Source organism: Asanoa ishikariensis (assembly GCF_900107455.1).
Taxonomy (GTDB): Bacteria; Actinomycetota; Actinomycetes; order Mycobacteriales; family Micromonosporaceae; genus Asanoa; species Asanoa ishikariensis.
The window spans coordinates 228,381-286,051 of sequence record NZ_FNQB01000005.1; the positions used below are offsets into that span (position 1 = coordinate 228,381).

Here is a 57,671-nt window from a genome sequence, read left to right on the forward strand (position 1 = left end):
CGTACACGGGCAGGTCGGGCGTGGTCTGTGCGGTGCTGACCAGTGCGTTCTTGATCGCCGTGCCGGTCCAGTCCGGGTGCTCCTGCGCCAGGATCGCGGCGGCACCGGCCACGTGCGGCGTGGCCATCGAGGTGCCGGAGGCCGCCGTGTAGCGGGCGTCGACCGGGCTGCCCATCGTCGTGCCGGCCGCGCGGGCCGCGACGATGTCGACGCCCGGCGCGGTGATCTCCGGCTTGAGGCCCTGGTCGCCCAGGCGCGGGCCGCGGCTGGAGAAGTCGGCGAGCCGGTCGGCGCGGTCGACGGCGCCGACGGTCAGCGCGCTGCGGGCGGCGCCCGGCGAGCCGACGGTGGAGGCGCCGCCGGCGTTCCCGGCCGCGATCACGAACAGCGCGCCACTGCGCTCACTGAGCTCGTCCACCGCGAGGCTCATCGGGTCCAGGCCGTCGGTGGGGTCGCCGCCGAGGCTCATGCTGACCACCTTGGCGCCGCTGTCGACGGCCCACTGCATGCCCGCGATGATCTGCGACTCCGAGCCGCTGCCGGTGTCGCCGAGCACCTTGCCGACGAGCAGGTGCGCGCCGTACGCGATGCCCTTGCGACGCCCGTCGGACGCGGCGCCCGTGCCGGCGATGGTGGAGGCGACGTGGGTGCCGTGCCCGTGGCGGTCGACGGCGTCGGAGCTGTCGCTGAAGTTGCGTGCCTCGATGACCTGGCCGGCCAGGTCGGGGTGCGTGGCGTCGACGCCGGTGTCCAGCACCGCGACCTTCACGCCGCGCCCGTCGAGCCCGCGCTGCCACGCCTGCGGTGCGCCGATCTGCGCGGCGCTGCGGTCCAGGCTGGCCCGGACCTTGCCGTCGAGATAGATCGTCGAGGCACCGGTGCTGCGGGCGCCCGGCCCGGTCTGGGCGCGCCAGAAGTCGGCCAGGGTGTCCTTGGCCGGGGCGATCGCGCTCGCGCCGATGCTGGGCAGGTTCGCGGCGGTGCGCTGGGCGGCGCCACCGCGCACGATCAGCGGAAGCGTCTTGCTCGTCGCGTCGCCGAAGCCGTCGGCGATCAGCTTCTGCACGTCGAACAGGTCGACGTCGAGCCGGCCGGCCTCGATCAGGGGCACGGCGTCGCTGGGCAGGACCCGCAGGCCGCCGTCGACCTCCAGGGTGTGGAAGGTGACGCGCTCGCGGCCGGGCGCCGGTGCGACGCTGGCCGCGTAGCGGCCCTGCGCGGCGCGGACGAGCGAGACGGTGTCGCCGGTGACGAGGGTGATCTGGGCGCCCTGGCTGTCGGCGGCCGGGGTGGGTGCGGCCGGGTTCCCGGGTGCGGGACCGTTGGCCAGCGCCGCTCCGGGCAGGACCGCCACGCCGGCGATGACGCCGGCGAGCAGACGACTGAACATGGGGACTCCTTCGCGCGGTGGTTCGCTGCACGCATCCTGGAGTCCGGATATTCATGTTCGTGTAACCGAGGCCTGCCGCACTGCGGACATGGCGCGATGTGGACACCCCATGTGACGATGCGACCGTGGTCGATGACCTTCTGCTGTCGCGGGCCCGCACGCTCTGGGTGAGGCTGGCCGGGGCGCCGGTCGCCTTCGGCTCCCCGGCCGGTGTCGTCGTCTCGCCGGCTTCGATGTTGTGCCCACCAGGCTGGGCCGGCGTCGTCTCGCTGGCCGGCGCGGCCATCGCGACCGCGCCCGACGACGCGGCGGCGCTCGCGCTGGCGGGGCCGCTGTCCTGGCGCGACCCGGCGGCGCTCGGCGGCGCGCTGTCGCCGGCGGCGCCGCGCACGTGTGCGTGTTGACCGCGCCGGAGCACCGCGGCCGGGGGCTGGCGCGGGCCGTGGCCGGCGCGGCTACGACGGAGGCGCTCGCCGTCGGCCTGCTGCCGCAGTGGCGTGCCCGCCCGGAGGCGTCCCGCAGGGTCGGGCGAGTCCTTGGCTACCGCGAGCTTGGCTGGCAGCTCAGCGTGCGGCTCGGCTGATCGCTTTCACCCCACCGGCGGTCCGCATCCGGCTCGGCCGGTCGTCTCGGCTCTTGGTGGCGGGTCGGTCCGCCGGGTGGTTGGCGCCTGGTTCGGCTGGTGGTCTCGGCTCCTGGTGGCGGGTCGGTCCGCCGGGTAGTTGGCGGCCGGCGCGGCTGGTCATTTCTGCCACGGGTTCTGGGGTCGACGGCGGCCGATCCGCCACCGGCGGGGCCCCGTCGGCTCCTGGCCGGCCCGCCAGGTCGCCTCGCCCCGCAGGCTGCCGCTGCCGGCCAGGAAGATGTCGGCCCAGCGGGTGCCCGGCGACGCGTCGACCAGCAGCGCCCGCGCCAGCAGGGTGAGTGGGACGGCGAGAACGGCGCCCACGCCGCCGAGGATGAAAGTCCAGAAGATCAGGGACAGGAACGTCACCGTCACCGACAGGTTGACGCTGTCACCGACGATCTTCGGTTGGACGATCGACTGGAGTACGAAGTTGATCACGCTGTAGACCACGATCACCGCGATCATCAGTCCGACGCCGCCCTCCAACAGCCCGAGGACGGCCGGGGGCGCCAGGCCGATGACGAAGCCGATGTTGGGGATGTAGTTGGTGACGAACGCGATCACCGCCCACAGCGTGGCCAGCGGAATGCCGAGGATCCACAGGGCGATCCCGTCGAAGACCGCGACGATCAGGCCGAACACGGTGGACACCACGAGGTAGCGGCGGGTGCCGTTGACGAACTGGCGCAGCGCCCGGGTCAACGACGGGCGGAACAGCTCGGCGCGCGCCATCCGGCTGGGATAGCCGCCGGTCTCGACCGCCATGAACAGCAGCAGGGTCACCAGGAACACGATGTTGGTCAGCAGGTTGAGCACCACGCCCGCCGCGGTCTGGGCGATGTTGGCCAGCGTGCTCGGGTCGATCCGGGTGACGAGCTGCTCGGCGTCGTTGGCCTCGACGCCGAGGTCCTGCAACCAGGCCTGCACGTCGTTGACGATGTCGCTGACCCGGTCCGAGTAGCGCGGCGCGAGCGATGCGAGCTGGATGCCGGCCGCGACCAGCGACGCCACCCCCGCGGCCAGGATCCCGTACAACACGATGATCAACACGGCGGTGGCCAGCCAGCCAGGTATCCAGCGGGCCAGCGCCGACCGGATCGGGCTCAGGGTGACGACCAGGATGAGCGCGAGCAGGATCGGGCCGAGCAGCCCGCTGGCCACCCGCATCCCGGCGATCACGACGACCAGCGCTGCGGTGGCAAACAGGGCCCGCGTCACGCCCTCGGTGTTGCGCCGGTCCTCCCCACCCTTCCGCACATCTCATCTCATCACGTACCGGCATTTTCAGGCACAAATCACGTCGACTCCTGATAAGGCCCGCGAAGATCAGGCCCACATGGTTACCTGACAGCGGGTCGCGCCCCGTTCATGAGCTTTACCCGCATACACGGCAGTTGGGGTGATCTTGTGAAGATATCCGTACTCGCCCGGTTCGCCGGCGCCGCTGTGGCCGCCGCGATGATTGGGCTCGGAGCCGCACCGGCCTGGGCCGACACCACCATCCACATCGATCCGGCTGACACCGGGAAGACCGCGGCGGCGTTCCCCGTCCACCGGTGCGACCCGAACCTGGGCGGCGGCCCGTTCGCGGGCGAGGACGTCTGGGTCTTCGCGGCGCCGCGGGGCGCCGGCGAGTTCCTCACGCTGACGATCGAGTTCGCGACCGAGGGCGGCCCGCAGACCGAGACGATCACCGCCGAACCGGCCCGCGACCGGGCGATCGTCGGCGACCGGGCCTGGATCCGGACCTCGGCGGGCCTGAACTCGTCCGGCGAGCTCGTCAACCCGTTCTCGATCGTCAGTGCCACCGCGGTGGTCACCGGCGCCGACGGCACCTTCGACCTGGCACAGACCTGCCCGGCCACCGGCGGCATGCTGCCGGTCACGGGGCCTGCGGTCGGCGGCCTGTCGTTGCCTCAGCTCGCCGGCGTCGGCGGCGCGCTGACGATGGCCGGACTCGCCCTGGTCGCACTGCGCCGGCGGCGCGTGGCCTGACCTGACCTGACACCGAACACCCCCGGCGACCCCGGGGGTGTTCGGTGTGGCCCGGGGTCGCCGGCGACAGCTTCACCCGCCGCGACACAGCCCGGCAAAGCCACCGCCTATCAGCCGCGGTGCACCCGGACCGTGCGGTCGATCAGCTCCCGCAGCGCGCCCTCGTCGACGTCGGCCAGCCGTTTTAGGTAGAGGCAGCCCTTGCCGGTCTTGTGCGGCCCGAGCCGCGCCAGGGTCTGCGGGTAGCGCTCCTCGTAGCCGCCGACCAAATAGACCACGAGCTGCGTCTTGCGCGGCGCGAAGCCGACCAGGGGCGCGTCGCCCTCCCGGCCGCTCTCGTAGCGGTAGTGGTAGGTGCCGAAACCGACGATGCCGGCGGCCCACAGGGCCGGCGGCTCGCCGCTGACCTCGGCCATCAGCGCGGACAATGCCCGCGCGTCGGCCCGCCGCCGCTCGTCCGCGACCGCCGCCAGGAACGGCTCGACGGCCGTGTCCACCGGGCGCATCGCGGGAGCCGTCCTGCCCGCGTCTGCCGAGGAAGTTCCCATGCCGACGATTGTGAACCACGGGTCCGACACTCCTGGTCGACGGCGCGTGACCGGTGCGTAGATGGACCGGTTCGTGGAGTCGGGCAGATCCGGAGAAAGTCTTACCTGGTAAGCGATCTATTCGGACAGTTGCGGGCAAAGCGTTATTGGCCGGGATGGCAATGACCGGTAGCCTGCGGAACGGCCCAGGTAGACATGGATCGACAGGAGACGCCGTGCCCCCCACGGAAGCCGTTCCGATGTTCAGTCCGGAACTCCGACGGGGACTCGGCCGACTCCTCGCCCTCACGCTCCTGCTGACGGCGGGCGTGTTCATCGCCTCTCCGGCGCAGGCCGCCGCCAACCTCGTGCAGAATCCGGGCCTCGAGCAGGCGGGCACCGACGGTTTCCCGGCGTGCTGGGAGAGGTCGGGCCAGGGCGACAACACGTTCACACTGGGCACCACGGCCGAGGCGCGCACCGGCGGCAAGGCGTTGCGGGTCGCCGTCACACGGCTCAACAACGGTGACCGCAAGGCCATGATGACGGAGAGCGCGCAGTGTGCGCCCCGTGTCACGGCGGGCCGCCAGTACGACCTCTCGGTCTGGTACAAGTCGACGACCGCGGCCAACGCGATGACGCTGTTCCGGCACGACAAGGCGCTCGGCTGGCAGTACTGGATGGACCCGGCGACCCTGCCCGCGACCAACGCCTGGACCCAGAAGGTCGTCCGGACCCCTCCGGTGCCGGCCAACACCGACCAGGTCACCTGGGGCGTGTCCGTCTACGGCGTCGGCACGCTGACCACCGACGACTACTCGATGGTCGAGGTGAGCGCGGCGATCGGCACACCGGTCGCGTGCACCGACGCGAACAACTGCATCAAGGGCAAGTGGCAGGTGATGCCGTACGAGTCCACCGTCCGCGGTGTCCACTCGGTGGTGCTGCACAACGGCAAGGTGCTGCTGGTCGCGGGCTCCGGCAACGACCCCAACGCCTTCGCGGCCGGCACGTTCAAGACCGCCGTGTACGACCCGGCCAACGGCAGCTTCACCAACGTCGCGACGCCGGTCGACCTGTTCTGCTCGGGCCACGTGCAGCTCAGCGACGGCCGCGTGCTGGTGATGGGCGGCAACAAGGACTACCCGAGCGCCGACGGCACCGTGGGCTACAAGGGCTTGAAGAACTCGTACATCTTCGACCCGGCCACCAACAAGTACACGCGGACCAACGACATGCTCGCGGGTCACTGGTACCCGTCGGCGACCATGCTCGGCAACGGCGACATCATCTCGCTCGGTGGCCTCGGCGAGGACTCGACCGGCACCACGACCACCGACTATTACAGCGCCGCTTCGCAGCAGTGGCTGCCGATGGACCAGGTGAAGCAGACCTGGGCCTGGTGGGGGCTCTACCCGTCGATGGTGCTGATGCAGGACGGCCGGCTGTTCTACACGGGCAGCCACACGTTCGGCAACGGCCTGCCGGGCACCGGCGCGTCCATCTACAACTACGGCGCCAACACCATCACCGACGTGCCGGGCCTGCAGAACAAGGACGAGCGCGACCAGTCGATGAGCGTCATGCTGCCGCCGGCGCAGGCGCAGCGGGTGCTCACCGTCGGCGGTGGCAACGGTGACACGGGCGCGACCGCCGGCCGGCTGACCGACATCATCGACCTCAAGGCGGCCAACCCGGCCTACAAAGCCGGCCCGCTGATCCCGCAGGGCAAGCTGACCGGTGGCGTTCCGCAGACCGGCGCGCAGGGCAAGATGTACGTCTCGCTGGTGCTGCTGCCCGACGGCACGGTCTTCGAGACCGGCGGCGCCCTGCACAACCGGGCCGACCCGGTGTTCGAGGCGTCGATCTTCGACCCGGCCACCAACACGTTCAAGTCCGGCATGGCCACCGACCCGGTGCCGCGCACGTACCACTCGTCGGCGTTCCTGCTGCCCGACGGCCGCGTGATGGCGGTCGGCGACAACCCCGGCAACGGCTCGTTCGACACCCGCATCTCGATCTACTCACCGCCGTACCTGTTCAAGGGCGCCCGGCCGCAGATCAAGACCGTGACCAACACCAACTGGGCGTACGGCAGCACGCAGCGGATCACGACCAACGGCGCCATCACCCGGGCCTCGCTGATCCGCCCCGCCGCCGTGACCCACTCGTCCGACCCGAACCAGCGGTTCGTCGAGCTTCCGTTGACCGTCAAGGCCAACAACGCGATCGACCTGAACGTCACCAACAACCCCAACGTCGCCCCGCCCGGCTGGTACATGCTCTTCGTGCACAACGGCAAGGGGATCCCGTCGGTCGCCAAGTGGGTCAAGCTCGGATGAGTCGTTGGTTCACGGCCACCGCAGACTGGGTACGGGGCCGCAGCCGCCGCGAGCGGATCGGTCTCGCGGCGGTGCCGGTGGTGCTCGTGCTCGCCCTCGTCGGAGTGCTGGTCGCCGGCGGTGGCGGCGGCGCGGGGCAGTGGCTGGCCGGTGCGCCCGCCACGACGCCGGCCGACGAGTCCGCGGACCTCGGCGACGCCGGGTCGACGCCCGCCGACAGTGGCCCTGGGCCGACCGGCCCGACAGGTGCGCCGCCGCCGCTCATCCACAACTTCGCCGACCAGCCCGCCGCCAAGCCGCAGGCGGCGCAGCCGTCGCCCACCGGCGGCGTCCGGATCGCTGAGGGCACGGACGGCTGCGACCACGCGTACGGCGATCGTGACGTTTGCGTGCCGTGGACGTTTCCGGCGGACGTGACCGACAAATGCGGATGGCTCAAGGACCGGGGCTTCGAGTCGCTCCAGATCCCGGGCAAGCGGGACCGGCACGGCCTCGACCGCAACGGCGACGGCACGGCGTGTGGCGCGGGGGACTGACGCGATGACCGAATTCGCCTTTGCCGGCGCCGGCCCTATTCTGCACCGATGAACGAGGCCGCGCGCTCCCAACTTCCGGTGGCCACCCCCAACGGCGAGGTGCACATTCCGCTGCCCCGCCGGGTCGGCGTGGTGGAGAAGGCACCGGAACCGGCCTCTGACGCGACCGTCTTCCTGCCCAGGACGCCTAGTCAGGAGGAGTCCGAGCGCCGCCTGCGCAAGGCGGCCTGGGTGCGCCGGTCCGCGTGGGGCGCACCGGCGCTGCTGACCCTGGCGCTCGGCCTGATCGGCATCACCAGACCCGGTCTCTGGGCCGACGAGTTCGCCACCTGGGGCAACACCACGGTGTCGTGGTCGGAGTTCTGGCTCCAGCTCAAGGGCACGGACGCCAGCATCGGCCCGTACTACTTCGTGATCCGGCTCTGGACGACCGTCTTCGGCGACTCCGACCTATCCCTGCGGCTGCCGTCGCTGCTCGCGATGGCCGGCACCGCCGCGGTCATCGGCCTGATCGGCAACCGCCTCGGCACCTACAAGATCGGCCTGCTGGCCGGGCTCACCTTCGCGATCATTCCGATCACCACCCGCTTCGGACAGGAGGCCCGGCCGTACGCGCTGGCCACGCTGTTCGCCGCGATCGCGACGCTGCTGCTGATCCGGATGCTGGGCGGGTTCACCCTCGGCATCGCGATGATGTACGCGGCCGCCGTCGCCGGGGTCGGCCTGATGCACCTGGTCGCCATGCTGCTGCTCGCCGCGCACGGCCTGGCCGTCCTCGTGCTCAAGCGCAAGCTGTTGTGGCGGTGGATCCCCAGCGCCTTCGCCGGTGTGCTGCCGCTCATCCCGATCATCCTGATCGGGCGCCGGCAACAGGGCACCCAGATCGGCTGGATCCCGTTCACCGACCTGCACGGGATCGAGGCGTACGGCCTGGAGTTCTTCGGCGGTGCGCTGATCGGCGGCGCCATCATGGCCCTCGGTGTGGCCGCCGTGTCCCGCGAGCGTGGCGCGATCGTCGGCATCACCATCGGCGTCGTGCCGGTGGGCATCCTGCTGGCGCTGGGTTCAGTCGCCCACCTGTGGCAGCAGCGCTACGTGCTCTACACGGTCGTCGGTTGGGCCCTTCTGGTCGGCCTGCTGCTCGCCAAGCGCGGGCGGATCGCGGCCGTCGCCACGATGGCCGCGCTGGCGGTGCTCGCCCTGCCCGGCCAGGTCGAGGTGCGCAAGCCGGCGTTCCGCTACCAGGACACCAAGGTGGTCGTGGCGCTGATCGAGCGCGACCTGCAGCCCGGCGACGGCATCGTCTACGGCCTCAAGGACCGCGGCCCCGGTGCGCTGAACCGCGACGTCATCGCCCACTACCTGCCCGCCGACCGGCGGCCCACCGACCTGTTGGTCGACCGGCCGATGCGTACCGACGGGTGGATGGTCTCCAGCGAACACCAGGACCTCGCGGCCCGGTTCAAGGGCACGCAGCGGATCTGGGTGCTGCGCCTCGGGGAGTATGCCAATCCGCTCGACGAGCTCGACGGTAACAAGAAGGAAGTTCTCGAAGAGGGCTACGATGTCGCCGACAGCTGGTGGACCACGGGTTACACCGTCGCGCTGCTAACCCGGAAGGACACCGTGTGACAACCCACGTCGGGGCCGAGCGCCGCGACGAGCCGGGCGAGCGCACACAGATCATCCCGCGCCAGTACCACCCCGGCGAGACGCACGTGATGCCCGCCGTGCGCATGCCGATCACGACGCGTGCGACCACGATGGCGCAGCGTCACGCCGGCTGGCTCCCGCGGATGTGGCCGCTGGCAGCCTGGTTCGTCGTCGTCCTCGCGATCACCCTGTTCCTCAGCGTGAAGTCGACCGGGCCGCTCGGCGCCGTGGTCACCATCCTGTGGACGTACCCGGTGATCGGCACCATCGCCGGCCTGGTTGGCGCCGTGATCACCCTGCGGCGGCTGCGCCGCGACCGGCTCACCGCCGCCGACGACAAGCTGATCCGCTGCCGGGACCGCCTCGTGGTGGTCGTGCCGACCATCGGCCGCAACGACACCTATCCCGCGCTGGACCGGGTCGTCCGCTCGTACATCACGTACCTGCCGGAATGCTTTCCCAAGCTGCGGATCGACGTCGTCATCGAAGAGGGCTGCGAGGCCGCGGAGCAGATCTACCGGCTCGGCGAGATCAGCCGCTACATCCGGGTCGTCACGGTCCCGCGCAGCTACCACACGGTCAACGGCACCAAGTTCAAGTCGCGCGCCAACAACTACGTGCACGAGCTTCGGATCGCGCAGCACGAGGACCGGGCCGACGTCTGGGTCCTGCACATGGACGACGACACGGGTGTCGGGCTCGACACGGCGATCGCGGTGGCCCGGCTGATCGAGCAGCAGCGGGACCGCGGCGACGAGGCGGCCCACCTCGCCCAGGGCATCCTGACCTACCCGCGCGAGCACGCCGGCAACCGGCTGACCTGGCTGGCCGACGCGAGCCAGCCGATCGCCGACGTCACGGTCTACTCGGCGTTCACCGGCAGCGGCTACCCCGTGGCCGGCGTGCACGGCGAGCTCCTGCTGGTGCGGGCCTCGGTGGAGGCCGAGATCGGCTGGGACTTCGGTCCGGAGGCGATCGTCGAGGACGCCCAGTTCGCGCTCATCTTCAGCCGCCGCTATCCCGGGCGCAGCGCGTGGTTCGCGGGCCGGTGCTACGGCGCCTCGCCGGCCACCGTGCGGGACTTCTTCCGGCAGCGGGAGCGGTGGGCGTGGGGCCTGATCGGGCTCGCGCTCGACGACCGGATCCCGCTGCGCGACCGGCTCTACATCGGATACTCGACGTTCACCTGGGTGATCAGCCCGTTGCAGCACCTCGGCACCATCCTGCTGATCGGCTGGGTGCTCGGTTCGTTCGACACGGTGCCGATCACCCTGCTGGTGCTGCCGATCTGGGCGCTCAACATGGCGTACGCGATCTGGCTCTACTCGGAAGGGCTGCGGATCAACGTCAGCGTCTCCCGCCGGGCCAAGTACAACTGGTGGGAAGGCATAGCCGTGATCCTGCTCGTCCCACTGTTCTCGATCATGGAAGCGGTCGGCGCCGTCCGCGGCCTGATCCGCCACCTCCGCGGTGGGCAACAGCAGTTCGTCGTCATCGCGAAGCCGATATGAGGCGCCGTCTGGCCGCGGCGGTCTGTGCCGCGCTGCTGTTGGCCGGCGGCTGCTCGTCCGGCGAGGGTGACCCGCTGGGCCGGCTCTCCGACGCGCCGCCCGGTGCGACCTCCGAGCCCGGTGGCGCGCCGACCGAGAAGCCGGTCGTCAAGGTCAAGGACCCGTGGGAGCCCGGCAAGCGGCAGCACGGCATCGCGATCTACTGGGAGAACAACCCCAACGACACCGACCAGATCGTGCGGGCCAAGGCGCAGAAGATCCTCGACCACGTGGTCGCGCTGGGCGCCAACGCCATCTCCGTCTCGTTCTCCTTCACGATGGACTCGGCGTACGCCGACGAGGTCCTGATGGACAACCCGATCACCCCGTCGCCGGCCCGGCTGGCCCTGGTGCTCGACGAGGCGAAGAAGCGCGACCTGCGCACCGCGATCCGGCCGATGCTCAGCGAGCGCAACCTGACCAAGGACGACCCGGACATGTGGCGGGGCTCGATCCGCCCGTCGAGCAAGACGAAGTGGTTCGCCTCCTACCGGGACATGCTGGTCAAGTACGGCAAGGTGGCCGAGCAGGCCAAGTCCGCCACGTTCGTCGTCGGCACCGAGCTCAGCTCGCTGGAGACCAACTCCACGGGCTGGAAGACGGTCGCCACGGGCGTCAAGGCCGTCTACAAGGGCGAGCTCGACTACAGCGCCAACCACGACCGGCTCAAGGAGAAGGGTCCGGCGGCCGGGATCACCCTGTCCGTCGACGCGTACCCGCCGGTGCGGGTGTCCGACACCGCCTCGGTCAGCAAGCTCGTCGACGGCTGGAACGACTGGCTGGACGACAACCGCGGCTCGGGTGAGCTGTCGGACCTGGTGCTGGCCGAGGTCGCGATCGCCGCGCGGACGGGCGCCTACTCGGAGCCGTGGTCGCCGCACGCCAAGGGCTCGATCAAGCCGGAGATTCAGCAGCGCTGGTTCGACGCGGCCTGCCAGGTGATGCACGAGCGGGATCTCGGCGGCATCTACTTCTGGATGATCAACCTGGACGCGGACCCGAAGAGCAAGCCGTCGAGCAAGTCGCCGATGGACTTCCTGGGCCGGCCGGGGGAGAAGAACATCGCCGCCTGCTTCACCAAGGACGCATAGTCCCGGCACCCTTGAGCCGGCGCACGACGGGTGCTGTCTCGGCCTGGGCGATCCCGTCCAGCGCGCCGATGCCGTTCGCGAGGTAGTCGTACAACGCGGCCAGGTCCTTCGCGATCACGGACGCCACCACATTGGACGGTCCGGTGGTGGCCGCGGCGAAACCGATCTGCGGATGGGTGGCGAGCGCGCGGGTGACGGTGCCCAGTGCGGCCGGCGCCACGGTGAGCCACAGCGACGCCTCTGCGGTGTAGCCGAAGAGCGCGGGCTCGATCTCGACGTCGAAGTAGAGCGCGTTGGTGCCGTGGAGGTGCGCGATCCGCCGACGCACGGTCGTCTCCGACCAGCCGGTGGCCCTCGCGAGCGTCGGGTAGCCGGCGCGGCCATCCTCGGCCAGCGCGGCGAGCAGGTGGTGGTCGGCGGCGGTGAGGTCTCCGACGGCGCCCGGCGCAACGGGTTCCGGTGTCAGCGCGGCGATCTGGTCCGCGTCAAGGGCGGCGGTGCGGCCCGGCCAGCCGCTGGTGCCGGCCACCGCCCGCAGGATGCAGTGCGCCGCGACAGCGGTGAGGCGCGGCGTGCGCGGCAGCTTCTGGAGCAGCAGGTCGCCGTCCGTGGTCTGGGCGCGGGTCCGGGTGATGCAGGTGATCTCGGTGCCGCCGGACAGCAACTGGACCCAGGACGTGTCGGGGCGGCGGGCCAGCGCGGTGCCGACCGGCAGGGCGGCGTCCGGGGTGCATCGCATGCGGACGAGCCAGTCGACGTGGCCGAGCGTCGCGGCGTCGGGCACGCCGACCACCCGCAGGGCGCCGCCCTCCCGGAGCCGCCGGTAGCGCCGGGCCAGCGTGCGGTCGGAGGTGCCGAGCACGGCGGCGACCTGGCTGAAGGGAGCGCGGCCGTCGACCTGGAGGGCGTGGGCAAGTTGCCGGTCGAGGTCGTCGAGCGTGAGTGGATCCACCGTTGAAAGGCTAGCGCGTGTCGGATTCCGCCGCCTGAGCCGTGGTTGACGACGTCCATGCGCGGGTGCGGGCAGCCTTGCGAACCATGCGCAAATGGTTGCCCCTGCTCGCGGTCTCGCTGAGCACCTTCATGCTGTTGGTCGACCTGACCATCGTCAGCATCGCGGCGCCGGACCTGGCCCGCGAACTGCACTCGTCGTTCGCCGCCCTGCAGTGGACCGTCGACCTGTACGTCCTCGTGCTGGCCGCCCTGCTGATGGCGGCCGGCTCGCTCGCCGACCGGCTCGGCCGGCGCCGGGTCTTCGTCGTCGGGCTGGTCGTCTTCGCCCTCGCCTCGCTGGCCTGCGGGCTGGCGCCGAACACCGGCGCGCTGATCGCCGCCCGGGGCGTGCAGGGCATCGGCGCCGCCGCCATGCTCGCCACCAACGCGGCGCTGCTGTCGGTCACCTACACGGGCCGGGACCGATCGGTGGCGTTCGGCGTGTGGGGTGCCGCGAACGGCGCCGCGGCGGCGGCCGGGCCGATCCTCGGGGGCGTGCTCACGGAGTACGTCGGCTGGCGGTCGATCTTCCTGGTCAACCTCCCGGTCGCCGCGCTGGCCGTGTTCTTGGCCCGGATCGCACTTCCCGGCGGGCGGGGTCCGACCGGGCGGCTGGACCTGCCCGGCGTGGGCAGCTTCACGGTCGCCGCCTCCCTGGTCGTCTACGGCCTCATCCGGGCCGGCGGCGCCGGCTGGACCGACCCGGTCACCGTCGGCGCGCTGGCCGCCGGCGTGCTGGCGACGGTCGTGTTCGTCGCGGTGGAACGCCGCAGTGCCGACCCGATGCTGGACCTGGCGTTGTTCCGGCGGCCGGCGTTCACCGTGCTGATGCTCGGCGCCGCGGCGCTGACCGCGGCGGCCTTCGCCAACCTGGTGTTCGTGTCGCTGTGGGCGCAGTCGGTGCTCGGTCTGGGTGCGCTGAGCGCGGGTCTGGTGCTGGCGCCGATGGCGGTGGTCGCGTTCGTGGTCGCCGGCGCCGGGGGCCGGTTGCTGCACGGCGTGGCGCCGCGCTACAGCATCGGGTCGGGCCTGCTGCTCGTCGCCGCCGGCACCGCGTTGTGCACGTTGGTCGGACCGGAGTCCGGCTGGGCCGCCCTGGTGCCGGGTTTGTGCGTCACGGGCATCGGGGTGGGCCTGAGCACTCCGGTGCTGGCTTCGGCCGCGCTGTCGGTGGTGCCACCGGAACGGGCCGGCATGGCCAACGGGGCGTCGAACACCTTCCGGCAACTGGGGTACGCGCTGGCGTTGCCCGTTCTGGCCACGGTCGTGACGGCGCGGGCCGAGTCGGTGCTGGCCGGCGCCGTCCCGTCGCCGTCGGCGGTGGCGGAGCGGCTCACCGGCGGGGGATACGCCGAGCTGCTGGGTCAGGCGCCGGCGGCGGTGCTGCGGGCCGCGTACGCCGCCGGCTTGGATCGGATCTTCACGGTCAGCGCGGTCCTGGCCGCCGTCGTGGGCGTCGCGGTCCTGGCGTTGCTGCGTCCGTCGACCCGCCCCGAGCCGACGACGGTGCTGGTAGAGGCGTCGGCGCGGGGCTGATGGTCAGCACAGGCTCCGCACCAGGGCGGGGATCATCACCGCCGCCGCGATCAGGTGCAGCCCGATCAGGGTGGCGGCGGTGGCGGTGTTGGCCCCGACGAGCAGGGGTGGGAGCAACGAGAGCGCGGTCAGCGACACCGCCGTCCACCCGAATCGCTCGGCGGGGCGGGCGCTCCACCGGCGAAGGGCGGCGGCGATGACGATGCCCACGACCGAGAAGAAGCCGGTCACCACGGCGACCCCGGGCAACGGGATCGTCTCGCCGCCGTCGGGGACCTCGAAGTCGACACCGACGGCCCGGGCCAGCGCGGCGGCGAGGGTGGTGGCCGCCATCGCCGCGAGCGTGGCGACGGAGCCGGTGACGGCGAGCCTGGTCCGTCCGCTGACGGTGGTGTCGTTCATGCCGGCAGCCGTTCGGGCAGCCCGAGCCGCGGGAACTGGTCGTCGTGGAACGTGACGATCTCGGCGATCGCCCCGCCTGTGACGCGCAGGACGTCGATCGTCAGCGGCAGGTACGCGTCCTGCTGCTTCCGCCACTGGTAGAAGGCCACGGCGGGCTGCCGGTTCACGGAGGTGGGCACGGTGCGCAGGTTCTTCATGCCCACGAAGCCGTTCTCGACCCAGTCGCTCACCACCGCGTCGCGGCCGATGTGCAGGCCCGGCGTGGGCGGCATCGAGCAGCGAACGTCGTCCCGCAGCAGCGCGGCGAGCCCGTCGATGTCCGTGGCCACGCTGGCGTCGGTGTAGCGACGCACCAGCTCCCGCGTCCCGGCATCCTCCTGCCCGCCGGTCCAGTCCTGCCGCTCGGCGGGCAGGTGCTCACGCATGCCGGCGCGGGCCCGCTGCAGCGCGCTGTTCACGGAGTTGACGGAGTCACCGAGGAGCTCCGCGACGTCCTTCGCCGGCCAGCCGAGCACGTCCCGCAGGATCAGCACGGCCCGCGGACGCGGCGCGAGATGCTGAACCGCGACGAGGTACGCGAGCTCGATCGTCTCCCGCGCGACGGCCAGGGTTTCCGGCTCGTCCGCGCCACCCGCGGGCAGCTCGTCGAGCAGCCGGTCGGGATAGGGCTGGAGCCACCGCACCTCACCGCCGGTCGCGGGCTCGGGGCGGCTCTTGGCGAGCAGATCCAGGCAGGCGTTGGTGGCGATCCGGTAGAGCCAGGCCCGGAACGTCGACCGCCCCTCGAAGGTCTCCCGCCGCCGCCAGGCACGCAGAAACGTCTCCTGCACGGTGTCCTCGGCGTCCTCGAACGACCCGAGCATCCGGTAGCAGTGCACGTGCAGCTCTCGCCGGTGGCGCTCCGCCAGCCCGGAGAACGCCGGCTCGTCCGCCAGCCGCGTGTCCGCACTCATCACGTCATCCTTCCGCCTCATCAAGCCCTGTCCTAGGTATGACGGGAGCGGGCGCGACAACTCATCACTGCCGGGGCGACACAATGACGGTGTGGACCCAGCCGAGACGAGCCCGTTGCGCCGGGCTGACGCCCGTCGTAACCATGAGCGGGTTTTCGCGGCGGCGCTGGAGGTGTTCGGCGAGGCCGGGCTCGAGGGGACCGTGCCGCAGATCGCCGAGCGGGCCGGGGTGGGCAAGGCGACGGTCTACCGGAGCTATCCCACCAAGGAAGATCTTGTGGCGGCCGTGCTCCGTTATCGGCTGGCGGAGTTGGCGGGTTTCACCGCCCCCGCGCTGGATCAGCCGGATCCGTACGCGGTGTTCAGCACCTACGTGCTCCTGCTCTTCGAGCGCCTCGCCGGGGACAGGCTGTTGTCCGAGGTGCTCGGGGACGCACAGCTCCGGAGCACCACCGGTCTGCTCGACGGGCTGTCCGATCTGATGGAGGCGGCCAAGTCGACCGGTCGGGTCCGGGCCGACGCGACCGTGCTCGACCTGCGCGTCGTGCTCTGCGGCATGACGGTGCAACTGATGAAGATCTCGGACCGGGACCCCGCGCTCTGGCGTCGGTACGGCGAGCTGACGCTCCAGGCGCTGCGTCCCTGACCGCTGTGCGTTCGAACACAGGGAGCCCTCGCTGACGTAAACGGACCCGCGAGACCGGTTACAGTCGCCCCCATCCGGACTCTGGAGTCCACTTATGAGGGGACCATGAAAGACACCTTCCCGATGAACCGGGCGCTCGTCGCCATGGGGCTGGGCACCCTCGCGTACGCCCTGGCTCAGACGACCGTTCTGCCGGCCCTGCCCGCCCTCGCGTCCGCGCTGCACACCCAGCCGCAGAACACGACCTGGATGTTGACCGCCTACCTGATCGCGGCGGCGGTCTTCACTCCGGTCTTCAGCCGGCTCGGCGACCTCTTCGGGCGGCGCCGGCTGCTCGTGGTCGTCCTGGTCGTGTTCGCGGCCGGCTCCGTGATCAGCGCACTCTCCGACGACCTGAGCGTGGTCCTGGCCGGCCGCGTGCTGCAGGGTGCGGGCGGGGGAGTCATCCCGCTGGCCGTGGGCATCGCCCGGTCGGCGTTCCCCGCCGAGCGGCGGGCGCGGGCGATCGGCATGATCTCAGCGATCTTCGGCGTCGGCAGCGGGCTCGGCCTCGTCCTCGGCGGCCTGATCGTGGACCACACCTCGTACACCTGGATCTTCTGGATCACCGCCGCAATGGCGGCCGGGTCGGCCGCGGCCGTCCGCCTCGGCATGCCCGAACCCGAGGGGCACTCGACCGGCGGGCGGGTGGACCTGGCCGGCACCGCGCTGCTCGGCATCGGCGTGACGCTCCCGCTGCTCGCGATCAGCCGCGGCAGCGCCTGGGGCTGGGCTTCCGGGCGTACCCTCGGCCTGATCGCCGTCGGGCTGCTGGTGCTGGTGCTGTTCGGCGTGGTGGAACGGCGTAAGGCCCACCCGTTGGTCGACTTAGGACTGTTGACCCGCCCGCCGGTGCTCGTCACGAACATCACGACGTTCCTGGTCGGCTTCGGCATGTTCGGCGCGTTCGTGCTGGTGCCGCAGTTCGCCGAGGCGCCGGTGAGCACCGGGTACGGGTTCGGTGCCGACGCCACCCGTGCCGGCCTGCTCCTGCTGCCCGGGAGCCTGGCCATGATGGCCGGCGGCCCGGTCTCCGCGATGCTGTACCACCGTTACGGCGGCCGTTCCACGCTCGCGGCCGCCGCCGGTGTGACGGCGCTCGGCTCCCTCCTGCTCGCCGTCTCGCACGGCAGCCAGCTCGCGGTCCTGTGCTGGTCGTTCGTCGCTCTGGTCGGCGTGGGCGTGGCGCTGGCGGTGATACCCACGACCGTCGTGCACGCGGTGCCCGCCGCCCGTGCGGCGGAGGCGGCCGGGGTCAACGCCCTGATCCGCTCCGTGGGCTCCTCGATCGGCACCCAGGTCATGGCCGGCATCCTCGCCGGCGGGGTGGCGCTCGGGAGCCCGTTCCCGCACGCATCCGCGTTCACCAGCGCATTCCTGTTCTGCGCCGCCGGCGCCCTCGTGGCCGCCGTCGCCGCTGCCTTCATCCCCCGCGGCGGCCCTGAGCCGGTTCAGAACTCGGCGAAGACCCGCATGGCCGGCAGCGCGCGCCCGGTGTAGTCGAACAGGGCCTGGTTCTCCCAGCCGTCGCCCGACGTCGGGTCGGCCGGGTCCCAGCCGGCGCCGTCGGCCGCCGTCCAGGTCGGCTCCCAGTAGAAGACGCCGAGCGCGCCCGGCACCGCCGCCACCGTCGTGCACAGGTCGCGCAGTGCCCGGGTCTGGCCGGACGGGGTGGCCGGCCAGCCGGCGGTGTCCGCGAGGGCCTGGGTGAAGATGTTCGCCTCGTGGTCCTGCTCGGCGGTGGTGAACCCGTACGCGGTCTCGGTGACCATGATGGGCTTGCCGTAGCGGGTGGTGAGGTCGAGCAGGTTCGCCTGGAGCGCGCCCAGGGTGCCGTGCCAGTAGGTGTAGTGCGACACGGCGATCACGTCGAACGGCACACCGCGGCTGACGGCGTTGTCGAACCACCAGCGGTGTCCGCCGTTGTTGCCGCCCTCGGCCAGATGCAGGACGACCTTGGTCGAGGGCGAGGCGGCGTGTACGGCCTGCGAGCCGGCGGTGAGCAGCGCGGCCAGACCGTCCCAGTTGTCCCACCGGCCGTCCGGCCACAGTAGACCGCCGTTGATCTCGTTGCCGACCTGAGCCATCGCGGCCGGCGTGCCCTGGGCCCGGAGCGCGGACAGCACGTCGTACGTGTGGTCATAGAGCGCCTGCCGCAGGCCGTCGAACGGCAGCGCGGCCCAGGCCGCCGGCTTGTTCTGCTTGCCCGGGTCGGCCCAGGCGTCGGAGTAGTGGAAGTCGACCAGCAGCTTCATGCCCCGCTCGTGTGCCCAGCGGGCCTTGCGCAGCGTGTCGGCCTGGTCGTTGTAGCCATCGACCGGGTCGACCCACACCTTGAGGCGCGCGTAGTTGACGCCGTTGGCGGCCAGCAGGCGCAGCGGGTCGGTCGCCCGGCCCTTCGCGTCGCGGTAGACCGCGCCGTGGTCGACGTTCTTGGTCAGGTGGGACACGTCGGCGCCCCGGATCGCGAGCCGGCCGTCGTGGCCGCCACGGGCCAGCGAGACGTCGTCCATCTGCACCCATCCCTCCTGCCCGCTGGCGGAGGCGAGCGCGATCGTGCAGGCGTGCCGGGTGACCCGGACGCCGAGCGCGACCTGGATCCATGGGTCGGTCGCGGTGCCGGTGCGCGGCACGGCGAGCCGCTGGTCGGCCCCGCCGCAGTCGCGCAGCACGAGATGGGCCGACTCGCCGCTGGAGCGCACCCAGGCCCGCAGGGTGTAGTCGCCGTTCGCGATGCCCGAGAGCCGTTGCGAGGTCTCGACCCGATAGGAGGAGGCGGACGCGTGGGTCAGCCGGAACCCTCCACTGTGGCCATCGGCCTCGACGAGAGCGGCGGCTCTGTCACCGCGCGTCGTCCACCCCGCGGAGCCCGTCTCGAAGCCAGGGTTGGCCATGGCCGGGGCGGTCGGTGGCTTGCCCGCGCCAGAAACGGCGAGGACGGTCGTCGCGGCCAGTGCGGCCGCGCAGATCCGTCGGGGAATGCGGACCACGGCTCCTCCTAGGGGCAGTGTGAGCGCTCACAGGCAAGTTAAGCGCATCGACAACCGTGATGTCCAGAGGTCAGGCCGACTCGCGCACCACGAGCTCGGTCGGCAGGAGCCGGGACGACGCCGGCTCGCGGCGGACCAGACGCAGCAGCACGTCCACCATCTCGCGGGCGACCTGCTCGAGCGGCTGCCGGATCGTGGTCAGCGGCGGGTCGGTCTCGCGGGCGATCCGGGAGTCGTCGAACCCGCCGACCGCGACGTCCTCCGGCACCCGCCGCCCGGCCCGGCGCAGCTCGTCGATGGCCCCCGCCGCGAGCATGTCGGAGGCCGCGAAGACGGCGTCGATGTCCGGGCTCGTGGCCAGCAGCGAGCGCATCGCCGCGACACCGGCGGCGTGGCTGTAGTCGTCCGCGTCGACCACCAGGCGCTTGAGCGCCTTGCGGCCCAGCACGTCGCGGTAGCCCGCCAGTCGCTCGGGCCCGCCGACGACCTGCGGGCAGGCGATCATGCCGATCCGGCGCCGGCCCTGGTCCACCAGGTACTGCGTCATCTCGCGCGCGCCCTGCCGGTCCTCCGCGGCGACGTAGGGGATGCTGACGCCGTGCCCGGCCGGCCGCCCGCAGGCCACGGCGGGCAGCACGCCGCGGGCGAGGTCACCGATGAACGGGTCACCGGCGTGGGCGGAGATCAGCAGGACGCCGTCGACGTGGCCGCCGCGCACGTACCGCAGGACCCGGTCCCGCTCGTCCGCGCTGGACTCCAGCATCAGCACCAGGCTGAAGTCCTGCTCGCCCAGCGCCTGGGTGCAGCAGCGGAGCAGGACGCTGAAGTTCGGGTCCTCGAAGAGCCGTTCCTGCGGTTCCGACAGCACGAACGCGATGGCGTTGGACTGCTTGGTGACCAGGCTGCGGGCGCTCTGGTTGACGGTGTAGCCGGTGGTCCGCATCGCCTGCTCGACCGCCTTGAGCGCGCCCGGGCTGACGTAGTGCGCGCCGTTGAGCACCCGGGACACCGTGCCCCGGGAGACCCCGGCGACCTCCGCGACGTCGTCGATCGTGGGGCCGCGCCGCAGCGCCCGCCGCGCCGCCCCGCGCGACTTCGGGTGTGGCGAGGGGTCGGTGATGTCTGTCGCGTCGGCCACAACGAATCCTCAGGCTGCGGTGGGTCGGGCGCGGTCAGTTTCGCACGTCGACGTTTCACGGGGGCGGCACGGCGTTGGACCGGGCCACCTGGCCGTACCAGCCCGCGCTGGTCTTGGGCACCCGGGACTGGTCGGTGTGGTCGACGTAGACGATGCCGAACCGGGCCGTGAAACCCTCCGCCCACTCGAAGTTGTCGATCAATGTCCACACGAAGTAGCCCCGCACGTCGACGCCCGCCTCGATCGCCGAACGCAGGGCCAGCAGGTGCCGGTGCAGGTAGTCGACCCGCAGCGGGTCGTGCACCTGGCCGTCCGCGCCGACGACGTCCGGGTACGCGGCGCCGTTCTCCGTGATGTAGATCGGCGGCAGCCCCGGATGGCGGGCGGAGAGCCCGACCAGCAGGTCGCGGAGCCCCTCGGGCTGCACAGGCCAGCCGACGGAGGTGACCGGCGTGTTCGGTGGAAGCACGGTCTCGGCCCGCAGGTGCCCGTCCGGCACGGCCCGCACCAGCACCCGCCGGTAGTAGTTGACGCCCAGGAAGTCCAGCGGGGCGCTGATGAGCTCGAGGTCCCCCGGGGCAACAAAAGAGGAGTCCAAGAGGCCAGGCGGGTACGCGCCGGTCAGGATCGGTTCGAGGAAGAGACCGTGGCTGTCGGCGTCGACCCGCCGGGCGGCCGCGACGTCGTCCTCGGCCGGACCGGCCGGTTCGACGGGACTGAGGTCCAGGGTGATGCCTAGCTGACCCCCGCCGGCCCGCAGCCGTTGCAGGCCCAGCCCGTGTGCCAGCAGCAGGTGGTGTGCGGCCCGGTTGCGCTGGTCCAGGTCGCGGATGCCGGGTGCGTGGATGCCGCTCCCGTACCCGGCGTGGCTGGAGACCTTGGGCTCGTTCAGGGTGATCCAGTGCTGCACCACGTCGCCGAGCGCGTCGTGCACGATGCCCGCGTAGTCGGCGAACCGGTACGCGGTGTCGCGGGCGGGCCAGCCGCCCCGGTCCTGGAGGGCCTGCGGCAGGTCCCAGTGGTACAGCGTCACGTACGGCGCGATGCCATTTTCCAGCAACGTTGAAACCAGCCGCCGGTAGTGGTCGAGCCCCTTCTGATTGGCGGCGCCCCGCCCGTCGGGCTGGATGCGCGGCCAGGCGACCGAGAACCGATAGGCGCTCAAACCGAGCGAGGCCATCAGCGCGACATCGGCCGGATAGCGGTGGTACTGGTCGCAGGCGACCGCACCGGTGTCGCCGTTGACGATGGCGCCCGGCACATCGCAGAACGTGTCCCAGATGGACCGTCCCCGTCCGTCGGTGTCGGCGGCTCCTTCCACCTGGTAGGAGGCAGTGGCCGAGCCCCACACGAAACCGGATGGGAACGGCAGTGCTTCTTGCGGCATGTGCTCAGCCCTTCAGTCCGCCGGAGATCATGTCGATCCGCCAGAACCGTTGCAGGAAAAGGAAAAGCGCGATCAGTGGCAGGACGGAGAGGAAGACGCCCATCACCACCAGCGAGTAGAGCACCGGTTGGCTGGAGCTCACGTTGAGCATGGTGAACAGCCCGACGGTCATCGGGAAGCGGTCGCCGTCGGAGATCATGATGTACGGCAGCAGGAAGTTGTTCCAGATCGCGACGAACTGGAGCAGCAGCAACGTCACCATGCCCGGCAGCATCGGCGGCAGCCCGACCGACCAGGCGAGCCGGTACTCGCCGGCGCCGTCGATCCGGCCGGCCTCCAGCAGCTCGTCGGACACCACCGCGGTCGCGTAGATCCGGGCCAGGTAGATGCCGTACGGGCTGATGACGCTCGGCAGCAGCACGGACCAGTAGGAGTTGACCAGGCCGAGCTCGGAGATCAGCAGATACTGCGGCACCGCGAGGGTGATCTGCGGAACCAGCACGCCGGCGAGGATCACGTAGAAGAGCACGTTCCGGCCCGGGAAGCGGTACTTGGCCAGGGCATAGCCGGCCAGCACCGAGACACCGACGGACAGCAGGGCGCCGACACCGGCGTACAGCAGGCTGTTGAGGGCCCACCGCAGGTAGATGCCGTCCTGGTAGCGCAGCAGGTGGGTGAGGTTGTACCAGAAGCCGCCCTCGAAGCTGGGCCAGAAGGAGAACGTCGTGAACAGCTCGGCCGGCCCCTTGGTCGAGGCGACCGCGACCCAGACCACGGGCCCGACGCAGTAGAGCGCGCCCAGCACGAGGATGGCGGTGGGCAGAAGTCGGCCGCCGCCGGGCCTCGGAGACCTGGTGTTCGACTGTTTCGTGCGTCGCGACGAGGTGGTCACACGGTCGGCGGTGAGGCTCACTGGTCGCTCCTGAAGGCTCGGCGCTGCAAGAGGGTGAGCACGCCGATCGACAGTGCGAGCGTGCCCAACGCCAGCACGACGGAGGCGGCGGCCGCGGTGTGGATGTCGCTGTTGACGAACGCGTCGCGGTAGATCGTCATCAGCGGGACCCAGGTCGACGGGATGGAGTCGGACATCGGCTGGAGGGTGGCGGGCTCGCTGAACACCTGGAGGGTGGCGATGATCGAGAAGATGGCGGTCATCACCAGCGCCGGCGTGATGAGCGGGATCTTCACCCGCAGCGCGATCTGGATCTCGGAGGCGCCGTCCACCCGGGCCGCGTCGTACATCTCGCCCGGGATGCCGCGCAGCGCGGTGAACAGGACGATCATGTTGAACCCGACGCCGCCCCAGACACCGATGTTGGCGACCGAGAAGAACACCGTGGACGGTCCGAGGAAGTCCGGCGCCGGCAGGTTCACCGAGGTGAGCACCGACCGGATGGGGCTGAGGCCCGGCAGGTAGAGGAAGCCCCACAGCAGGGACGCGATCACCCCGGGCACCGCGTACGGCAGGAAGATGCCGATGCGGGTGGTCCGCGCGAGCCGGACGCGTGGGGTGTCCAACAGCAGTGCGAACAACAGCGCGAGGCCCAGCATGACCGGCACGACGACGGCGCCGTAGCCGAGCATCCGGACCACCCCGTCGAGGTACGCCGAGTCGGTCAGCACACCTCGGTAGTTCTCCAGCCCGACGAACTGCTCCACCCGCCGGCCGAACCCGCCACCGGTGACCCGCGCGGCGCGCAGGCTGAGGTAGACGGTGTAGCCGATCGGGACGAGCAGGAACGTCACCAGGAGTACGACGGCCGGCGCCACCAGCACGAACGGGGCTGACCCGCCGCGCCGCCGTGCCGGCCGCCGGCCGGTGGACAGTGCGGTCACCGGCTAAGCCCCCTTGACCTGGAAGCCCTGCTTCTTCAGGTCGGCCACGGACGCGGCCTGAAGCTGGTCGACCGCCGCGCCGAAGTCCGCCTTGTCCGCGATGGCCTTGGCGAACAGGTCGCTGTAGCTGCTGTAGGTGACGTTGACGTTCGGCGCCCAGGAGAAGCCACGCGCGGTCTTGGCGATCGCGGCGGCGTCGGCGTAGAACGTCGGCTGGTTGGGCATCATCGCCGGGGGAGCGGACAGCGCCGGTGACGACTGACCGCTGATCGCGGCCGGGTAGATCCCGCCCTCTTTGATCATCGCGGAGGTCGCCTCGGGGTCGGTGTTGAGCCACTTGACGAACTTCTCCGCCTGGGCCCGCTGGCTGGACTTGGCGGAGATCGCGGTCGCGGAGCCGCCCCAGTAGCCCGTGCTGGCCGAGCCGGCGTCCCACTGCGGCAGCGCGGTCATCGCCCACTTGCCCTTGGTGCCGGGCGCGACGCCTTCCAGCACGCCGGCGCCCCAGATGGCGCTGGGCCAGGCGAGCAGCGTGCCGTCGCTCATCTCCTTGTTCCACTCCGGCGTGTACATCGGCTTGCCGGAGAGGACTCCCTCGTTGACCAGGCCACCCCAGAAGGCCGCCATCTTCTTGGTCGGCTCGTCGTTGATGGTGACGTTCCACGTGCCGCTCTCGTTGGCCCACCAGTTGGCGCCGGCCTGCTCGGCGAGCCCGGCGAACCAGCCCGGGTCGCCCGAGGAGAAGGTGGCCAGGTAGGCCTTGCTGTCCTTGGCCCGCACCTGCCGGGCCACGGCTTCGAACTCGGCCCACGTCTTCGGGACGGTCAGGCCGTGCTTGTCGAACAGGTCGGCGCGGTAGTAGAGCATCATCGGGCCGACGTCCTGCGGTATCGCGTGCGTCGTGCCGCCGAACGAGGTCAGGCCCCAGGTCCCCTCGGTGAACTCGCCCTTGATGGTGCCGGCGAGCTCCGTGAGGTCGGCGGTCACGCCGTTGGTGATCAGCACGGGCAGGGCCTGGTACTCGGCGTGGATCAGGTCGGGTGCGTTCCCGGCGCGGTGGGCCGTGAGCACCTTCGTGATCAGTTCCTCGCCCTGGGCCTGCCGGCTGACCGACACCTTCTGCGTCGGGTTCTTGGCGTTCCAGATGTCGACCACTTTTTCGATGTTGGTGGTCCACGTCCAGAAGGTCAGGTTCGCCGGTGCGTCGGGGTCGCCCTTCGGCGGTGCCGATGCCTCTTCGTCGCCGCCGCAGGCGGTGAGCAGGGCCGGCAGTGTCACGGCGGCGCCGATGCCGGCCACGCCGCGAAGGAAGGTGCGCCGCCCGAACGCCTGGGCGTCAACAGAGTTGGTCTTGTCGCGAAGCATATGTGCTCTCCTGAGATCCGGGTCGATAGCGCGGACTGTGAGCGTTCACAGCGTCCAAGTCGGCGTGATCCGTTGTCAAGGCTCTGTTGCGGATTTGTTTCGATGCCTGGTGATCGCCGATCATCTGCCGTTGGCAACGGGATCGTGGTTCGGGCGCGGGTGGGAGCGCGAACGGTGGCGGTGCTGTGAGCGGTCACGTAGCCTGCCCGCACAAGCATTCGGCTACGACGTCCCCCGGAAGGCGGCGCGGTGACCACCGAAGCGATCCCCTCCACCAGACTCCACACCGTCCGGCTCGGTGTCCGCGACCTCGACCGGTCGACCCGGTTCTACCGGGACCTGCTCGGCTTCACCGAGGTACGCGACGGGCTGCTCTCCGCCGGCCCCGCGCTGGTCGAGCTCACCGAGATCGGTCCGGACGGCACCATCGGCGACTGGGTCAACGACGACCTCCAGGGCGGCGTCCGGCACGTCGGGCTGAAGGTCTCCGACGTGGACGATCGGATCCGCCGACTGGAGTCCGCCGGCGTCACCGTGCTCTCGCCGCCCGCCGACGTGCTGGGCGACGTCCGCATCGCGTTCTTCCTCGACCCCGACGGCGCGCGGCTCGAATACATCCAGGGCGCTCTGAACTACCAGGTGGTCCACTCGCCCGACCACGTGGACGCCGAGGCCGCCGACCTGCCCGGCCCGCGCGACGCACCCCGCTTCGACCACGTGGCCGTCACGGTCGCCGACCTGGCCGCGACGTTGCGGTTCTACTGCGACGGGCTGGGCTTCGAGCTGATCGGCCAGATCCGGCACCACGACGACCCGCGCGGGTTCCTGATGACCTACCTGCGGGCCGGGGCGGCGGTGCTCGAGGTGTTCAGCTTCGACGTGCCCACGGGCGGCAACCCGACGCCACCGGCCGAGGCGCCGCTCGTCGGCTTCCGCTCGGTCAGCGTGGCGGCCGAGGACCTGCCGGCCGCGGTGGTGCGGGCCGTCGCGGCGGGCGGCCGTCTGCTCGCCGACCGCGGCACCTCGGCCACCCTGCTCGACCCGGACGGCGTGCTGGTGACGATCAGGAGCCAGTCATGAGCCGGGTCTTCGTCACCGGCTCCAGCGACGGCATCGGCGCCGGGATCGCCGACCGGCTGGCCGCCGGGGGCCACGAGGTGGTCCGGCACGCCCGCGACGAGCGGCGCGCCGCGGACCGCCGGGCCGCCGGCGTCACCGACCGGTTCGTGACCGGCGACCTGGCCTCGCTCGCGCAGACCCGGGCGCTGGCGGAGCAGGTGGCCGCCCTGGGCGAGTTCGACGTCGTGGTCCACAACGCGGGGTGGGTCAGCCGGGCCGAGCAACGGCCGTTGACCGAGGACGGCCTCGAACAGACCTTCCAGGTCAACGCCCTGTCCGCGTACGTGCTGACCGCGCTGCTGCCGGTGCCGAAACGCCTGGTGTACGTGAGCTCGGACTCGATCGTCCGGGCCCGGATCGACGTGGCCGACCTCCAGCACGAGTCGAAGTGGACGGCCGGCGACGCCTACGCCGACTCGAAGCTGGCGATGACCGCGATCGCGTTCGCCGTCGCCCGGCGCTATCCCGGGACACTGTGCAACGCCGTTCATCCCGGCTGGATCGCCACGAAGATGAGCGGCGACGTCGCACCCCTGGACGTCGCCGCGGGCTCGGACACCGCGGTCTGGCTGGCCACGTCGACCGACCCGGCCGTCCTGGTCACCGGTGCGTTCTTCCACGAGCGCGCCCGCGTGACCTTCAACGAGCAGGCGCACGACCCCGCCGTCCAGGACGCCCTCGTGGCGGAGTGCGCGCGACTATCCGGCGTCACCTTGCCCTAGGACGTGGAGCTCCAGGTCGAGGCGGGCCGGCGCCGCTGGCAGTAGGTAGGCCGGGAGCACGCCCGGGCCGCAGGACGCCGACCCGATGCCGTGGTGTCCGGCGTCCAGCGTCAGCCAGGTGTGCCCGTCCGGCCGCAGGTCGGTCGGATGGGCCGCCCGGTCGAGCGCCTCGGTCCGCCACGGGCGCACGGTCAGGCCGAACGGCGCCGGCCCGGACACCCGCACACCGGCGCCCTGCCCGTCGGTGACCGTGGCCCAGCGGACCGCCGCGCGCCGGCCGTTCTCCTGCGGGAACACGTACGGTGTCTGGAGGTCCGTGACCGTGCGGTAGAACCGGCCGACCCGGTTGGCGAGCCCAGTGTCCGGATAGGACTCACCCGGCCCGCGCCCGAACCATTCCACCCCCGTCAGCGTGTCCGGCAGTCCGAACAGGACGCCCAGCATCGGCAGCGGACACGCCCACGGGCCGACGGGCTCGACGGCCACGGCGAGCCCGAGCCGATCGTCACCAAGAGCGGTCCAGGTGTACGTGGCCAGCAGCGCGAGATCCGTGCCCACCGGGGCGACGCGGGTGCGCACCACCAGAGCCTCGTCGGCCACCTCGACCGCGTCCACCCGGTGCCGCAGGTGGTCCAGGCCGAGCGAACGCCAGACCGGCTCCAGCGCCTCGCCGTGCGGTGCCCGGTCGTTGTCGGTCGGCGCCCGCCAGACCTGCAGGGTCGGTCCGGCAACGGCGAACCCGCCCAGGTGGCGCAACCGCCCGTCGCGCGCGTCGAAGAGCCCGGGACCCACCTGGATCCCGTCCGCCGACGAGTGCACGCGCAGCCTCGCCGGAGCCGGCGGGATCGGGTCGGCCGCCACCGCTAGCTGGCTCCACGCCACCTCCTGCCCCGCCTTCGCCCAGGGCTCGTCCGCCGCCAGCACGGCCCGGACGGTCACGAACGCCTCGCCGCGGGTCTGCGGAAGGAGCGGCAGCGTCACCCGGACGCTCGCGCCGGCAGTCACGTCCGGCACGTCGAGGACGCCCCGTGCCACCTCCTGGCCGTCCGCTTCGAGCAGCCAACGGAACTCCAGGTGGGCCAGGTCGCGCACGCCGTAGTGGTTCGCGACGCGCAGCCCGTCGCCGTCGGCGGACATGCGGACCGGCTCGAACACCTTCTTGAGGTCGAGCAGCCCGGGGGAGGGGGTCCGGTCCGGGAACAGCAGGCCGTCCGCGACGAAGTTGCCGTCGTGCTCGATCTCCCCGAAGTCGCCGCCGTACGCGTAGAACTCCTGCCCGTCGGCGGTGCTGGCGCGCAGGCCGTGGTCGATCCACTCCCAGACGAAGCCGCCCTGCAGGCGCGGGTACTTCTCGTACAGGTCCTGGTACTCGCGCAGGTTGCCCGGGCCGTTGCCCATCGCGTGCGCGTACTCCGCGTGGATGAACGGCATCGCGCGGCGCCGGGCGTCCAGCGCCGCGTCCGCCAGCGGCGCCTCGGCGGCCCGTCCGATCGCCTCGACGTCGGCGACGGTCAGGTACATCCGGCTGTAGACGTCGACGTCGCGGCAGGACCAGTCGCGCTCGTAGAGCAGCGGCCGACTCGGGTCGTGCTCCCGGGTCCACCGGGCCATCGCGGCCAGGTTGCGCCCGCTGCCGCTCTCGTTGCCCAACGACCACAACACGATGCTGGGGTGGTTCTTGTCGCGCTCGACCATGCGCCGCATCCGGTCGACGCAGAGCTGCTCCCAGCGCGCGTCGTCGGCGGGGTTGCCGCGCCATTCGGCCAGCCAGAAGCCGTGCGTCTCCAGGTCGCACTCGTCGACGACCCACAGGCCGTACTCGTCGCACAGTTCGAGGAACCGCGGGTGTGGCGGGTAGTGACTGGTCCGGACCGCGTTGATGTTGTGCTGCTTCATCAACAGCACGTCCGCGAGCATGTCCTCCTCGGTCAGCGCCCGGCCCCGGTCGGGGTGGAACTCGTGCCGGTTGACGCCGTTGAACAGCAGAGGTTGGCCGTTGACGGTCAACAGCCCATCGGTGATCGCGACGGTACGGAAGCCGACCCGCAACCGGACCGTCTCGGTGCCGCTGCTGACCGTGGCGTCGTAGAGCCGCGGGCTTTCGGCCGACCAGGGCTCGACGTGTTGGAGCGTCACGAACTCGCCGGCTGCCGCGTCGACACCGAGCTCCGGGACGCGGACCCGCGCAGGGGCGCTGGCGGTGACCCGCAGCGTCCCGGCGCCGGTGCGGTGGTCGTAGCCGGCCCGCACGGTCACGTCGTCGAGGGCGTCTTCGGCGGGCCGGGCGACCAGGTCAACGCCGCGGAAGATCCCGGACAGCCACCACATGTCCTGGTCCTCGAGATAGCTGCCGGCGCTCCACTGCACGACCCGGATCGCCAGGACGTTCGGGGCGCCGGACCGCAGCAGGTCCGTCACGTCGAACTCGGTGACCAGGCGGCTCCCCGTGGTCTGGCCGACCTCGGTGCCGTTGAGCCAGATCCGGGCGGCGGAGTCCACGCCACCCAGCCGCAGCAGGGTCCGCCCCGCCGCCCAGCCGGTGGGCAGGTCGAACACGCGCCGGTAGTCGCCGGTCGGGTTCTCGTCGGGGACCCTGGGCGGGTCGAGCGGGAACGGGTAGCGGGTGTTGGTGTAGGCCGGTGCGCCGTGTCCGTGGAGCTGCCAGTGCGCGGGCACGGGCAGGTCGGTCCAGGCGGCGTCGTCGAACTCGGTGGCAGCGAAGTCGGTCGGTCCGTCGGCCCGGCCTGCGAACCGGAAGCGCCAGAGCCCGTCCAGCGAGAGCGTCTCGGCGTCGCTGTCGCACCACGCCCGGGCCGGACGGGCGGCGGGGCAAGGGCTCAGTGCTTCGTACCAGGCGCTGACGGTCATGCCGAGCACCCTACCTGTGAGCGCTCACAGAGAGCCAGACCTATTCGTGGCCCGACCCGGGGTCGGTTAGTTGGTGTACGCGGCCTCGAAGAAGCCGACCTCCAGCCGCATCGCGCGGCGGTAGACGGTGGCGGTGCGGGCGTCGCCGGCCACGGCGTACGTGTCCAGCAGCCCTTCCAACGTGGCGGCAAGCTCCTCGAACGCCGGGTCGGCGTACGTGCGGATCCAGTCGCCGTAACGGTCGTCGGGTTCGCCCGCGGCCAGCGACCGGCCGAGGTGCGCGTAGAGGCGCATGCACGGCGTCAGGGCCGCGCAGGTCTGGCCGAGACTGCCGAGCGCCGCGGTCGCGAGCAGGAAGTCCGTGTACGCGAGCGTCGCCGGAAGCGGCTCGACCCGGGCCAGGTCGATGCCGAACCGGGCCGCGTAGCCCTCGTGCAGGCGAAGCTCGTCGCGCACCCCGGCCAGCAGGTCGGCGAACGCGTCGAACCCGGCCCGGTCCGGGCTGTGCGCGACGGCGAGGGCGTACGCGCGGGCGAACGACTCCAGGTAGAACGCGTCCTGTGCGACGTAGCCGGCGAACACCGGCTCAGGCAGGGTGCCGTCACCCAGCCGACGGACGAACGGATGCGCCAGGGCGGACGCGGCCAGGTCGGCGTTGTCCTCCCAGAGCGTGGTGGCCAGGCTCATGCCGCACCTCCGACCCAGAAGGCGGTCTCGGCCGCGGCGACCGCGGTGAACACGTCGTCGGCGTCGTCGGCACCGAGGGCCTGCTGCGCGGCCGACGCCAGCCCGGCGACATAGCCGGCGAAGGAAGGCGCGGTCCAGTGCTCCACGTACTCCCGGAACGCCGGCGCACCGGGGGCGGCGAACGCCCACGCGTCCAGGTACGCCCGCTCGATGGCCCACAACCCGACCAGCGCCTGCGGTACGGGCGCGGCGTCCAGCCGGTCGAGCAACTCCCGGTAGGCCAGCGTGGCCGGCCCGGGCGCGGCGGCCAGGTCCAGCCCGTGCTGCCCGGCCCGGTCCTCGAACCAGCTCAGCTCGTCGACGAGCGCGACCGCACCCGCGGCCAGCACGGCCTGGGCGGGCCGGGGCGCGCGGGCCAACAGCCGCGCCTGGAACGCCAGCAGGTCGGCGACGAAGTGGTGGTCCTGGACCAGCCACTCGGCGAACTCGGCCTGGGGAAGTGTGCCGTCGCGCACCCCGGTCAGGAACGGATGCTCGGTGGCATCCGCCCAAGCCTCGGCATGCCGACGCGGAAGATCATCTAGCTGCACAACTGGCGACTTTATCCAACGGGCGACCAGTCCAGGCCGTCGAGGTTGACGACGATCGCCTCCTGGGTGGTGCGGGCGATCACCACGACCGCCTCCGTGTCCGGATCCGGGTTCTCCTCTCGGTGCGGCACGAACGGCGGCACGAAGATGTAGTCGCCGGGGGCGGTCTGGACCCGGGTCTCCACCGGCTCGTCGCCCTCGAGTTCCAGGAAGACGAACACGGGCGTACCCGCGAGCACGAAGATGGCCGTCTCCGAGTCGCCGTGATGGTGGTTCCCGGAGTTCGTCCGCGCGGGCACATGGGTCTGACCCATCCACAGATGGGAGGCGCCGACGGTCTTGCCGCTGACCGCCTCCCGCCGGCGCATCCCGGTGGTCTGCGAGGTCTGGTCGACCAGAGCGGCCGGCGCGATCCGGTGCAGGCGCCGGTGGAACGGGTCAATTCCTTCGGGCACGAGCACCCCGCTGGGCGTACGGACGACGGTCATCAAGCGGCTGCTTCCTTTACAAACTCAGACCTATTCGAGTCTGGGCGTGGTTGGATGATTCGCTCTCCGCCGTTTATTGCCCGGCTGGAGTCCTGGATCGGCAGTCTGATCCGTTGGCGGTCGGCCCGCTCCTGCAAGATTTCCTTGACCCGCTGGTACGGGGTGTGGAGGGTGATGTCGGGATCACCACGTCTTGACATGACGTTGACCGCAGCGGCATGGTCCGCTTGCCACACGACCCCGCACGGAGTGCAGTGAAGCCGATCCCCGTTGCGTCGGGCGAAGCCCTCGCACGCGGGACAGACTTGTGACGTGTAGGCAGCATTGACCAACACGAGCGCAGAACCTCTGCGCTCCGACACGTTTCTCAAAGCCTCGGCGGTGACCCCTTTGGTCCACGCGGCAAGGCGACGGTTCGTGTTCTTCCCGAGCGACTTGCGCCCAGTGAATGTCTTCGCTAGGTCTTCAGCAACGACCACCTTCGCCTTGTCGACCACGGAATGGACCGCTGTGAAAATCTCGGTGCGGACTCGCGCCTGATGCACGGCGACCTGCCGGTCCCTCTTCACGGTCCCGAGGTTGTTCGACTTGATCCGCGTGGCCTTGGCGTGGCGGCCCTTCTCGGCGGCACTGTTCGCGATCGAGCGGAGCTTGGCCCGCCTGCGATTCCGTTCCTTTAATCGGTCCGAATCGGTGGTCAGTAGCCGTCCAAGGTCTTCGCCGTGATGTTTGCCGTCTGAGTCGGTCAATGCTTCGGTGTAGCCCTTGTCGACCCCGACTTCACGGTCACCGCACGAACGTTGCGAACTCTTCATCGCAGACGCGTCGATCTGGTAATGGACCTCGACCCGATTGCCTCGCAGGATCAACCGCAAGGTGCCGTTGGGCGCGACCGTCGTGTTCAGCGGGATGATGACCGGCCGTCGGGGCTCGAGCCCTGGGACCTTCAACCAGACGTCTCCGCCTTCGGCCAGCGTGAACGTGTCGACCTTGTCGGATCGGACGATGATCTGGTTGTGGGTGCGGTTCTTCCCGCGCTTCCACCGCCTGCGCATCTGCCTCGAGAGCCACCGATCATCGGTCCACCGATTCGACTTCAGCAGTGCGAACAGGGCACGCCGGTCGTTGGCTGGACGTTTCGCGATAGCTCGCTTGACCGGCACCTTAGCCGCTTCACGGCTCGCGCAGATGTCGTCGAAGGCGTCGCGCAGAGTCTCCTTCCACGCGTTTGCCGGCACGCCGAAGATCTGGCCAGTGCCATCACGCATCCACAGATCCCGTAGGTCGCGGTCGCTGCACCACGCCGCGGCAACCGAACCGAACGTGTGCCAGGCCAGCGACCGGACCCGACCGAGCCGCTGCGCCTGCTCGTGCAGGGCCGCGTACTTACCAGGGTTGAGCCGGGCCGAGTAAGCGATCCGGGTGACTTTCACCGGCCACCTCCGAACATTCGGCGTAACAGGCACTATATCCAACCCTGTACATAAATCACGCAACCGCCAGACCTCCCAACAGTGGTGTGGCGGCGAGCAGGCGGGTCAGCGACGCGGCGGTGGTGGCGGCGAGCCGGGCGGGCAGGCCGCGCCGGGGTGACAGGGACAGCGGCAGCGGCGGCGCGGCCGGCAGGTCCTCGCGGGCGACCAGCCCTTCGGGGCACTGACCGAGCGTAGCCATCAGACCGATGCCCAGCCCGGCCCGCACCGCCGCCTGCACGCCGGCCAGGTGCGCGGCCTCGGCACCGACCTCGGCGGCGACGCCGGACGCCGCGAGCGTCTCCAGCGCCCGGGTACGCAGCGCGCACGGGGCGTCGAACGCGGCGATCGGGATCGGTCGGCCGCGTGGTGGCCGCCGCCAGCCGGGTGCGGAGTACCAGGTGAGCTCCAGCTCGCCGACGGTCCGCGCGTCGGGCTCCTCGGCCGGGCCGATCAGCAGCGCGAGGTCGACCGTGCCATCGGCCAACTGCCCTCTGAGCTGGGCGCCGCGGTCGATCCGGAAGCGGATCCGGTAGTCGGTGATGGCGCCGGTGAGCGCGGACGCCAGCTCGGGCAGCAGTTGGGCGGCGGCGTGCTCCGTCGACCCGATGACCAGCGTCTGCTCGGCCTCCACGCCCATCTCCCGCAGGGCCTCGTCGTGCACGTGCAGGATCCGCCGCGCGTGACCGAGCAGCGCCTCGCCGTCTTCGGTGAACCGCGAGCCACGGCCGTGCCGCTCGACCAGCGGCCGGCCGAGGGTCTCCTCCAGCCGGCGCACGTGTTGGCTCACGGCGCCCTGGGTGAGGTGCAGTGAGGTCGCGGCACGCTGGAAGCCGCCGCAGTCGGCGACGGCGACGAAGCTGCGGAGTGGCACGATCCCGAGATTCCCGCTCATGCCTACCAGGTTACTAGGAATTCGATTAGCAGCGGTAATGGTTCCGCATCACATTCCGTCGTTGGACACCGCTCGCGGGGTGACACCATACTCAGCAGCATGAGCCCGCGACCCGCAGTGATGCTGATCAGTCGCCGCTGGCTCGACTACGGTCGAAGCGCCGCGACCCTCTGTCGCTAGCCCCCCGCCGGGCTGGCACCGTCGCCTGCCCCTTCGCTCTCCGCTGATCCTTGCCGCGCCCCACGGCGTACCCGCGTGCCCTGCCGCCGGTGCCGCCGCGATCCCGCGCGCCCTCTTCCGCCGCAACGAAGGGCCGAAAACCATGACTCGCAGACAACTCAAGCTCGGCGCCGTCCTCCTCGGGGTCGGCGGGCCGGGTCAGCACCGCACCTGGCTCGATCCCGAGATACCCGGTGACGCCAGCGTCGACATCCGCTGGTACATCGCCCGCGCCCAGGAGGCCGAGGCCGCCCGGTTCGACCACGTCTTCATCGTCGACAGCCAGTTCATCACCCCGGACTCGCCGCACCACTACCTCAACCGGCTCGAACCGCTCACCCTGCTGTCGGCGGTAGCCGTGCACACCAACCACATCGGACTGGTCGGCACGCTGACCACGTCCTACAACGACCCGTTCAACGTCGCGCGCCGGCTCGCCTCGCTCGACGTGATCAGCGGCGGCCGCGCCGGCTGGAACGTGGTCGCCACCGGAGACGGCGGCACCGCCGGCAACTACGGCCGTGCGGAGCACTACGACTACACGACCCGCTACGGCCGTGCGTACGAGCACGTCCGGGTGGTGCAGGGCCTCTGGGACTCCTATGAGGACGACGCCTTCCCGCGCGACAGGGACAGCGGCGTCTTCTTCGACCCGTCCCGCCAGCACGCCCTCGGCCACGTCGGTGAGCACTTCTCCGTCGTCGGGCCGCTCAACCTCCAGCGCTCGCCGCAGGGCCAGCCGGTCATCTTCCAGGCCGGCGACTCCGACGAGGGACGCGACCTCGGCGCCGGCATCGCCGAAGCGATCTTCACCCATGCGCAGACCATCGAGCAGGGCCAGGCGTTCGCCCGCGACATTCGGGCGCGGGCCGCCGCGAAGGGGCGCGACCCCGACAACGTCCTGATCGTGCCCGGGATCAGCCTCGTGCTGGCCGACACCGACGAGGCGGCCCGCGAGAAGGAGCGGCGGCTGTTGGGCGGCAAGGACTTCGACCGCGCGCTCAAGGAGCTCGGCCGCCCGTTCGGCTGGCACGACTTCACCCGCTACGACCTCGACGCGCCGTTCCCGGAGCTCGGCGACCTCGGTGACCGCAGCTTCCGTACGCAGGCGGATCGCATCAAGAAACTGGCCAGGGAAAACCGTTTCACGCTCCGCCAGGTCGTGCGGCACCTGCTGGAGGAGCGGCGCTCGCCGTTCGTGGGCTCGCCGCGCACCGTCGCGGACGAGATCCAGCGGTGGTGGGAGGCCGGCGCCTTCGACGGCGTCAACGTCACCGTCAACGCGCCGAGCGAGTTCGCCCGCTTCACCGAGGGCGTCCTGCCCATCCTGCGCGAGCGCGGCGTCGTGCGTTCCGACTACGAGTCCACCACCCTGCGCGGCAACCTCGGCCTGCCGATCCCGGAGAACGTGCACACCGCCGCCCGTCGACTCGCATCCGTTTCGTGAAAGGCCTGACGATGAAACGACGAACGCTCGCCGTCCTCGCCGCACTCACCCTGGGTCTGTCCGGTTGCGCCGGTGACGGGGGAAGCGGTGGCGCGGCCGGTGAGTCCACGCTGCGGTGGGCGGTGACGCTGCCCGCGCACTGGGACCCGGTGGTCAGCGGCAGCGGCGCGCAGTTCCGCATCCTCTCGCTGGCGTACGCGTCGCTGACCGAGATCGACGAGAACGGCAAGGCGGTGCCGAGCCTGGCCAAGAGTTGGGACTACAACGCCACGGGCGACCAGGTGACGTTCCACCTGCGGCCGGGCCTGAAGTTCAGCGACGGTGAGCCGCTGAACGCCGCCGCGGTCAAGGCTTACCTCGAGCGGGCCAAGACGCAGAAGAACTCCGCGCTCTTCGGCGACCTGACCTCGATCAAGTCGGTGACCACCGCCGGCGACCTCGACGTGGTGATCGCGCTGACGCAGGTCGACTACCAGATCCCGCTGCTGCTCGGTGAGCGCGTCGCGCAGATCACCAGCCCGAAGGCCGCGCTCGACCCGGCCAAGCTCGACCAGTCGCCGGTGGGCGCCGGCCCGTTCGTCGTCACCGAGTACGTGCCGGGCTCACACGTCTACCTGAAGAAGAACCCCGACTACTGGGACGCGGCGAACATCCACCTCGACCGGGTCGAGCTGCAGCCCGCGCCGGACGCCGCGACGATCGTCTCGGGTCTCAAGACGGGGGTGTACGACTTCGCGAACCTCGGTGCCGCGCAGGTCAAGGCGGCCGAGGGGGCCGGGCTCGACGTGGTGTTCCAGCCGGGCTACAACGCGTCGAACATCAGCATCAACGTCAACAAGGAGCCATTCACCAACCCGAAGGTCGTCGACGCCGTCCGGTACGCGACCAACCGGCAGGAGTACGTCGACAAGGTCACGTTCGGCACCGGCAAGGCCACGGACCAGCCGTTCCCGCCGGGCTACGTCGCCTACGACGACCAGTCGGCCAACGCCTATCCCTACGACCCATCGCGAGCGAAGGCGTTGCTGGCCGAGGCCGGCTTCGCGCCCGGGCAGATCAAGCTCGACCTGGTGATCGCCGGCGCCATCTACGCGACCGCTTCGGAGATCGTGCAGTCGCAGCTCAAGGCCGTCGGGATCGACGTGACCATCAAGGTCGACCCGAACTGGGAGAAGCCCTTCTTCGCCAAGGACCTCACGCTCTCCCTCTACGGCACCACCGGTCGTGAGTCGCCGGTGCAGACCCTGACTGCCCACTTCGGACCCAACGGACCGCTCAACCTCAGCACGCCGTACCAGCCGGCCGGGTTCGAGGCGGCCGTCGCCGCGGCCCGGAGCACGCCGCTGGACTCGCCGGACTACGCCAAGAACCTCCAGGCGGCCACCCGGGCCGGGCTGGAGAGCCGGGCGCTGGTGTTCACCTACTCGCAGCCGAACATCTTCGTGAAGACCGGCAAGGTCTCCGACATCACGCCGATCCCGGGCCAGATCCACTGGGCCGGACTGAAGGTCGAGCCGTGAGCAGGCTCCTGCGGGGCACGCTGCGCTTCCTCGGCCGGTCGGTCGCGATCTTCGTGCCGGTCTTCCTGGTGGCGACGTTCGTGACGTTCGCGCTGCGGGCGCTCAGCGGGCTCAGCCCGGCCAACCTCCAGCTCGGCGATTCGGCCACCCCCGAGGCCATCGCGGCCATCGAGCACCAGTGGGGCCTGGACCGCCCGTTCCTGACCCAGTACTTCGACTGGTTCGGCGACGTGCTGCACGGCGACCTGGGCACGAGCTGGTACAACGGCGCGGACATCTCCCGGCTGCTGGTCGAGGGCGCGGTGATCAGCCTGTCCGTGGCCGGGCTGGCGCTGCTGATCGGCGTGGTGTTCGGGTTCGGCTTCGGCGTGCTCGCCGCGCTGCGCCGCACGACCGGGGTCGACCGGGCGATCACCGGATTCATGACGTTCATCTCGGTGATGCCCTCGTTCGTGGTCGGCATCGCGCTGGTCGGGGTCTTCGCGGTCGGGCTCGGCTGGTTTCCGTCCGCCGGTTACGCGTCCACCGAAAAAGGCCTCGGCGTCTGGCTGGCACACATCACGTTGCCGGCCATCGCGCTCAGCTTCGACACCATCTCCGACGTCGCCCGGCAGCTCCGGGCCGGCCTCGTCGCGGCGTACCGGGAGAACTACGTGACCGGCGCCGTCGTACGCGGCCTCGGTCCGCACCGGATCTTCTTCCGGCACGTGCTGCGCAACGGGATCGGGCCCGCGCTGGCCGTCCTTGGCCTCAAGTTCCCGAACCTGCTCGGCGGCGCGGTCGTCACCGAGGCGATCTTCGGCATGCCGGGCTTCGGCCAGTTCGCCGCCGGCTCCGCCCAGCGTGGCGACGTCCCCGCAGTGCAGGGCGTGCTGGTCGTCTCGATCGTCCTCGTCGTCGTGTTCAACCTGCTGGTCAACCTCGTGCTGACGCGGGTGGCACCGGCCTCGGCGAGAGGGGTGTGACGTGGTCCTGCGCCTGGCCTCCGGCCGCATCGCGGTGGGCATCCTCGGCGTGATCGCGCTCCTGGCGGTCCTGGGGCCGATCATCGCGCCGCACGACCCGTTGGAGGGCGGCACCGACATCCTCGCCTCACCGTCGGCGGCGCACTGGCTCGGCACCGACTACCTCGGCCGCGACGTGCTCAGCCGGCTGCTCGACGGCTCCCGGGTCAGTGTGCTCGGCGCCGTGCAGGTCGCGCTGATCGCCCTGGTGGTCGGGGTGGTGCCCGGCATCCTCTCGGTCTACCTGGGCCGCCCGTTCGAGTGGGTGACGCTGCGGCTGGCCGACACCCTGATCGCCCTGCCGTTCCTGGTGTTCGCCGTCGCGGTGACCGCCCTGCTCGGCAACGGCATCCCGCAGGCCATGTTCGTGGTCGGCATCATGGTCTCCCCGCTGTTCTACCGGGTGGCCCGGGCCGCGACGCTGTCGGTGGCCCGATCGCCCTATGTGGAGGCCGCGATCCTGGCCGGCGCCTCGGTCGGCTGGGTGGTCCGCAAACACGTCTGGGTCAAGGTGCTGCCACCCATCGCGGTCGCGCTGGCCAACACGACCGGCGTCGGCTTCGTGGTGGTCTCCAGCCTGACGTTCCTCGGCATCGGCGTGCAGCCGCCGGCGCCGACCTGGGGCGGTGTGCTCGCCGCGGACCTCGGCTACCTCAGCTTCCAGCCGTGGGCGCCACTCGCGCCGACCGCGTTGATCATGGCGACGGTCTGGGCCTGCAACCTGCTCGCGGACGCCATCCGTGACGTCACCGGCGAGGCCGGCCGGGCGCTGCTGAACACCCGAACAGTCCACGCGGCCAAGGAGGCACGATGACGCTGCTGTCACTGCGCGACGTCCGGATCCACGACGGAGTCGGTGACCGCGACGTCGTACACGGGATCTCGTTCGAGCTCGCCCCGGGTGCGGCGGTCGGGATCGTGGGGGAGTCCGGCAGCGGCAAGACGCTGACCTGCCGGGCGGTCCTGGGCATCCTGCCGGAGCACTTCACGGTGGCCGGCGGCACGGTTTCGCTGGAGGGTCGCGACCTGGCCGGCCTGAGCGCCAACGAGTGGACGGCGCTGCGGGGCTCCACGGTCGCCGCGGTGTTCCAGGACCCGGCGTCCTACCTCAACCCGTCGCTCAAGGTCGGCAACCAGATCGCCGAGGTCGTACGCGTCAAGACGGGCCTGGGGCGCCGAGCCGCCAAGGACCGGGCTCTCGAACTGCTGGACTCCGTGCGCCTGCCCGCCCGCGTGTACGGGCTTTACCCCCACGAGCTGTCCGGCGGGATGCTCCAGCGGGTGCTGATCGCCACGGCGATCGCGGCGGACCCGCGGGTGCTGATCGCCGACGAGGCGACCACCGCCCTCGACGTCACCGTGCAGGCCGAGATCCTGGACCTGCTGGCCGACCTGCGCGACCGCACCGGGCTGGCGCTGGTCGTCGTCTCGCACGACCTGGCGGTGGTCGCCCAGCTCTGCGACGAGGTGCTGGTGCTGCGGGCCGGCGAGACGGTCGAGCAGGGCCCGGTGGAGCAGATCCTCTACGAGCCGCGACACGAGTACACCCGCCTGCTGATCGCCGAACATGCGCGGTACGGGCTCGACCGGGTGCTGGAGCTCGAACATGTCGCCTGAACCCGTCCTCGCGGTCACCGACCTGCACGTCCACTACCGCCGCGTGCACGCCCTGCGCGGCGCCGACCTGACCGTGGCACCCGGCGAGACCGTCGGCGTCATCGGTGAGACCGGCTCCGGCAAATCGACGCTGGCCCGGGCGATCGTCGGCCTGGTCCGCCCGTCGGCGGGCCGGATCACCATCGCCGGCCAGGAGGTGGCCGGGCTGCGCGGTGGCGGCTGGCGGGCACTGCGCCGCCGCGGCGTCGTCCAGTACGTGTTCCAGGACCCGCTGCGCAGCCTCGACCCCGACCTGACCGTCGAGGAGTCGCTGCTCGAACCGCTGCTGATCCAGGGCCGGCCGCGCCGGGCGGCCGCCGAGCGGGTCCGCGAGCTGCTCGAGCGGGTCCGGCTCGACGAGGACCTGCTGGGCCGGCTGCCGGGCGAGCTGTCCGGTGGGCAACGCCAGCGGGTGACCATCGCCCGCGCCCTGGCCACCGAACCGCGGCTCGTCATCCTCGACGAACCGGTCAGCGCCCTCGACGCGGCCAACCGGGTGCGGGCGCTGGAGTTCTTCCAGGAGCTGCGCGACGCCGGCACCGCGCTCGTGTTCATCTCGCACGACCTCGGCTCGGTCGCCGGGGTCGCCGACCGCATCGCCGTGCTCTTCCAGGGCGAGATCGTCGAGGAGGGCCCGACCCGCGAGGTCGTCAACGCGCCCCGGCACGCCTACACCCGCCTGCTCATCGGCTCCGCGCCCACGCTGCGGTCGGCCCGGGTCGCCCGCGCCGAGCGGGAGGAGCTGCGCGAACTGCTACGCACCAACGGAGGACCAGCATGACCCGTCAGATCCGGCTCGCCCTGCGCGCGTACGGGGTCGGTGGCCCCGGGCAGCACAGCCTGTGGAAGGACCCGCGCGTCCCGAAGAACGCGAGCATCGACATCGACTGGTACATCGCGCAGGCCAAGGCCGCCGAGCACGCCAAGTTCGACGCACTGTTCATCGTGGACAGCCAGTTCATCAACGAGACCTACCCGCCGCATTACCTCAACCGGCTGGAGCCGCTCACGCTGCTCTCGGCTGTCGCCGTCCATACTCGACACATCGGACTGGTGGGCACGCTCAGCTCCACCTACAACTCGCCGTTCAACGTGGCCCGGCGGTTCGCCTCGCTCGACCACATCAGCCGCGGCCGTTCCGGGTGGAACGTGGTCACCAGCCTGGACTCCGGGACGTCCCGCAACTACGGGCTCGATGAGCACCTCGACTACGCGACCCGCTACGGGCGGGCCCTCGAGCACGTCACCGTGGTGCGGGGGCTGTGGGACTCGTACGAGGACGACGCGTTCCCGGCCGACGTCGCGCGGGACGTCTTCCTCGACCCGGCCAAGCTGCACGCCCTGGACTACGTCGGCGAGCACTTCCGGGTGGCCGGGCCGCTGAACCTCTCGCGCTCGCCGCAGGGCCAGCCGGTGATCTTCCAGGCCGGCGTCTCCGAGGAGGGCCGCAACCTGGCCGCGCACGTCGCCGAGGGGATCTACGCTCCGGGCGGCTCGCTGGAGCAGACCCGCGACTACTACGCCGACATCAAGCGGCGCACCGCCGCCGTCGGGCGGGACCCCGACCACGTGCTCGTCTTCCTCGGTGCCGCGCCGGTGATCGCCGGCACCGACGCCGAGGCACACCGGCTGTCCCGCGAGATCTTCGACGCGGACAACGACTTCCCGCGCAAGCTGGCCGCGTTCGGGCGCGCGTTCGGTGCGTACGACTTCGCCCAGCACGACCTCGACGCGCCGTTCCCGGACGTCGCCGACCTGGCCGAGCGCGGCGGCCGCACCCGCGGCGCGGAGGTCGTCCGCCGGGCGCGCGAGGAGAAGCTGACGCTGCGCGAGACGGTGCTGGCCTTCACCGACTACTCGCCCTCGCCGTTCACCGGCGACCCGTGGACCGTCGCGGACACCATCGAGAGCTGGTTCGCCGCCGGCACGTTCGACGGGCTCAACCTCGGCTTCCGTACCCACGAGGACCTGGACCGGTTCGTCGCCGACGTCGTGCCGATCCTCCAGGCGCGCGGCCTGTTCCGCACCGACTACGAGGCCGACACCCTGCGCGGCAACCTGGGACTGCCGATCCCGGAGAACCGCTGGACGACCGCGGAGGCGGTCCGATGACCGACGTGGTGTTCCCGGCCGGGTCGCCGCCGGCCACGGTCGACGTGCTCGTCGTCGGTGCCGGGCCGGTCGGGCTGTCCGCGGCGGTCGAGCTTGCCAACCGCGGCGTCGACGTCGCCGTTGTCGACCAGGGCACGTCGGCCGCCCTCGTGCGGGCCGGCGCGATGGGCCACAGCCCGCGGGTGGTCGAGCATTTCCGCCGCTGGGGTGTGTTGCAACGGGTCCGGGACGCCTGGACGTTCCCACCCGAGTGGAACCACGGCATCCGGGTGGCCACCTCACTGGTCGGCCACGACCTGGTGCCCCGGCCACCGCGCGGCTTCACCGACCCGGGCGCCCGGCGGCACTCGCTGGCCGCACCGATCCGCCGGCCGCAGACGGCGTTGCAGCACGCGTTCCTGGGCCACCTCGCGGACCGCGGCGTGACCGTCGCGGGCGGGTGGCGCGTCGACTCGTTGCGCGACACCGGTGACGCCGTGCGGACCACGGTGGTCGGCGCGGACACGGCACGGACGATCCGGTCCCGCTACGTGATCGGTGCGGATGGCGGGCGCAGCACGGTGCGGCGCCTGGCCGGGATCAGCCGGGCCGGTGACTACGCCGACGAGAAGATGTTCCGGCTGGTCGTGCGAGCCGGTGCTGGCTACGAGCGGGCCGGGCCGGCGCCTAGCGGCGCCAACATCGTGTTCAACGACCAGGCCTCGGGGTTCCTGGCGGCGATCAGCCCGACCGAGTGGCGGGTCTACGCCGGCCCCTACGCGCTCGACGCGGAGCCGGCCGAGGCCGAGCTGTTGGCGGTCGCCAAGGCCGCCTTCGGCTTCGACCTGGAACTGGAGCTCGCGTCGTCGACCACGTACTACCAGGCGACCCGGATCGCGCGGACGTTCCGCTCCGGACGGGTGCTGCTGGCCGGCGACGCGGCCCACGTGCGTACCCCCGGCGGCAACCTCGGCGAGGGCTTCGGCGACGTGGTGAACCTCGGCTGGAAGCTCGCCGCGGTGCTCGCCGGCCACGGCTCGGAGGCGCTGCTGGACTCCTACGACGAGGAGCGGCGACCGCACAACTGGCGGGTCGCCGACCACGCGCTCGACCGGGCACGTCGCGGCCGTGAGCGGCTGGCCGCCGTCCGGGCGATCGGCGTGCCCGACGACGCCGACCTGTCGGACGTGGCCGAGGAGCGCCGCGACCGGATCCGGGAGTTGCTGGCCGGCGAGGGCTTCGAGGCGCCGGGCGTGCTGTTCGACGAGCGCTACGACGCCTCGACCGCGCTCTGGTACGAGGACGAGCAGCACGCCTCCGAACCGGCGTGGGCGGCCGACACCTATGTGGACGATCCGCGGCCCGGCCACCGCGCCCCCGACGGTTACGTCGACCCGTGGGGCGACACGCTCTACGACCGGATCGGCAACGACTTCGCGCTGCTGGTGCTCGGCGGCGACGGCACCGTGGCGCGCGCGTTCGTCGCCGCGGCCGCCCGTCGGGCGCTGCCGTTCACCGTGGTGCACCTGCTGAACCCGGGCGTTCGCGCGCTCTACGGCGCGGACACCGTGCTGGTCCGGCCCGACCAGCACGTCGCCTGGCGCGGCGGAGCGCTGCCCGCCGGCGGCGCCGCGGCGGTGCTCGACCGCGTCCTCGGCCAACCCACTCCGTCCTCAGAAGGGATCCGGCATGACCTCTCCCAGCCCGCCGCCGTCTGAACGCGACTTCACCGCCCCGCCCGGGCTGCGTACCCGGGGCACCGTGGTCGTCGTCGCCGGGCGCGGCGAGACACCCGACAGCTACGCGCGCTTCGGTGCCCGGCTGGCCGCCGACGCCTACCGGGTCCGCGTCCTGCCCGCGCCCGACCTCGACCCGGCCGACCTGCCGGCCTTCGTCGCCTCGTTGAGCGCGGCGATCGACGGCATCGCCGACCGGGTCGGCCCGCTCGTCCTGGTCGGCGCCGACACCGGCGCCGTCGCCGTGGGTGCGGCGGTGGCGGCGCTGCAGCCGGACGGCGTCGTCCTCGCCGGGCTGCCCGGCTACGACACCCACCGCGTGCTGGGCTGGGACGAGGAACTGGACGCCCGCACCCATTGCCCGGTGCACCGCGGCGTGCTCACCGGCGACACGGCCGTCCGGCCCGGCGGGCTGGCCACGCCGGTGCCGGCCGGGCTGCTCGACGCCGCGTACGGCAGCACCGCCGAACCGCCGCACCTGCTGCTGGTCGGCGACGCCGACCCACTGGCCGACCGGGCGGCGCTGGGCCGGCTGGCCAAGGCACTCCCGTCGGTGCGGCTGTCCGTGGTCCGGGGCGCGCACCACGACGTGCTCAACGACCTGTCGCACCGGTCGGTGGCCGCGCACGTCGTCACGTTCCTGGAGGCGCTGCGCGGCACACCGCCGCTCGCGCCGGTCGTCGAGACGGAAACGGGTACCTGGTGATGGAGCAGACAATCCTTGGTCCGGAGTCGTTCCGGACGTTGCTGCGCCGGCACGCCGCCACGGTCACGGTGGTCACCGCGCCGGGTGCGCCACCGGTCGGCTTCACCGCGACGTCGTTCACGTCGGTGTCGCTGCGTCCGCCGCTGGTCTCGTTCTGCCTTGACCGTGGCTCGTCGAGCTGGCCGACGTTGGCGGACGCGTCGCACGTGGGCGTGCACCTGCTGGGCGAGGACCAGCAGGAGATCGCCCGGACGTTCGCGACGAGCGGCATCGACCGCTTCGCCGCGCACACCGACTGGCGCCTGGGGCCGCACGGGGTGCCGCTGCTGACCTCGCCGGTGGCGTGGCTGCTGTGCCGGGTGACCGAGCGGGTCACCGCCGGCGACCACGCGATCGTGCTGGCCGAGCCGGTCGACGGCCAACACGACGAGAGCGGCCGGCCGCTGGTCTACCACATGGGCGGCTACGGTTCGATCGCACGGGAGGCGGCATGACGACCGTGGTGACCCTGGTCGGCAATCCACGGTCCGGGTCGCGAACCCGTGCGCTGGCCGACGGGGTGGTGGCGGAGTTGTCGGCCCGGGCGGCTTTCGACGAGCCGCACGTGCTGGAGCTCAGCGAGCTTGTGGGTGTCACGTTCTCTGCCGAGCCGGCGGTGGCGGCGGCACCGGTCGCCGATCCGTTCGCGGTGGTCCGGTCCGCGCGGCTGTTGGTGGTGGCGACCCCGACGTACAAGGGCACGTACACGGGGCTGTTGAAGGTTTTCCTGGACCGCTTCGGTCATCGGGAGCTGGCCGGTGCGGTCGCGGTGCCGGTCGCCATCGCCGCGTCGGAGGCCCATCGGCAGTCGGTCGGCGCGACGCTGACCGACCTGTTGGTCGAGCTCGGCGCGACGGTCCCGGCGCCGCCGTTGGCGGTCCTCGAACCGGACGTGGCGGACGCGGCTGCCATGTGGGCGACCGCGCACGCCGACGCGGTGCTGGCGGCGTTGAAATGAAACGCGAACGGCGGCGGAGCCAGTGTTGGCTCCGCCGCCGTCGGTCGCGATAGTGCTTAGGAATCCTTGAGGTGTCGGCCCGCGCCGACCTCCTCCGGCTCCGGAGCCGGGGCAACCGCCTTGGCGGCCGGGCGCCGCCGGAGCAGCAGCAGGCCGCCGCCGATCAGGAGCACGCCGAGCAGCAGCAGGACCAGCGGGCCCCACAGCTTGACCAGCATCAGGAGCTGCCGGTTGCTCGACGCCGTGTCGGCGCTCTTCTTGATGGTGTCGTCGGTGTACGTGAAGGTCGCGTCAAGGATCGTCACGGACACGCCGTTGTTGGCCAGCAGGTTCTTGTGCTGGACCTCCTGGACCTTGATGAACTGCCCGGTCGTCGGCTCGACCCACACCGTGCGGGTGTTGTCGTAGACGATCTCGCCCGAGGTCGCGCCCGGGGCGAGCGCGCCCACCAGCACCGACATCCGGTCGGCCGGCACCTGCTGCCGGCCCTCGCGGATCTCCTGGGTGAACTGGTAGGTCTCCAGGCCCGCGATCTCTTCGGTCTTGACGAACTTGGCGGGCTGCGTGGCCAGCACGTCACGGTCGAAGATCTGGTAGTCCTTCTTCTCCGTGCCGAACGGGAACTTGTAGATCTGGCCCGAGTAGTCGACGTCCTCGCGGTTGCCGCCCGTGTCGAGCCACTGCCCGTCCCACTTCTGCGCCGCCGCGGTCTTGCGGTCGACGGCCAGCGAGGTGCTGTAGGCGCTGACCCGTTCGTTGTTGTCGGTGCGCACCACGTCCTGGCCGACCAGCCACACCGCGGCCGAGCCGTCGAGGTCACCGGTCAGCCCGGCGGTCGCCTTCCGGTCGGCCTGGACCCGGATCGTCGAGCGCAAGGTGCCCGTGTTGACCGCCACCTGGCCGTTGGTGATCTGCATGAAGGTGGCGTTGGGCGCCTCGGCTATCGACTGCGTCGGCTCAAGGTCGTAGGGGAGCTGGGCCGCTCGCGGGCCGACCACGAAAGCCAGCCCGGCGGCGAAGACCACGGCTACCACGCCGACGCCGAAGAGCACGGCACTGACCGCGCGGGACGTCATGGGGTGCCTCCACAATGTAGGTATTGACAGGGGGGAACGCGCTGCTGGCGAGCAGGTTACTACTGAGTCACTTCCGTCCGCGACCCCCAAGATTTCGGACGTCGCAGTACCAATGTGTAGTTCCAGGTGATCGTTTCGCGGAGCAACGGCACCCGGGCGGACCATTGCGCCCACCAGGGGTGGTACCGGGGCAGGACATCGACGATCTCGACCTGACCCTGGCGTGCGGCGGCCCGTGCCCAGCGGTGCACCTGGGCGGCGCTGACCGGGAACAGCGTCTCGCCGTAACGGTTCTTGGGCTCGCGGCCGAACTTCTTCGCGTACCGCCGGCGGGCGCGTGTCCCGCCGAGGTAGTGCCAGGGCGCGGTCTCGTGGCCGCCCCACGGCGACAGCCACGGCGTGAACGAGACGAACAGCGTGCCACCGGGCCGGGTCACGCGGACCATCTCGTCGAGCATCCGCTCCGGGGTCGCCACGTGCTCGACGACGTTGGACGAGTAGCAGACGTCGACCGACGAGGTCCGCACCGGCAGTGCCGTGCCGCTGCCGCGCACGGACGGCGCCCCGGCCCCGCCGTTGCCGGGCTCCGGGAGGTCCCCGGCCTCAGGATCGAGACCGAGGTACGTGGCCCCGGCCCGCTGGAAGGCCTCGGCGAAGTAGCCAGGGCCGCCGCCCACGTCGAGCACCACCGTGTCACGAAGGTCCAGATAGGACCCGAGCTGGCGGACCGAGTCGGCCGCGAGCGTGGAGTAGAAGCGGTCCGGGTCGCTCTGCTCGTGCAGGAACGCCCGGAACAACCGCACCGCCCGCCCGAGGGTGGCCCGGTAGGGCGGCGGTCCCTGCGGAAGCTCCTTGGCCGACGGCGCCAAAGTCGCGGCCACCGCGCACACCGCGGCCAGCAAAGCGGCCTGGGTAGGCCCGGTGTAGGCCCAGTCCTGCCCGTGTCCCTGCACCCGGCCGAGCACCGCGATCGCGGTGCCGATGACAGCGGCGGCGGCCGCCACCACGGGCAGCAGGTGGGGCCATAGCTGTCGGCCCAGCATCGCGGCGATCAGCAACGCCAACGCGGGGAAGCCGCCGAGCACGACGGCGACCAGGCCGAGCGGCACGACGATCCACCACGACGGTGCCCTCGGCGCCATGAAAGGCGTGCCCGCCCTGCGCCGGACCGGGATCAGCACCAGCACGAAGACCAGGAGCACGGCGGCGGCGCCGGTGGCCAGACCCGCGCGGTACGACCGGTCCGGGGTGAACTCGAGCGTCACCGTGCCACCGGCACCGGCGGGCACCTCGTACGCCTGCTGCCACCCGTCGACGCGGACCTTGCGCAGGCGGGTCCCGTCCAGCGTCGCGGCCGCGCCGCTGCTGAAGTTCTCCGGGATCACCAACAGCGCGGCCTCGCCGGGCCCGACCGTCACCGTGCGGACGGTCGTGTCCCAGCGGGACACGCTCACCGCGCGGGTTTGGGCCGGTGCGGTAGCGGCGGTCCGGACCGGTGCCAGCGTGGCGGTGTCGACCAGGAACGCCTTCGAAGGCGTGGTGTGCAGCCGGTGCTCGCCCGCCTCCAACGCCACGGAGGCGCTGGCGAACAGGTCGCAGATGGTCACCGGCAGCCCCCGCCCGGCCCGGACGTCGGCCAGGCTGCCGGCGACCGAGGTGGCGTAGGCGGTGCCGTCCAGCGTGACGGTCGGACCAGCGCCGCACGGCGCGTCGATCCTGGGCGCCGTGCCCTGGGCGGTGACACCGGGGATCTCGACCTCGGCGAACCCGACGGGTGCCGGCCAGCCGTTGCCCCGCGAGTCGCCGGTGACCTCCGCGGACCGGGAGACCACGATCGAGAGCCGGTCAGTGGTCAGCGCCGGGAAGCGCACCCAGCCGTCGGTGCCGACGTCGGCGGGGAGGTCGCGCCCGCCGGCACGCAGGACGACCGCGAGGGGCTTCGAGGCGGCCGGCGCGTCGGGAACGATCAGGCGGAGCCGGTCGATCCGGCGCTTGCCCGTCCAGGCCAGGTCGACGGACGGGGTCGGGTCGACCGGCTCGGACAGCCACGCCGTCGCCGGGTCGCCGTCGACGGCAGCGTCCGCGCCGACCAGCGGGTCACCGGCGAGCACCGACGAGGACGCGGCGGTCACCGGCGCGTCCAGCGGCAGCGTGCCGCCGGGCCGCGGGCGGGCGGTCAGCCGCAGGCCGTAGTCGGCCTTCATGGGCGTGGCGAAGATCCGGTCCAGGCCGAGCGGCTCCTCACCGACGCGGCTCAGGAACTGATCACAGTGGATGGTGCCGGCCGGCGCGAAGCAGGCGCCGCGGTCCTCCGGGCCGCGGGCGAACGCGTAGACCGGTGGCCGCCCGCTGGGCGAGTCGGCGGGCACCCGCAGCGCGCGTTCGGCAGCCAGTCCCGGTATTCCCAGCTCGCGCAGGCCGACCGCGCCGTTCGGGAAGCCGGGGGCCAGCGCCAGCACGGTCACCCGTACCGTCGCGGTCAGGCCGGGCAGCGGGTCGAGCCGGTGCGGACCCGGGCGCTGCGGCACCTGGCGTTCGATGTCGCCCTGGTCGGTGCTGACCCGCACGTAGCCGACCGGGGTGGCGTCGCGCAGGTCGGTGTCGAAGTCCACGGTGAGCTCGTCGACCCGGCGCGGAGTGTCGAAGGTGACCTCCAGCCACTGGCCGGCGGCCGGTGCGAGGGGGTCCGACCGCCAGGCCGTGCGCGGGTCGCCGTCGAGCGCCGCGAACGGCAGGTGCGACACGTCGGTCGGCGCCAGGGTGTCGGCGAAGGCCGCGCTGCTGGACGCGGTGACGGACCGGATTCCCTGGTACGCCGTGACGGTCTCGTGCCCGGCCGCCGCGAACGGGAGCAGGTCGCCGCGCTGCCGCCCCTGGCGGGTCTCCTCGTCCGAGGTCATCGTCTGGCTCAGGTTGTCGCGGACGCGGCCGACGTTGAGCTCGCGGCGGCGCAGCCCGTCGGTGACGATCGGCGCCACGTAAGTCGGCACTGTCGTGGTCAGGTCGTCGCCGGCGAGCACCGTCGGTGTCCCGCCGGCCAGCACTCCCTGGTCCAGTGCGGTCAGCAGCGACTCCGGGCCGCCACTGACCACGGGCACGTCGGCGCTGGCCACCGCCGACACGACCGGGACCTCCCGCTGCACCTCGAAGATCTCGATCGACGGCACGGCGGTCCCGGCGTCGGCGGGGCTGCCTCCGGGATACGCCGCGACGGTGGGACCGAACTGCGCCGCGGGACGCAGCCCCGGTGAGCCGGCGACGGCCTGGCGGATGGCGGCGATGGGCGGTGCGCCGGTCGCCGCGCGGTCGATGTCGTGGCGCACCAACAGGAAGCGGTAGCCGGACCGGGCGAGGAAGTCGGCGAGGGCGGGGGAGCCGCGGCCCTGTTCGAGCACTGCCTCGACGGTGTCCATGACCCGGGTGTTGCCCTCGGAGCCCAGCGGGATCTGGTTGCGGGTCGCCCATGGCGCACCGGCCAGCGGCTGGATGACCTCGTCGACGGTGCGACCCCAGGTGTTCTGGGCGAAGCCGACGCCCGGCACGACCAGCGTGCGGGCGCGGGAGTCCTGCGCGGCGAGCCAGCCGCTGGCCTGCCGCCAGTAGTCGGGCACCTCGGACCAGCCGGGGCCGGGCCGCAGCGCGCCGGACCAGGCCGGCGCGGCGGCCACGAGCAGCAGGGCGGCGACGACCGGTGCGACGGGCAAGCGGAACCGGCGCACGGCGAACGCGCGGCTGGCCGCGTGGGCGAGCCCGAGGACGATCGGCAGCCGCAGCACGGGTTCGAACTTGTGCACGTTGCGCAGCGGTGCGAGCGGACCGTCGAGGAGATCGCGGACCGGGCCCGCGAACGGGCTGTCGAACGTGCCGAGGTAGCCGACGGCGAGCAGGGTCAGCCCGGTCAGCATGCCGAAGACCAAGAACCGCCGCTCGGGCAGGCCGCGCAGCCCGAGGCCGACCAGGCCGACGATCGCGACGAGCGCGGTCGCCACCATCAGCACCGGGCTGTCGATCAGCACCCAGCCGGCCGGCCACCAGGGTTCGCCCTGGATGACGTACCCGACCCACTGGTTCGTGCCGCGCATCGCCTGGAACAGCGACGTGACCGCGGTGGTGGTCGCCGACGACTCGATGAAGTCGAGGAACGGGAGGCTGTACTGGCCGAGCAGCAGCAGCGGCAGCACCCACCAGAGGCTGACCGCCGTCACGCAGAGGGTCCACCAGGCGGCCAGGGCGGTGTGCCGGCGGTCCCAGCGGCGGGTCAGGAACCAGATGCCGGGCAGGACCAGCGCCATCAGCACGGCGGCCGCGTTGATCCCGCCCATGCACAGCACGGCGAGGGCGGACAGCGCTGCCGCGCGGCGCGGTGAGCGCACCGTGATCAGCGGCAGCAGCACCCAGGGCAGCATGACCACGGGCAGCATCTCGGCCGAGAGCGGCCCGACCTCGGTGAGCATCCGCGGTGCCAGCGCGTAGGCCAGGGCGGCCAGCAGGCGGGCCGGCTCCGAGCCGACGCGCAGGGCGCGGGCGAGCAGCAGCACGCCGAGGTAGGCCACGACGAGCAGCAGCGCGGACCACAGCCGCTGCGTGACCCAGGTCGGCATGCCGAGCAGGTCGCCGCCGGCGAAGAACGGCCCCATCGGGAACAGGTATCCGTACGCCTGGTTCTGTAGCTCGCCCGAGGTCGCTTCGGGGTTCCACAGGTGCAGCGCCCGGCTCATGAAGCCGATCGGGTCGACGGCGAGGTCGAGCTTGGTGTCGAAAGTGGACTGTCCGGGGCGCTGGAGGAACGCGACGACCACCAGCGACAAGGCGCCGGCCGCGGTGCCGATCCAGCGCAGGCTCCGGCGCGCCGTGGGTGCAGCGGGCTCGGTGGCGACGGCCGCGACCGGCTCCTGCGTGATGGCGGTCATCGGCGGCACTCCGGCGGCAGGCAGCTGAACTCCGCGAGCGCGGAGAAGAAGATCTGGCGGATCCCGGCTGGTTCGGGCGTCAGCGCCACGCGCCCGCCGGTGGCCTTGGCGATCGTGTTGAGCTCGCCGGCGTCGATGTCGGGGCCGACGCCGATGAACAGGACGGGCAGCGGGCGGCGCGGGTCCTGGAGGCGGGCCAGCTCGCGCATCAGCTTGTCCCGGCCGATCCCGCTCGAGTTGTCGTCGGTGCCGTCGGTGAGGACCAGCACGAGGTTGATCCGGCCTGGAGTCCAGTTGCGGGTGCCGTCCTGGTACGCGGCCAGCATCGTGTCGTAGAGGCCGGTGCCGCCGCTGGGCTTGACCCGGATCGCGCCGAGCTCCCGCACGATCTCCGCGCGCCGGGGGCCGACCGGCCCGACCGGCACCACCTCGCGGTAGTCCTTGCCGCCGTCCACGTCGGTGGAGAACGTCCAGATGCCGATCTCGGTCGTGCCCAGCAGCAGCCCCACGCCACCCTGCGCGGCCTTGACGGTGGCCGACAAGCGGGTGTCGCCGTCGCCGACCGCCGCGGCCATCGAGCCTGAGGTGTCGAGCACCGCGAGCAGCCGGGCGCTGATGTGCACGCCGCCCCAGGCGTTGAGCAGGTCGGTCGTCTCGGCCTCCGACGGCACCGGCGCCGGCCGGTAGGACCTGGTGCGGATCCGTCCCGCACCGCCCGTCGGTGGGGCGCCGGCCGGTGAGCGCAGACCGTCGCGGGCCAGGGCCGCCACTCCGTCCGCGGCCAGCAGCAGCCGCAGGAAGGCGGCGGCGCCGTCGCGGGCCTGGCCGCCGGCGAGCACGGCGTACGGGTAGTCGGGGCCGGGCAGCGGGCTCGGCGGGTACACCGCCACCTGGGCGCCGGCCCGCAGCACCTGCTGCTCGGTCGTCACGACGGCGGACTCGGCATCGCCGGGACCGGCCGGTGTCGGCGCGGCCTCGCTGGAGACGGCGACGGTGCGCGGCGCGAGCCGGCGCATGATGGCGGCGGCCGCACCGGGGCCGTCGCCCGCCATGGCCTTGATGCCGGCCACGGCCGCGAAGCCGAGCGGGCTGGTGGCCGGGTCCGGCAGCACCACGGGCAGCGGCGGGTTCTCGGCGGCGACGAGGGACTTCCAGCTCGGCTTGCGGCGCGGCCAGCCGAGCCGGGTCGCGGACCGTTCGTCGAGCGCGAGCACGACAGGGGTGGCCGCCACGGACACGCCAGTCGTAGGCACCTGGAAGGCGCCGGCCGCCCGGGCGCGGCGCAGCCACAGCGTCGACTCCGGCAACCAGACGTCGGGCCGCACGCCGGCGGTGAGCAGCCGCAGCACGTCGGCGGACTCGCGGGCCTCGACGGTCACGTCCAGGCAGGTCTCGCGGGTGGCGACCTGTTCGCCGACCTCGCGCGCGGCGGCCGCCACGCTGGGCGCGACCATGACGCGCAATGCGATGCGCCGTTCGCAGGTCGGGTCGTCGCCGGTGCGGTCGACGTAGCTGAGCGCGGCCCAGCCGGCGAGCACCACGACGAGGGCGGCACTCAGCAGCACGACCGGCCAGAACTCCGGTCGGCGGTTGTCCGCCACGCTCCCTACCTACCTTTCACAGATCATCGACGCCAAGCGTTGCCAACCAACCCAACCGCGCCCTAGGGTGACGCGGTCGCGAATATTACTCGCTGGTAGGGGTGGCGGAGTAGACCATGACGGATGCTTTGGCGCCACACCTGGTGTTCCTGAACTGGCGCGATGTGCGCCATCCCGAGGGCGGCGGCTCGGAGGTCTACATCGAGCGGATGGCAGCCGAGCTGACCACTCGCGGCTACCGCGTCACGCTTTTTTGCCAGGCACACGGTAGCGCTCCGGAGCGCGAGGTCAAGACCGACGGCGTTGCGATCGTGCGACGGGGCGGCCGGCACACCGTGTACCTGCGGGCCGCGATCGCCTACCTGGCCGGCGTTCTGGGCTTCGGACCGTTGTCGCGCCGGGGTTTCGGGCGTCCCGACCTGATCGTCGACGTCTGCAACGGCTTGCCGTTCCTGAGCCCGCTCTACTCGCGCCGGCCCGTAATCACGTTGGTACACCACGTACACCGCGAGCAGTGGCCCGTGGTCTTCGGCCCGATGATGTCCCGGATCGGCTGGTGGGTCGAGTCGCGGCTGGCGGTGCGCGTCTACCGCCACCGCCGCTACGTCACCGTCTCCCCGACCAGCCGCCGCGAGCTCGTCGAGCTCGGCGTGGATCCCGAGATGATCCGGGTCGTGCACAACGGGACCCCGGAGGTCTCCGGGCCGCCCGCACCGCGTTCGGTCAACCCGAGCCTGCTGGTGCTCGGCCGTCTGGTGCCACACAAGCGGATCGAGCTGGCGCTGCGGGTCACCGCGCTGCTCTCGCCGGAACTGCCCGGCCTGGAGCTCGTCGTCGCCGGCCGGGGCTGGTGGGAGGACCCGCTGCGGGAGCTCGCCGCCGACCTCGGCATCGAGGACCGGGTGCGGTTCACCGGCTTCGTCTCCGACGAGCACAAGCACGAGCTCCTCTGCCGTTCGTGGCTGTCGCTGATGCCCTCCCTCAAGGAGGGCTGGGGTCTGACCATTGTGGAGGCCGGCGCGCACGGCACGCCCGGGGTGGCGTTCCAGTCGGCCGGCGGGGTCGCCGACGCGATCGTCGACGGGGAGACCGGGACGCTCGTGCACGACGAGGTCGACTTCCTGCGCGCCGTGCGCCGGCTGCTCCGCGACCCGGAGCGGCGGGCGGAGATGGGTGTGGCGGCGCAGAAGTACGCGCAGCAGTTCACCTGGGCGGCCTCGGGCGAGGCGTTCGCAGCAGTCGTGGCCGAGCAGCTACGGGCCGGTGCTACCGGCGAGCCGGGGGCGAACCCCCGGCCGCACGGTTAACGGGTGCCGTAAATGGTCGCCGCCGGGTTGTCGTCGGACTGGTTCGCGACGGTGTCGGCCGAGGGGCTTATCTGGCCGATCGTCGCGATGATTCCGATGAGACCCAACGTCGCACCGAGGACGGCGGCGACGACGAACGTGGCCAACCGGGCCATAGATACCCCTCCTCGACGTACTGCGTGGCGGGACGTTACCACGCGGTAGGTCTGCGGCGCAGCACCAGAATGGCGGCGAAGATGACCACGAGCGCGGCGAACAGGTGCGCGACGACGGCTGGCCACTGTCGATGCGTCGTGGCCGGTGTCGCGGTGGCGGACGGGTTCTCCCACAACGCCAGGTTCGGCCCGGTGAACACCGGTCGCAGCCCAGTCAGCACGGACGGCGGCACCGCCACGCCAGGCTCCTCGCGGACCAGCACCCACCGCGTGCCGAGCGCCGCGACCGGCTCACCGGCGTCGAGCAGCCGCCGCGCCTCGGCCGCCCGGGGGCTCTCCCCGTCGACCGTCACGGTGCCGACCTGGAGCTCGTCGTTGATCAGCACAGGCGCGTCCAGGTAGCGCGGTGCCGGGTCGCGCACGATGACACCCCGGTTCCAGGCGTAGCGCTGGTAGCCGTGGAACGGCAACGAGAGCACCTCGCCGGGTGCGGCCTTCACCTGGGCCGCGACGGTGTCCCATTCCGCCGGGTAGCGGACCGGGCGCAGTTGACCGGCGGCGCCGAACGCGAGATCCGGGAGGATCGCCACGGGCAGCAGTAGGGCGGCGACCAGCACGACGCGGCCGGCGTTGGCGTCCAGGCGCACGGCGAGGCGGTCGGCCAGCACCTCGGCGCCGAGCGCGGCCAGGAGCGCGACCAGCACGGCGTACGGGATGAGGAACTTCTGGCTGTCGCGCAGCAGGCCGGCGCCGGGGACGTTGACCACCAGCCATTCCATGACCCGCGCACCGGGGCCGATGCTGGCGGCGGCCAGGACGAAGGAACCGGCGGCGAGCACCGCGAGCCGGACCGAGCCGTCGGGCCACCGGCTCCGCAACGTTCGCCAGCCGGCGGCGGCCAGGACCAGCAGGATCGCCGTCGCGAACGGCGCGAGCACCGAGGATCGGCTGCCTGGCACGGTTTGCGCGTTCCAGATGCCGCCGGTGCCGGCCAGCGCGCCCAGGGCGCCGCTCCAGTTCTCCCCGCGGGCGGCGAACGCGGCCACGCCCTCGGGATCCGAGGTGCCGCCCGCGGTGCTGGTCGCGGTGGCCACCAGCCATGGCGCACAGAGCGCCGCGGTGCCGGCGATCGCGATGAGGCCGGCCCGGATCGGCAGCAGGACCGCGACGGTGGCCAGCGCGATCAGGCCGCCGGTCGGAGTGACCGCGGCCGGGGCCGCCGCGAGCACGAGGCGGCCCAGGGCGGGGAGCCGGTTCGGTGCGGTGCGGAGGTCCAGTGCGGCCTTCACGATCCAGGGCAGTGCGGCGTAGGCGAGCAGCAGGCCCCACTGGCCCAGCAGCAGGCGTTCGGCCAGGAACGGCGTCCACGCGTACGCCAGCGCGCCCACCAACCGCGGCAGGGTTCGCTGGGTCGGCACCAGCCGGGCCATGCCGAGGGCCGCGAAGTAGACGATCGCCGCGAGAACCAGCCGTTGCAGCGCCCAGCCCGGCACCGCGAGGTTGGCCAGCGACACCAGCGCGTCCAGCGGCACCGCCCTCGGCAGCGCGTCGGCCGGCGCGAACAGCTCGGCGGTCAGCGGCTGCTTGGGCACGAACACCATGTCGTAGCGGAGCACGTAGCCCGGTAGGACCAGTGGCGCCAGCACCACCGCGGTGATCGCCCCAGCGGCCAGCCGCTCGGCTCCCTTCATCAGCCGGCCGGCTGCGGAACGACCGAGCCGACGTCGATCTCGTTGGTGCAGAGGTTGGCGGCCGGGTCCGCGACGCTCAGGTGTACCTCCGCGCCGCCGCCGTCGAGCAGCAGGAAGACGGCGTTCAGGCCGCGGTGCACGTCGAACTGGTGCTCGTGGCCCGCGCCGAGCCGCAGCGTGCCGGTGGTGTCGCGGTCGGCAATGTAGGCGACCCGGACGGCGTACCAGTAGTCTCCGACGCCGCGTTCCAGTCGGAGCGTGGTCGCCTGGCCGCCGGTCACCCGGTAGCCGCAGCCCTCCTCCGGGCCGGGCGTGCCGTGCACGCCCTGGACCCAGGCGGGTCGGACGTGCCCTGACTGGTCGAACGCCCACAGGTTGCGGGCCTGGGTGACGAAGGTCGGGTCGTGGTCGAGCGGGGAGAAGAACTGGGACTGCAGGTTGTACGGTGCCGACAGCGGCCCGACGATGTGCTCCGGCACCGGCTGGTCCATGAACACCGTGCCGGGCGCCGCGGCGGCGAGGTCGGCGCGCGCGGTGTTGAGGTAGTCGCGGCCGGCCTTGACGGCCCAGTCGTCGCCGTATCCCTTCCCGCTCCAGAAACAGCTCGCCAGGAAGAGCACCAGGACCGCCGGGATGGCGTAGCCGTAGGCGGGCAGCCAGCGCGGGGCCGCCCGCACGGGTTCGGGCGCCTCGCCCTCGCGCGCCTCGCCTTCGTGCGCCTCGCGCAGCCCGCAGAGCGCGACGCCGAGACAGATCGCGGCGACCACGGCGATCTCGCCGACGTACCGGGGCACCGCGCCGGCCACCCCGCTGAAGATCGAACCCATCCGGGTCGCGCCGAGCAGGGCGGCGTCCAGCGCCAGGTAGCTCAGCAGCAGCAGCCAGGCCCGCACGGCGAGCCCGCGCCGCAGCAGGATCGTCACCGCGACCAGTGCCGCGAACACCACCAGCGCGGCCACCCGGGCCGCGAGCGACGGCGCGGTCAGCGGGGCGCCGTCGGCGCCGTCGAGCCAGCTCCACGGCCCGCCGAGCAGACCCGGCACGACGGTGTGGGTGACGAGCTGGCCGACGAAGGTGGCGACCTCGCCGACCGACGAGGGCTGGCGCAGCGACGAGGTGGTGGTCCGCGACAGGTAGAGCGCCAGGAAGGCCAGCGACACGACGGTCAGGACCAGCCAGACGGGCCACCATCGGCGAGCGGCTCCGACCACCGCGCGCACCGGGCCGCCCGGGCTGTAGACGAAGATGGCGAAAAGCGCCACGAAAGCGACGATCAGCAACGACTTCTCGAAGAACACCAGGCCGAACACGACCGCGGCCGCCAGCGTCACCAGGTGCCGCCGCCCGCCGCCGCGCTGGTAGCGGACGAACGCACCGGCCGCGAGCACCATCGCGAGCTGCATCGGCAGCACGTTGACGCCGACCGCCCACCAGGAGGTGGCCTCCAGCGTCAGCGGGGTGAAGAGGAACAGCGACAGCGGCGCGAGCAGCAGCGGGCTCGTCGGCAGCATGAGCAGCAACAGGCGGTAGAGGGCGACGCTGACCAGCGCCTGGCCGACCAGCATCACCGTGGCGTACGGCCAGTACTGGAACTCGGTCAGCCGGAGCACGACCCAGGTCAGTAGCTGCCCGGCCGGCATGAAGTGGTTGTTGAACAGCGTGAGCAGGAAGTCCGGCCCGATGGTGGCGGCGTCGGCCCGGGACAACAGCGGAAAGT

General features: G+C 71.8%; 49 protein-coding genes (2 of these 49 cut by a window edge). 25 read left to right on the plus strand and 24 right to left on the minus strand.

The genetic code is table 11. The annotated features are described in order from the left end of the window. Positions 1-1,390, minus strand: the 5' end (the start) of a protein-coding gene (locus tag BLV39_RS37995; protein WP_090803410.1) for a S8 family peptidase. It extends 2,084 nt beyond the left edge of the window; the window shows 1,390 of its 3,474 coding nt (coding positions 1-1,390); its start codon is at positions 1,388-1,390; the stop codon falls past the left edge of the window. A 125-nt stretch (positions 1,391-1,515) separates the two neighbouring features. Between BLV39_RS37995 and BLV39_RS43815 the strand changes: the two genes are divergently transcribed. Both BLV39_RS43815 and BLV39_RS43820 read left to right on the plus strand, forming a co-directional pair. After that, positions 1,516-1,794, plus strand: coding sequence for a hypothetical protein (locus tag BLV39_RS43815; protein WP_204082964.1), 279 nt, complete (start codon positions 1,516-1,518; stop codon positions 1,792-1,794). Continuing rightward, positions 1,791-1,973: a GNAT family N-acetyltransferase gene (locus tag BLV39_RS43820; RefSeq protein WP_204082965.1), complete on the plus strand. Its 183-nt coding sequence runs from the start codon at positions 1,791-1,793 to the stop codon at positions 1,971-1,973. Before BLV39_RS43815 ends, BLV39_RS43820 begins: the two co-directional genes overlap by 4 nt. Before the next feature lie 159 nt (positions 1,974-2,132). On the opposite strand, the gene BLV39_RS38005 is transcribed toward BLV39_RS43820, so the two are convergent. Next, positions 2,133-3,275: an AI-2E family transporter gene (locus BLV39_RS38005; protein ID WP_090803413.1), complete on the minus strand. Its 1,143-nt coding sequence runs from the start codon at positions 3,273-3,275 to the stop codon at positions 2,133-2,135. A 150-nt stretch (positions 3,276-3,425) separates the two neighbouring features. Between BLV39_RS38005 and BLV39_RS38010 the strand changes: the two genes are divergently transcribed. Then, positions 3,426-4,013, plus strand: coding sequence for a hypothetical protein (locus tag BLV39_RS38010; RefSeq protein ID WP_090803417.1), 588 nt, complete (start codon positions 3,426-3,428; stop codon positions 4,011-4,013). Positions 4,014-4,123: 110 nt separating this feature from the next. Here BLV39_RS38010 and BLV39_RS38015 read toward each other — a convergent pair whose 3' ends face one another. Further along, on the minus strand, positions 4,124-4,561 hold the full coding sequence (locus BLV39_RS38015; protein WP_239084030.1) for a DUF1801 domain-containing protein: 438 nt from the start codon (positions 4,559-4,561) through the stop codon (positions 4,124-4,126). 215 nt (positions 4,562-4,776) lie between these two features. Here BLV39_RS38015 and BLV39_RS38020 point away from each other — a divergent pair, with 215 nt between their 5' ends. From BLV39_RS38020 to BLV39_RS38040, 5 genes are read left to right on the plus strand one after another with little or no spacing between them, the layout of a single operon-like run. After that, positions 4,777-6,882, plus strand: coding sequence for a galactose oxidase early set domain-containing protein (locus BLV39_RS38020; protein WP_239084031.1), 2,106 nt, complete (start codon positions 4,777-4,779; stop codon positions 6,880-6,882). Continuing rightward, a complete protein-coding gene (locus BLV39_RS38025; RefSeq protein ID WP_090803423.1) occupies positions 6,879-7,418 on the plus strand; it encodes a hypothetical protein in 540 nt (179 codons plus the stop codon). Before BLV39_RS38020 ends, BLV39_RS38025 begins: the two co-directional genes overlap by 4 nt. Positions 7,419-7,466: 48 nt before the next feature. Beyond that, positions 7,467-9,050, plus strand: a complete 1,584-nt coding sequence (locus BLV39_RS38030; protein WP_090803426.1) for a glycosyltransferase family 39 protein — start codon at positions 7,467-7,469, stop codon at positions 9,048-9,050. Continuing rightward, on the plus strand, positions 9,047-10,582 hold the full coding sequence (locus BLV39_RS38035) for a glycosyltransferase family 2 protein (protein ID WP_218137113.1): 1,536 nt from the start codon (positions 9,047-9,049) through the stop codon (positions 10,580-10,582). The genes BLV39_RS38030 and BLV39_RS38035 overlap by 4 nt, the downstream gene beginning before the upstream one ends. Next, positions 10,579-11,712: a glycoside hydrolase family 113 gene (locus BLV39_RS38040; protein ID WP_090803428.1), complete on the plus strand. Its 1,134-nt coding sequence runs from the start codon at positions 10,579-10,581 to the stop codon at positions 11,710-11,712. Before BLV39_RS38035 ends, BLV39_RS38040 begins: the two co-directional genes overlap by 4 nt. On the opposite strand, the gene BLV39_RS38045 is transcribed toward BLV39_RS38040, so the two are convergent. Then, positions 11,696-12,664, minus strand: coding sequence for an Lrp/AsnC family transcriptional regulator (locus BLV39_RS38045; RefSeq protein WP_090803431.1), 969 nt, complete (start codon positions 12,662-12,664; stop codon positions 11,696-11,698). The genes BLV39_RS38040 and BLV39_RS38045 overlap by 17 nt on opposite strands. Positions 12,665-12,750: 86 nt before the next feature. On the opposite strand from BLV39_RS38045, the gene BLV39_RS38050 reads away from it, so the two are divergent. Next, positions 12,751-14,241, plus strand: a complete 1,491-nt coding sequence (locus BLV39_RS38050) for an MFS transporter (RefSeq protein ID WP_090803434.1) — start codon at positions 12,751-12,753, stop codon at positions 14,239-14,241. A gap of 3 nt (positions 14,242-14,244) precedes the next feature. On the opposite strand, the gene BLV39_RS38055 is transcribed toward BLV39_RS38050, so the two are convergent. Both BLV39_RS38055 and BLV39_RS38060 read right to left on the minus strand, forming a co-directional pair. Next, positions 14,245-14,643, minus strand: a complete 399-nt coding sequence (locus BLV39_RS38055; protein ID WP_090803437.1) for a DUF6069 family protein — start codon at positions 14,641-14,643, stop codon at positions 14,245-14,247. Then, the gene (locus BLV39_RS38060) at positions 14,640-15,596 is read right to left on the minus strand and encodes an RNA polymerase subunit sigma-70 (protein WP_090803439.1); all 957 of its coding nucleotides are present in this window, start codon (positions 15,594-15,596) and stop codon (positions 14,640-14,642) included. Before BLV39_RS38060 ends, BLV39_RS38055 begins: the two co-directional genes overlap by 4 nt. A gap of 91 nt (positions 15,597-15,687) precedes the next feature. Between BLV39_RS38060 and BLV39_RS38065 the strand changes: the two genes are divergently transcribed. Both BLV39_RS38065 and BLV39_RS38070 read left to right on the plus strand, forming a co-directional pair. Then, complete coding sequence (locus tag BLV39_RS38065; RefSeq protein WP_204082967.1) at positions 15,688-16,242, plus strand: TetR/AcrR family transcriptional regulator; 555 nt, start codon at positions 15,688-15,690, stop codon at positions 16,240-16,242. Positions 16,243-16,347: 105 nt separating this feature from the next. Then, positions 16,348-17,781 carry an MFS transporter gene (locus tag BLV39_RS38070; protein WP_090803442.1) on the plus strand — a complete coding sequence of 478 codons (1,434 nt, stop codon included), beginning with the start codon at positions 16,348-16,350 and terminating at the stop codon, positions 17,779-17,781. Here BLV39_RS38070 and BLV39_RS38075 read toward each other — a convergent pair. From BLV39_RS38075 to BLV39_RS38100, 6 genes are all read right to left on the minus strand, one after another. Continuing rightward, on the minus strand, positions 17,733-19,271 hold the full coding sequence (locus tag BLV39_RS38075; RefSeq protein ID WP_239084032.1) for a glycosyl hydrolase 53 family protein: 1,539 nt from the start codon (positions 19,269-19,271) through the stop codon (positions 17,733-17,735). The two genes, BLV39_RS38070 and BLV39_RS38075, sit on opposite strands and share 49 nt — an antisense overlap. A 70-nt stretch (positions 19,272-19,341) precedes the next feature. Then, positions 19,342-20,409 (minus strand): LacI family DNA-binding transcriptional regulator, encoded by a 1,068-nt coding sequence (locus BLV39_RS38080; RefSeq protein ID WP_239084033.1) that lies wholly within the window; start codon positions 20,407-20,409, stop codon positions 19,342-19,344. Positions 20,410-20,464: 55 nt separating this feature from the next. Further along, on the minus strand, positions 20,465-21,796 hold the full coding sequence (locus tag BLV39_RS38085; RefSeq protein ID WP_090803445.1) for a GH1 family beta-glucosidase: 1,332 nt from the start codon (positions 21,794-21,796) through the stop codon (positions 20,465-20,467). Positions 21,797-21,800: 4 nt separating this feature from the next. Next, complete coding sequence (locus BLV39_RS38090; protein ID WP_239084034.1) at positions 21,801-22,709, minus strand: carbohydrate ABC transporter permease; 909 nt, start codon at positions 22,707-22,709, stop codon at positions 21,801-21,803. Beyond that, positions 22,706-23,632 (minus strand): carbohydrate ABC transporter permease, encoded by a 927-nt coding sequence (locus BLV39_RS38095; RefSeq protein WP_090803448.1) that lies wholly within the window; start codon positions 23,630-23,632, stop codon positions 22,706-22,708. The genes BLV39_RS38090 and BLV39_RS38095 overlap by 4 nt, the downstream gene beginning before the upstream one ends. Before the next feature lie 3 nt (positions 23,633-23,635). Continuing rightward, a complete protein-coding gene (locus tag BLV39_RS38100; RefSeq protein ID WP_090803449.1) occupies positions 23,636-24,997 on the minus strand; it encodes an ABC transporter substrate-binding protein in 1,362 nt (453 codons plus the stop codon). Positions 24,998-25,246: 249 nt separating this feature from the next. Between BLV39_RS38100 and BLV39_RS44555 the strand changes: the two genes are divergently transcribed. Together BLV39_RS44555 and BLV39_RS38110 are read left to right on the plus strand one after the other, a co-directional pair. After that, positions 25,247-26,077 carry a VOC family protein gene (locus tag BLV39_RS44555; protein ID WP_090803452.1) on the plus strand — a complete coding sequence of 277 codons (831 nt, stop codon included), beginning with the start codon at positions 25,247-25,249 and terminating at the stop codon, positions 26,075-26,077. Next, complete coding sequence (locus BLV39_RS38110; RefSeq protein ID WP_090803454.1) at positions 26,074-26,838, plus strand: SDR family NAD(P)-dependent oxidoreductase; 765 nt, start codon at positions 26,074-26,076, stop codon at positions 26,836-26,838. Before BLV39_RS44555 ends, BLV39_RS38110 begins: the two co-directional genes overlap by 4 nt. Here BLV39_RS38110 and BLV39_RS38115 read toward each other — a convergent pair. From BLV39_RS38115 to BLV39_RS38140, 6 genes are all read right to left on the minus strand, one after another. Then, positions 26,815-29,706, minus strand: a complete 2,892-nt coding sequence (locus BLV39_RS38115; RefSeq protein WP_090804081.1) for a glycoside hydrolase family 2 TIM barrel-domain containing protein — start codon at positions 29,704-29,706, stop codon at positions 26,815-26,817. The genes BLV39_RS38110 and BLV39_RS38115 overlap by 24 nt on opposite strands. 66 nt (positions 29,707-29,772) lie before the next feature. Beyond that, entirely contained in the window at positions 29,773-30,393 is a 621-nt protein-coding gene (locus BLV39_RS38120) for a TenA family protein (protein ID WP_090803456.1), read from the minus strand. Beyond that, the gene (locus BLV39_RS38125) at positions 30,390-30,983 is read right to left on the minus strand and encodes a TenA family protein (RefSeq protein WP_090803459.1); all 594 of its coding nucleotides are present in this window, start codon (positions 30,981-30,983) and stop codon (positions 30,390-30,392) included. The genes BLV39_RS38120 and BLV39_RS38125 overlap by 4 nt, the downstream gene beginning before the upstream one ends. A gap of 11 nt (positions 30,984-30,994) precedes the next feature. Next, on the minus strand, positions 30,995-31,471 hold the full coding sequence (locus tag BLV39_RS38130; protein WP_090803462.1) for a cupin domain-containing protein: 477 nt from the start codon (positions 31,469-31,471) through the stop codon (positions 30,995-30,997). After that, entirely contained in the window at positions 31,471-32,904 is a 1,434-nt protein-coding gene (locus BLV39_RS38135; RefSeq protein WP_204082968.1) for an RNA-guided endonuclease TnpB family protein, read from the minus strand. Before BLV39_RS38135 ends, BLV39_RS38130 begins: the two co-directional genes overlap by 1 nt. 55 nt (positions 32,905-32,959) lie before the next feature. Then, complete coding sequence (locus tag BLV39_RS38140; RefSeq protein WP_090803464.1) at positions 32,960-33,838, minus strand: LysR family transcriptional regulator; 879 nt, start codon at positions 33,836-33,838, stop codon at positions 32,960-32,962. Between the two features lie 322 nt (positions 33,839-34,160). On the opposite strand from BLV39_RS38140, the gene BLV39_RS38145 reads away from it, so the two are divergent. From BLV39_RS38145 to BLV39_RS38195, 11 genes are read left to right on the plus strand one after another with little or no spacing between them, the layout of a single operon-like run. Next, positions 34,161-35,504, plus strand: a complete 1,344-nt coding sequence (locus BLV39_RS38145; protein WP_090803467.1) for an NtaA/DmoA family FMN-dependent monooxygenase — start codon at positions 34,161-34,163, stop codon at positions 35,502-35,504. 11 nt (positions 35,505-35,515) lie between these two features. Beyond that, a complete protein-coding gene (locus tag BLV39_RS38150) occupies positions 35,516-37,024 on the plus strand; it encodes an ABC transporter substrate-binding protein (protein ID WP_090804084.1) in 1,509 nt (502 codons plus the stop codon). After that, complete coding sequence (locus BLV39_RS38155; RefSeq protein ID WP_204082969.1) at positions 37,021-37,989, plus strand: ABC transporter permease; 969 nt, start codon at positions 37,021-37,023, stop codon at positions 37,987-37,989. Before BLV39_RS38150 ends, BLV39_RS38155 begins: the two co-directional genes overlap by 4 nt. A gap of 1 nt (position 37,990) precedes the next feature. Further along, complete coding sequence (locus tag BLV39_RS38160; protein WP_090803471.1) at positions 37,991-38,842, plus strand: ABC transporter permease; 852 nt, start codon at positions 37,991-37,993, stop codon at positions 38,840-38,842. Next, positions 38,839-39,645 carry an ABC transporter ATP-binding protein gene (locus tag BLV39_RS38165; protein ID WP_090803473.1) on the plus strand — a complete coding sequence of 269 codons (807 nt, stop codon included), beginning with the start codon at positions 38,839-38,841 and terminating at the stop codon, positions 39,643-39,645. Before BLV39_RS38160 ends, BLV39_RS38165 begins: the two co-directional genes overlap by 4 nt. Further along, the gene (locus BLV39_RS38170) at positions 39,635-40,465 is read left to right on the plus strand and encodes an ABC transporter ATP-binding protein (protein ID WP_090803475.1); all 831 of its coding nucleotides are present in this window, start codon (positions 39,635-39,637) and stop codon (positions 40,463-40,465) included. Before BLV39_RS38165 ends, BLV39_RS38170 begins: the two co-directional genes overlap by 11 nt. Continuing rightward, a complete protein-coding gene (locus tag BLV39_RS38175) occupies positions 40,462-41,796 on the plus strand; it encodes an NtaA/DmoA family FMN-dependent monooxygenase (protein WP_090803477.1) in 1,335 nt (444 codons plus the stop codon). The genes BLV39_RS38170 and BLV39_RS38175 overlap by 4 nt, the downstream gene beginning before the upstream one ends. Next, positions 41,793-43,493 carry an FAD-dependent oxidoreductase gene (locus tag BLV39_RS38180; protein ID WP_090803480.1) on the plus strand — a complete coding sequence of 567 codons (1,701 nt, stop codon included), beginning with the start codon at positions 41,793-41,795 and terminating at the stop codon, positions 43,491-43,493. Before BLV39_RS38175 ends, BLV39_RS38180 begins: the two co-directional genes overlap by 4 nt. Then, positions 43,465-44,217 (plus strand): alpha/beta hydrolase, encoded by a 753-nt coding sequence (locus BLV39_RS38185; protein ID WP_176985294.1) that lies wholly within the window; start codon positions 43,465-43,467, stop codon positions 44,215-44,217. The genes BLV39_RS38180 and BLV39_RS38185 overlap by 29 nt, the downstream gene beginning before the upstream one ends. Beyond that, the gene (locus BLV39_RS38190) at positions 44,217-44,711 is read left to right on the plus strand and encodes a flavin reductase family protein (protein ID WP_090803483.1); all 495 of its coding nucleotides are present in this window, start codon (positions 44,217-44,219) and stop codon (positions 44,709-44,711) included. Before BLV39_RS38185 ends, BLV39_RS38190 begins: the two co-directional genes overlap by 1 nt. Beyond that, entirely contained in the window at positions 44,708-45,214 is a 507-nt protein-coding gene (locus BLV39_RS38195; RefSeq protein WP_090803485.1) for an NAD(P)H-dependent oxidoreductase, read from the plus strand. Before BLV39_RS38190 ends, BLV39_RS38195 begins: the two co-directional genes overlap by 4 nt. Positions 45,215-45,270: 56 nt before the next feature. On the opposite strand, the gene pgfA is transcribed toward BLV39_RS38195, so the two are convergent. From pgfA to BLV39_RS38210, 3 genes are read right to left on the minus strand one after another with little or no spacing between them, the layout of a single operon-like run. Then, positions 45,271-46,290, minus strand: a complete 1,020-nt coding sequence (gene pgfA / locus BLV39_RS38200) for a cell envelope lipid trafficking protein PgfA (RefSeq protein WP_176985295.1) — start codon at positions 46,288-46,290, stop codon at positions 45,271-45,273. Between the two features lie 59 nt (positions 46,291-46,349). Beyond that, complete coding sequence (locus BLV39_RS38205; protein ID WP_090804089.1) at positions 46,350-51,200, minus strand: alpha-(1->3)-arabinofuranosyltransferase domain-containing protein; 4,851 nt, start codon at positions 51,198-51,200, stop codon at positions 46,350-46,352. After that, positions 51,197-52,801: a substrate-binding domain-containing protein gene (locus BLV39_RS38210; protein ID WP_090803489.1), complete on the minus strand. Its 1,605-nt coding sequence runs from the start codon at positions 52,799-52,801 to the stop codon at positions 51,197-51,199. The genes BLV39_RS38205 and BLV39_RS38210 overlap by 4 nt, the downstream gene beginning before the upstream one ends. Positions 52,802-52,917: 116 nt before the next feature. Here BLV39_RS38210 and BLV39_RS38215 point away from each other — a divergent pair, with 116 nt between their 5' ends. Then, positions 52,918-54,108 carry a glycosyltransferase family 4 protein gene (locus tag BLV39_RS38215; RefSeq protein ID WP_090803492.1) on the plus strand — a complete coding sequence of 397 codons (1,191 nt, stop codon included), beginning with the start codon at positions 52,918-52,920 and terminating at the stop codon, positions 54,106-54,108. On the opposite strand, the gene BLV39_RS43395 is transcribed toward BLV39_RS38215, so the two are convergent. The 3 genes in view from BLV39_RS43395 to BLV39_RS38225 are tightly spaced (at most 35 nt apart) and all read right to left on the minus strand, a layout consistent with a single transcriptional unit that may run on beyond the window. After that, positions 54,105-54,263, minus strand: a complete 159-nt coding sequence (locus BLV39_RS43395; protein ID WP_176985296.1) for a hypothetical protein — start codon at positions 54,261-54,263, stop codon at positions 54,105-54,107. The two genes, BLV39_RS38215 and BLV39_RS43395, sit on opposite strands and share 4 nt — an antisense overlap. A gap of 35 nt (positions 54,264-54,298) precedes the next feature. Continuing rightward, the gene (locus BLV39_RS38220) at positions 54,299-55,954 is read right to left on the minus strand and encodes an MmpA family trehalose lipid delivery protein (protein ID WP_090803494.1); all 1,656 of its coding nucleotides are present in this window, start codon (positions 55,952-55,954) and stop codon (positions 54,299-54,301) included. Further along, positions 55,954-57,671: the 3' portion of a hypothetical protein gene (locus BLV39_RS38225; RefSeq protein ID WP_143050064.1), read on the minus strand. It continues 145 nt past the right edge of the window; only the last 1,718 of its 1,863 coding nucleotides appear in the window; its start codon lies off the right edge, out of view — the gene reads right to left on this strand; its stop codon occupies positions 55,954-55,956. Before BLV39_RS38225 ends, BLV39_RS38220 begins: the two co-directional genes overlap by 1 nt.

Excerpts from the sequence above, each read along its gene's own strand:
- BLV39_RS38015 (WP_239084030.1), bottom strand. The coding sequence starts at position 4,561 with ATGGGAACTTCCTCGGCAGACGCGGGCAGGACGGCTCCCGCGATGCGC.
- BLV39_RS38025 (WP_090803423.1), top strand. The coding sequence starts at position 6,879 with ATGAGTCGTTGGTTCACGGCCACCGCAGACTGGGTACGGGGCCGCAGC.
- BLV39_RS38030 (WP_090803426.1), top strand. The coding sequence starts at position 7,467 with ATGAACGAGGCCGCGCGCTCCCAACTTCCGGTGGCCACCCCCAACGGC.
- BLV39_RS38040 (WP_090803428.1), top strand. The coding sequence starts at position 10,579 with ATGAGGCGCCGTCTGGCCGCGGCGGTCTGTGCCGCGCTGCTGTTGGCC.
- BLV39_RS38050 (WP_090803434.1), top strand. The coding sequence starts at position 12,751 with ATGCGCAAATGGTTGCCCCTGCTCGCGGTCTCGCTGAGCACCTTCATG.
- BLV39_RS38055 (WP_090803437.1), bottom strand. The coding sequence starts at position 14,643 with ATGAACGACACCACCGTCAGCGGACGGACCAGGCTCGCCGTCACCGGC.
- BLV39_RS38060 (WP_090803439.1), bottom strand. The coding sequence starts at position 15,596 with ATGAGTGCGGACACGCGGCTGGCGGACGAGCCGGCGTTCTCCGGGCTG.
- BLV39_RS38070 (WP_090803442.1), top strand. The coding sequence starts at position 16,348 with ATGAAAGACACCTTCCCGATGAACCGGGCGCTCGTCGCCATGGGGCTG.
- BLV39_RS38085 (WP_090803445.1), bottom strand. The coding sequence starts at position 21,796 with ATGCCGCAAGAAGCACTGCCGTTCCCATCCGGTTTCGTGTGGGGCTCG.
- BLV39_RS38100 (WP_090803449.1), bottom strand. The coding sequence starts at position 24,997 with ATGCTTCGCGACAAGACCAACTCTGTTGACGCCCAGGCGTTCGGGCGG.
- BLV39_RS38110 (WP_090803454.1), top strand. The coding sequence starts at position 26,074 with ATGAGCCGGGTCTTCGTCACCGGCTCCAGCGACGGCATCGGCGCCGGG.
- BLV39_RS38115 (WP_090804081.1), bottom strand. The coding sequence starts at position 29,706 with ATGACCGTCAGCGCCTGGTACGAAGCACTGAGCCCTTGCCCCGCCGCC.
- BLV39_RS38120 (WP_090803456.1), bottom strand. The coding sequence starts at position 30,393 with ATGAGCCTGGCCACCACGCTCTGGGAGGACAACGCCGACCTGGCCGCG.
- BLV39_RS38130 (WP_090803462.1), bottom strand. The coding sequence starts at position 31,471 with ATGACCGTCGTCCGTACGCCCAGCGGGGTGCTCGTGCCCGAAGGAATT.
- BLV39_RS38140 (WP_090803464.1), bottom strand. The coding sequence starts at position 33,838 with ATGAGCGGGAATCTCGGGATCGTGCCACTCCGCAGCTTCGTCGCCGTC.
- BLV39_RS38145 (WP_090803467.1), top strand. The coding sequence starts at position 34,161 with ATGACTCGCAGACAACTCAAGCTCGGCGCCGTCCTCCTCGGGGTCGGC.
- BLV39_RS38150 (WP_090804084.1), top strand. The coding sequence starts at position 35,516 with ATGAAACGACGAACGCTCGCCGTCCTCGCCGCACTCACCCTGGGTCTG.
- BLV39_RS38165 (WP_090803473.1), top strand. The coding sequence starts at position 38,839 with ATGACGCTGCTGTCACTGCGCGACGTCCGGATCCACGACGGAGTCGGT.
- BLV39_RS38170 (WP_090803475.1), top strand. The coding sequence starts at position 39,635 with ATGTCGCCTGAACCCGTCCTCGCGGTCACCGACCTGCACGTCCACTAC.
- BLV39_RS38175 (WP_090803477.1), top strand. The coding sequence starts at position 40,462 with ATGACCCGTCAGATCCGGCTCGCCCTGCGCGCGTACGGGGTCGGTGGC.
- BLV39_RS38180 (WP_090803480.1), top strand. The coding sequence starts at position 41,793 with ATGACCGACGTGGTGTTCCCGGCCGGGTCGCCGCCGGCCACGGTCGAC.
- BLV39_RS38185 (WP_176985294.1), top strand. The coding sequence starts at position 43,465 with ATGACCTCTCCCAGCCCGCCGCCGTCTGAACGCGACTTCACCGCCCCG.
- BLV39_RS38190 (WP_090803483.1), top strand. The coding sequence starts at position 44,217 with ATGGAGCAGACAATCCTTGGTCCGGAGTCGTTCCGGACGTTGCTGCGC.
- BLV39_RS38195 (WP_090803485.1), top strand. The coding sequence starts at position 44,708 with ATGACGACCGTGGTGACCCTGGTCGGCAATCCACGGTCCGGGTCGCGA.
- pgfA (WP_176985295.1), bottom strand. The coding sequence starts at position 46,290 with ATGACGTCCCGCGCGGTCAGTGCCGTGCTCTTCGGCGTCGGCGTGGTA.
- BLV39_RS38205 (WP_090804089.1), bottom strand. The coding sequence starts at position 51,200 with ATGACCGCCATCACGCAGGAGCCGGTCGCGGCCGTCGCCACCGAGCCC.
- BLV39_RS38215 (WP_090803492.1), top strand. The coding sequence starts at position 52,918 with ATGACGGATGCTTTGGCGCCACACCTGGTGTTCCTGAACTGGCGCGAT.
- BLV39_RS43395 (WP_176985296.1), bottom strand. The coding sequence starts at position 54,263 with ATGGCCCGGTTGGCCACGTTCGTCGTCGCCGCCGTCCTCGGTGCGACG.
- BLV39_RS38220 (WP_090803494.1), bottom strand. The coding sequence starts at position 55,954 with ATGAAGGGAGCCGAGCGGCTGGCCGCTGGGGCGATCACCGCGGTGGTG.